The sequence below is a fragment of the Natronobacterium texcoconense genome (assembly GCF_900104065.1).
Lineage (GTDB): Archaea > Halobacteriota > Halobacteria > Halobacteriales > Natrialbaceae > Natronobacterium > Natronobacterium texcoconense.
Genome location: NZ_FNLC01000002.1, coordinates 555,143 through 611,468 on the forward strand (window position 1 = coordinate 555,143; position 56,326 = coordinate 611,468).

Sequence of the window (56,326 nt, forward strand, 5' to 3'; positions counted from 1 at the left end):
CGGATCTCGAGACGACGAACGCTACGATTGGGCCCGGAGAACCGGTCGACGTCACGGTGACGGTCGAGAACGTCGGCGACCGTGCCGGCGCACGTGCGCTGGACGTGTTCCTGCGCGACGACGTCTCCTCTCGCGTCCGTCCCGTCCGCGAACACGTCGCCTTCGCGACGGTCGACCTCGAGGCCGGCGAGTCGACCACTGTCGAACTGACGATCCCCAACGACGCGCTCGCGGTCACCGGTCCGAACGGCCGGCGAACGGTCGAACCGGGGACGTTTACTCTCTTCTGTGACGGTTGCTCGACGACGGTCGAGGTCGACTCGGAGTACTGACTCCCAGCCGCCCCGTTCTCGTTTTCGCGAGCGTGTACGGATCACCGCATCGGCCTTCGACTGACGCCGGATTTCGGCGACTCGTTTCTGTCACTCGTCTTTTTTGTAGCTCTATTATTACTTGCTGGCTGGTTTCTCGTCCCGTCCCAGTCTGGCGATTTCTGACTTTCGTTATGGATAACCAATGTGTCGGAGAAGTTATTAGTACGCCAGTGAGTGGGACCCACAGCCGGAATGGGAAGGTTTTACCGGAACTATCGTTAGATATTTGCCATGGACACCGACACGCTCCGGCGGGCGCTCGAGGAAAGCGGGCTCACCGAGTACGAGGTCGATGCCTACCTGACGCTTCTCGAGGTAGGGTCGTCTTCGGTCGTCGGGATCGCCGAACGGTCGTCGGTTCCGGCACCACAGATCTACGACACCGTCCGAGCCCTGGAGGAGCGCGGGTTCGTCGAGACGATCGAGCGGGACAAGCTTCACGCTCGAGCGAGAGAGCCGGTCGAGATTATCGACGAGCTACGCGAGAAGAGCCAGATGCTGGCCGACGCCGCCGACGAGGTCGAAGAGCGGTGGGAACGACCGGACGAACAGGATTTCCGGGTGAACGTCCTCAAACGCCGCGAGAGCCTCGTCAACAACGCGCGGGAGGCGATCGAAAACGCGAACGTGTCGGTGGAGGTGGCCGCGACGCCGGCACAACTCGAGCAACTCCAGCCGGCGCTACGGGACGCGACCGATCGGGGCGTCAAAACGTGGGTCACGCTCTGTGGCGACGGGGAGTCGGTCGACGCGGGCGACGTCGGCGTGTTGCAGGTTCGCTGGCGCAAGCTACCCGGTCCGTTCATCGCGATCGTCGATCGTCGACGCGCGTTCTTCGCGCCGGCCACCCACCACGGCGAGCCCTACGGCATCGTCATCAACGACGACATCCTCACGCTGGTGCTTCACTGGTTCTACCTGACGCTCATCTGGCTCCCCAGCGAGCGACGCTACGTGGACGCCGATCGGCTGCCGACGTACGTCTCGATCGAGGGGTTCATCCTCGACGTCGCGCCGCTGTGGTACGACGGGGCGACGATCGACGTCCGGGTGCTCGGGCAGGATCCGGAGACGGGCGAGTACACCGAGGTGCAGGGCGAACTCACGTACATCGCAGCCGAGGGTGGAACGGTGCCGTCGCGAAACCCCACCGTCACCGAACTCTCCGGCTACGCGACGCTCGTCGTCGACGACGACGGGCGTCAGTACTCGATCGGCGGCTGGGGCGCGGTCTTCGAGGACGTCGAAGCCGAGATCATCGCTATCGAGGGGATCGAGTTCCCGACGCCATGAATTACACTCGTACGCCTGTAATCCACTTGTTTACAATCATACTCTCGTAATCGGTGCTGCATCGGTCGTGCATCGAACGCACTCGCCACATCCTGACTCCTTACGAGCCGGTGAACGATCCGTTCCACGGCGAGATCACGGAGGAAGTGTTCTATACCGTTCATAGAACTATTTCTGATATATTCTGGGTGAACTTCTGTGCTGATCTCTGGCGAAGACGATTCCCCCGAATAGGACAATCCGCCGCTACACTCCCCGTGTTTGGTATAGCGGACTTTTCCGACAGGATGTCGATATGCGACGCGTCCGATCCATTATCGGTCGCAATACCCTTTTCGGCACGTATTAGGCAATTGTGGGCCATCTATCCCTGTTAGGTGGCTCCGATCTCTGTAGCCGAACGAACGACCTCCGGAACCGTCGAATAATGTATTACAGAAGACTGTTTACCGATCCCACCATATAAATTATATTTAGGAGTTCGGCCACTCGGCCAAAAATCGTGTCGTCGATTACGCGACGATCGGGTGTCACAGAGATAGCGACGATTACGACGGGGACTGCGACTCGAGCGCTGGTTCTCCATCTATCGTTGCCGGCGACTCTGTCGAGTCGTTCTCGGCTGCCACGTCGTCGGTTTCTTCGATGACGTATCGCTGTCCGAACATCGGATCGAGCAGGCTGTCGACTTCGCCTCGATCGTCCGTGAGTACGGGGACGTCCTCCGAGTCTGGGTCGTCCAACCAGTTGTCGACCGCGTCCTCGAGGTCGACGCCAGTATCACGCGCGTCGTTTCGCTCGGCGAGGTCGGCCTGTGAGAAGTCGGTTTCGTCGTTCGTCGCCACGACCTGAATGTTCTGGACGGCGTTCTGGTCGCTGGTGCGGAAGCTGTAGACGTCGGGGAAGACCTCGTCCATCGTCTCGTACTGGGCGTGATAGAACTCGGCGGCCGAGCCAGAGGGGGCGGCGATCACGTTCGCGTGGACGACGCCGTCCTCCGTCAGTCGATCCGAGAGCAACTCCATGAACTCGACAGTGGTCAGATGAAACGGAACCTGATCTTTCTTGTAGGCGTCGAGGACGATCACGTCGTAGGTCTCGTCGGTTCCCTGGAGGAACTGCCGACCGTCTTCGGTGTGGATGTTCACTGCCCCTCTGTCGAGTCCGAAGTAGGTCTCCGCGGCGTCGGTCACTTCGGGATCTATCTCGACCACGTCGACGGTCGCGTCGTACTGCTCCGCGAAATCCTGCGGGCCAGTGTAGCCGCCGCCACCGACGAATAATACCCGATCGACGTCGTCTGGATCGTCGACCATCAACATCGGCAGGTGAAAGTATCGCGTATAGGTGAAGACGTGGCGGTCGGGGTTCTCGAGATCGGTCGCGCTGTGGCGAGCGCCGTCGAGGTACATCGTGCGGACGTCGCCGTCGTCGACGATCTCGAGTTGCTGGTGTGGCGTCCCGGTCTCGTGGACGACGTCGCCACGGTAGTCGAACGCGAGCGGACCGCCGCCGACGGCTGCGACGAGCAAGAGCGTGACGAGTCCGCTTGCGAGTATCGATCTGCGAGAGGGTCGGGGAAGCCCGAGGGCGATCGCCGTTCCGACGAGCGCGAGACCGAAGAACAGTCCGATCTGGTCGACGGTCAACGCGGGGATGAGGACGAACGTCGTCGCCGCGGAGCCGACGATGCTGCCGATCGTTCCGAGCGCGTAGACGTGACCCGACGCTTCGCCGGTGCTGACCTTCGCCGATAGCTCGGCGGCGTACGGGCTGATAAAGCCCAGCAAGTACGTCGGCGGTCCGAAGAGGATAACAACCGCTGGCAGGGACGCATAGCGTGGCGGCAGCGCGAGCGTCGACGTCTGCACGAGCAAGAGATCGCTCGCGTAGACGACGACGGCGACGTAGACTGCAGTTCCGAGCATGATCCAGGACATCTGGCGGGTCGACGCCGTCGACGCGAGTTTCCCGCCCTGCCAGTAGCCGAGACTCAACGCGACGAGAAAGACCGTCAGGATACCGCCGACCGTGTAGATGTGGCTCCCGAACTGCGGGGCGACGACCCTGACTGCCAGGATCTCGAGTCCCATGCTGACGACGCCGGAGACGAACACGGCCAGTTCGGGTTTGCTCGGTCGGTACGACGTGACCTCCTGCACTTCCATCAGAAGACCGGACGGTATCCGGCGGTGAGTACCTGTCGCATCGGTTCGACTCTCGAGCCGACGTCTGTACGGCTTCGGCACGGCCTTGCCGACGTTCTTCTACGTTGGAAAGTCGTGAAAAACTACTTGTAGCCCGAACATCACGTTTCGAGCGTATGCAACAGTGTCCCCGCCGCACCCTCCTCGGAGGCATCGGTACGACGATTACGGTCGCGCTCGCGGGCACGAGCGTGTCTGCAACGTCTACCGACGGTCGAGTCGAAACTCCGTCCGAATCCGACTTCGAATCCCTCTTCGAGTACCTCCCCGCGTCGCTGGCTGGCGAACCGATGCAACTGGCTGCGACGGACGTCGACAGTCGGCTCGAGGCCGACGAACCTCACAGTCACCCGGTACCGATCCCGGCCGGCCATCGGTTCGACGTCGAAGCCGAAGACGTCTCGAAGACCGTCCGGGTCACGTCCCACGACGACGGCTACACCCAACCGCTCGTCGTCCTCACCGGCGACGTCGACCTCGAGGGTGAAAGCGAGTCCCGAGACGCCCACGGAGTCGAGTACGATTACTACGAACGCGACGACCTGGCCGTTGCGGTCACCGACGACGTCGCCCTCTTCGCCGACGAAGCCGAAACGCTCGAGACAGCGTTTGCAGCTAGCACAGGCGAGACCGAACAGCTGCTCGAGGCCGAGTCCACGCTATCGGCGGCCTTCGAGGACCGTGGCGGTGCCGACAGTTACAGCGTTCACCTCGTCGGCGACGAGTTCCACCTGCCGGCCGCCGACGCCGAGGACGTCGAGTACGTGGTTCACGCCGAGACCGTCCTCGATCCGGATACGATCGAGACACAGTACGGCCTCGCCTTCGTCGACGAATCGGCGATCACCGACGAACTCGTCGAGACCCTCGAGGGTGAGTTCGCGTACATGGGCACGAACGGCGACCCGACGGCGACGGTCGACGGCTCCGTCGTCACCGTCACCGCCGAGCGCGACCTCGTGGCCGAACGAGCTATCCGGGAACACGACAGCCCCGGCCGCCTCCGGGTCGACCGGGAGTTCGACCTCGAGGACGACGAACTCGAGATAGAGATCGGGCGTGGCGATCCGACGCCGATCGAGGACCTCTCGCTGGAACTCGACGACGAGGAGTACGACGCCGATATTTGGGCGGACGGCCACGGCAAACTCGAGGAAGGCGATACGATCGTGATCGACATGGACGACGTCGAACCGAACCTGTCGATCAGGCTCCGCCACGACCACGAACTCGGTTCGAGTTCCAGTGGGACGTCGATCCTCAGCCACTTCCGGTTCGAGTTCGACTACGACCTCGAATCCGAGAGCCTCTCGATCACGTACGCCGACGACTTCCCGCTCGACGGCGACGAGGTCCATCTCGCAGCCTACGAGGAACGACCGCGGTACCGTCCCGACGAGGACGACCCCGAACCACGAACCTCCGTACAGCCCTGGGAGGGCGAGACGCTGGACGAGGGCGCCGAAGCCACGCTCGAGGACGTCCGCCCTGGCGACGAAATCATCGTCGGCTGGAAAGACGTCTCCCCACGTGACAACATCGGCCGCCACCGGATTCGGCCGCCAGGCACCGTCCGGTTCGACTACGACTACGCGAGCGAAACGCTATCCGCGACGCTCGAACTCGAGGACGAGGAACAGCCGGCCGAGAAGTACGAACTCCTCGTCGACGACGAGCCGGCAGCCACCCAGTGGGCCAGCGAGACCGACACCGTCTCGTCCGAGGCAACGATCGAGGTTGCTGACGTGGCCGTCGGGACCGACGTCACCGTCGTCTGGGGCGACAGCGATGCCCGCGTCGGCGGCACGCGGCCCAGCCCGTCGATCGAACTCACATACGACGACGGAACGGTCGAACACGTCGGTGGCGACGAACCGCCGGCGGCGAAACTCGAGGTTCAGGCCTGGGGCGAAGACGGTCACGAGGAAATGGGCCTCGACGAGGTGATCGACGGCAACTTCACCGAGGGCGATTCGTTCGAGATCGATCTCGAGGACGTCCACAACGTGTCGCTTCGGTACGACGGTCACCACGGCGTCGGATTCGCTCGCCCCGACCAGTAGTCGAGCGGAGACGGGGTCAGTCCGCTGTGTCGGCGGTCGTCTCCGCCCCGCTCGTGGCCGTCTCACCGGTGTCGTCGCCATCGAAAAACGGAAGGAGAACCGTCGTGGCGGCAGTCTGCTCGAGTGCGGTCGTGTTCCGGAGTACGAGTCCGCCGAACCCGACGAGCAAGACGAGATCGACGTAGCTCGCCGCGATCTGTCCGACGAAGCTGCCGGTGAGCCCGAGGTTCTGCTCCGAAAGGAGTCCTAGCATGATAAGCCCCGCCCAGGAGAGTAGTATCAGGTACTCGAGCTTGCTGTACAGCAGTTCCCGGTGTTCGCTCGTCGCTGCGGCCGTCCGCGAAACCGGCCCGACGAGCAGGTAGACGAGTCCGACGAATCCCAGCACGATACCGAGCGAGACGACTGTTCCGGCCAGTCCGCTCACTAACCAGCTCGCAAACGTCCCCCAGAGAGTGACCAGGCTACAGCCGAAGACGGCCGCGGTCTTTCGCTGTCCTGCATCGGCGACTGCACCGAGGACGTAGCTGATCCCGGCCCAGACGACCGTGTAGCCGATAAATCGGACCACGGACTCGTCGGTGCCGCTCGTACTGACCGTCAGCACCTCGGCCGACATCAGCAAGTACGTCACGCTCATAGCACCGGACGCGAGTACAGCCACGTACCCGTACCGGCGTATCTCCGGCGACAACAGCCGGCTACCGGCCAGAAAGACGACTGCCAGTAGGCCAAGCACGCCACTCGAGATGGCGAGGATCGTCGTGTTCGGAATCATCACTGCCACCCCCGTGTGACGTCGACTATCGTCGCCCTCGAGTTCGATAGTACTGTTCGTCCGTACGATCGTCGCTTCCAGTCGAGTGTCGGTATCCCGGTCATGTTCGAAGCCCCCATCTGCTGTTTCGCTCCCGCCCGAGTGATGCCAACATTTGGCATCGTGGAATCCGGACGTTCCATCCGGATATGGGACGATTTACTGCTCGTCCACACGCGACACCTCCCGACCGGGTGTACAAAATAATTATTGCCAGCTGATTGTCTCGTTCGTCGCCAGACTGTATTCACGACCCATCCGACTGGTTTACAGAACCGGCCCGTGATATCACTTTTTAGTGATAAAGTGTGTGAGGACGAACAGTCCGACGGCGACCGCGAGTACGGTCGGTCGACTGTACTGGATCGTTCCGAGGATGGCGAGTCCCCAGACGATCCACCAGGCAAAGAGTACCGACAGCACCGCGTTCAGTGCGGCCAGGACGCGCGGATCCCCCTTCGAAGACTCGAGTCCGTCCGTGAGTCCGTCGGAATCGGAATCGGTGGTCATAGCTTCACAAGGGTGCGTTCGTCACTTAGCCGTTTTCGTCTTTCCACAGCGTCCCGTAGCGAGCCACCGGAATTTATAGTTCCACCCGCGAAGGTGTCGGTATGCGGGAGGTAACAGTATCTCGAGTGGTCGACGCCAGCCCCGACGACGTCTGGGCGCGGTTCGACCCACCGATGATCGTCGAGGCCGAGGGAAGCTTCACGGTCGAGAATATCGAAGACGAGGGGGAGGCGACGATCGTCGTCGCTAGCGGACCGGGGATCCGACTACCGTTGCGATTCGAGTATCGCGACGAGACGATCTACTACACACAGGAGGGCGAACAGGGGCCGTTTTCGCACATGGAGACGTGGCTCGAGTGCGAACCGGCCGACGGCGGCACGCGGGTCACGCTTCGCTCGTCGGTGTCGCTGTCCGCACCGTTGCCGTTCGGCGACCGGATCGCCGCCTGGAAACGGAAAGGCGAGTTGAAACGCGCACTCGAGGAGATCGAATCCGCGTTCGCGTAGCGGCGGTCGTCGATCGTGAGCCAGATCATGGCTCCCGGACGACCAGCGTCTCGTCGCCATCGGCCGGAAACCGGTTCTCGAGGTCGGCAGCCTGCTCCCACTCGTCGTCGGTCACCAGCGCGTCGTCCAGTCGTGAGCGTAGCGCGCCCTCGTCGTACTCGGTGCCGATGAACACCAGTTCGGTTCGGCGGTCGCCGTGCTCGTCGTGCCACTCGAGGCTGGGGCGGTTCGACCGGTAGAGGTCGCGTTCGACCTCGGGGAGCGCGGCGATCCACGGGCCTCTGACGGTCGCTCGAACCGACGGGCCGGCCTGTGCGACGTCGATTTTTATATCACGATCCGCGATCCACGCAACTCCTTTCGAGCGGACGATACCGTCAGGAAGCTCCCGGAGGACGATTTCGAACCGTTCGGGGTGGAAGGGACGACGGGCGCGAAAGACGAACGAGTCGACGCCGTAGACTTCGTCGGGGTGGCGATGTTCGTGGTCGTCGTGGCTATGATCGCCTTCACGGTCGTGATCGGCGTGCTCGTCCTCGTGGTCGTGACTCGCGTGCTCGTGTCCGCTCTCGTCGTCGTCCGTCTCCTCGAGCGCGCGTTGCCACCCCGCCGACTCGCCCATCGTCCTCGGATCGAACAGGTCGACGCCGAGCAGTCGGGTCGGATCGACCGCGGAGAACTCCGTTCTGACGAGTTCGGCGTCGGGCTGGAGTGCCGAAACGAGCGCCTCGGCTTCCTCGAGTTCGCCCTCACTACAGAGGTCGGTCTTGTTCAGCAAGACGACGTTGGCGACCTCGAGTTGCTCGATCAACAGATCCGAGAGTGGTCGGTCGCTCTCGTCGTCCGTCCCGCGTCGTTCGGGCACGTCCTCTCCGGCGAAGGCGTCTACGAACAGTCGCGTGTCAAGTACCGTCACGAGTGCGTCGATCTCGTAGTTGGCCGCGACCCGCGAGGCGGTGGTAAACAGCCGGGCGACGGGTTCCGGCTCGGAGATGCCCGACGATTCGACGATCAGGTGGTCGAACTCGCGGTTGCGGGCCAGTCGGACGACTGCCGTCTCGAGGTCGTCCTGGAGTTCACAGCAGATACAGCCGTTCGAGAGTTCGGCGACGCCGTCCTCGACGTCGAGGTCCGAACCGTCGGCGACGAGGTCCGCGTCGACGTTGACCGAGCCCATGTCGTTGACCAGCACCGCGAGGTCGCGGTCGCCGGCGTTGTGAAGCAGGTGGTTGAGCAACGTCGTCTTCCCCGCGCCGAGACTCCCCGAGAGAACGGTGACGGGAATCGTCGCTTGCATACCGGGCCCCTTGGTACTCGAGCACAAAGAGTCGTCGTTTCGAGAGTCACACTCGCGAATCCGGTTCGAGACGGTCGAACGGTCGATCCGGGCGTGGACGACATATTTTTGTCTCCATAGCCGAGCATGACTGTTGATGACAGTTGCCGACCGGATCGATGCCTATCGAACGGTACTCGAGGAGTGGCTGCGCGGGCTCTTCCACGGAATGATAACCCATCCGGCCTACGAGAAAATCGAGCAGGAGGCCGAGGACCTCGAGGACGCGTTCATGCTGGCGTGTTTCCCCGATGCCTTCGGCATTCCGAGTCCGGTATCGTACTATACGGCCGAACTCCTGCCGTTCCTGGAAGACGAGTACGAGGGGTGGGAACGGCGAATGTGGGATCGCCAGTCGGTGATCGAACGCAAGGGCCACCAGTACCACTTCTGATGACCGAGTTCGTCTTCTTCGGCGGCAAGGGCGGCGTCGGCAAGACGACCGTCTCGAGTGCACACGCCGTGCAGTGTGCCGAGGCCGGCCTCGAGACGCTCGTCGTCTCGACCGACCCAGCCCACAGTACGGCCGACGTCTTCGATCAGGAGTTCAGCGACGATCCGCAATCGGTCGAGGGGTACGACGGACTCTCCGCGATGGAGATCGACCCCGAGCAGGAGGTCCAGGACCACCTGATGGATCTCAAGCGTCAACTGAACGCCCAGTTGAGCGCGACGATGGTCAACGAAGTCGACCTGCAACTCGAGATGGCCCACCAGACGCCGGGCGCGTACGAGGCCGCGCTGTTCGACCGGTTCGTCGACGTGATGCGAAACGCCGACCCCTACGACCGGGTGGTGTTCGACACTTCGCCGACGGGGTCGACGCTCCGGTTGCTGGCGCTGCCCGAGTTACTCGAGGGGTGGATCGATCGGCTGATGTCCAAACGCGAGCGGAGCATCGATCTCTACGAGAAGGCCGCGATCGGAAACCGGGAGCCACGCCGCGTCATGGAGGGCGACCCCGTCCTCGCGAGACTTCAGGAGCGAAAGGAACGGTTCGAGTTCGCAGGCGAGGTCCTCCGCGAGGACTCGTCGTTTTACCTCGTGTTGAACCCGGACGAACTCTCGATTCGGGAGACCGAACGGTCGATCGAGACGCTGTCCGAGGCCGACCTCCCCGTCCGCGGCCTCGTCGTCAATCGGCTGACGCCCGAACCGGATCCCGACGAGGAAGGCCGTGGCGCACGGTATCTCCGCGACCGAGTCGCAACCGAGCGCGACCGACTCGAGCACATCGAACGCGAGTTCGACGTGCCGGTCGTCGCGACGATCGAGACGCGCATCGAGGAAGTCCGTGGCAATCTTCTCGAGGACGTCGCTGCCGACCTCGAGATCACACTCGAGCGCGACGAACCGACGTAGATGAACTCTGTCCGATTGACAGGTGCTTGCGCCTTCACTCCTACATCTACAAAGATTCCGTTCGAGAAAGCGTGAAAGTTTAGTGGAACAGCCAGTTCGACCTACTCGGATGAATTATATTTATAATGGTCCCGTCCCATCGTGGGTACGGGAGGCAATACCATGGTAGGAGTAATCTGGATCGTTGCACTGGTGTTGGTGACGTTTACCGCGGCGTACGTCGCCTACGGCCGATATCTCTCGCAGTTCGTCAATCTGGACGACAGCCGAGAGACGCCGGCACACAAGTATCAAGACGGTCAAGAGTACGTACCGGCGAAAAAACCGGTACTGTTGGGGCACCACTATTCGAGCATCGCCGGCGGCGCACCCGTCGTCGGCCCGATCACCGCAGCACTGATCTGGGGATGGGTTCCAGCCGTGCTGTGGGTCGCGATCGGGAACCCGCTCATCGGGGCGGTCCACGACTTCATCTCGCTGTCGGGCAGCCTCCGACACGAAGGGAAGTCGATCGGCTACATCATCGGCGAGTACGTCGGCGAACGGGGGAAGAACATGCTGCTGTGGTTCGCGTTCCTGTTGACGATCCTCGTCGTGGCAGTGTTCGCGCTGGTCATCGGGGTCGTCTTCGATGCGTTCCCAGAGGCTGCGACCGCGAGTATCATTTACATCGCGCTCGCGTTCATCTTCGGGTTCTGGCTGTACCAGCTGGGACTGCCGTTCTCGGTCGGGACGGTCGTCTTCGTCGCTGGCGTGTTCGCGTCGGTCTGGGTCGGCATCCAGTTCCCGATCGCCATCACGCCTCCGGCCGAGGCCGGCGCGTACCCGGAGGGGACGTTCGTCCTACTCGATGCGGCACCGGCACTGTTACCGGAGTTCCTCGGAAGCGCGAACATCGCCGCGTGGGTGCTCGTCGTCCTCGTCTACGGGGCTGCGGCGAGTATCCTCCCGGTGTGGATGCTGTTGCAGCCGCGTGACTACCTCTCCTCGTTCCTCCTGTACACGGGGGTCGGTGGGGGGCTGCTCGCGATCATCGTCGGTACGTTCATCACCGGGATGGGCGACGACGCAGTTCACGAGGGCCAGCAGCTAAGTTTCGACATTACGACGGGGGCCTGGTACGGCTTCCTCGGACAGGAGGGGCCACTCGCGGTCGAAGGCCTCATTCCGCTGATGCCGTTGTTCCCACTGCTGTTCCTGACCATCGCGTGTGGGACGATCAGCGGCTTCCACTCGCTGGTTTCCTCGGGAACGACGTCGAAACAGCTCAACAAGGAGAGCGACGCACGCCTGATCGGATACGGTGGCATGCTCGGTGAAGGGCTGCTCGCGGCCCTCGCACTCTGTGCCGTGACGATCGTCGCGATCCCGGCAGCCGAAGGGGGCATCGGTCTGGCGCTGCCGAACTTCGCGACCGGTGGCGGTGCGATCCTGACGGCCTTCGGCATCCCGTTCGAGTACGCAGCACCGTTCATGGCGCTCGTCCTCGCGAGTTTCCTGTTGACCAGCATGGACACGGCCGTCCGTCTCGGTCGATACATGCTCGAGGAGATCATCGACACGCCCGAAACCCAGGTCCAGTCCTACGGTGCGAACCCGTACGTCAACACCACGATCATCACCGTCATTGCGTTCTTCCTGCTGGGCAGCGGTCAGTGGGAGGACCTCTGGGTGCTGTTCGGCGGTGCCAACCAGTTGCTCGCATCGCTGGCGCTGCTGACTGGCACCATCTGGCTTGCTAACTGGAGCAAGTCCAAGCAGTTGATCTCGACCGGCGGTCCGATGATCCTGATGGCGTTTATCACCACCTTCGGTCTGGCGTGGCTCGCGATCTACCAGATCCTCGGTGGCCGACTGCTCGGCATGACCGGCGGGATGGATCCAGCCACGAGCCTGCTCGGACAGGTGTCGGCAGTCGTCCAGATCGTCATCATTGCAGTCCTGCTCGGGCTCGCACTGTCGCTGTTCAAGATCGGTTACGACAACATGAAGGCAGGCGAGGAACCCGAACCCGGCGTTGCAACCGGTGCATCGGACGACGACTGACGCGAGCGAAACGCAATCGCAGTTTCGTTTTTTCGGCGGACCCGCGAGAGGATAGCAGTACTGCTGTCAGTTACAACTGGAACCGACGCGCGATCAGATCCAGGAGTCCGGGCTCTTCGGTCTCGATCGGATCCCAGAGCCGGAACGCCGTCGCGACGTCGGCGTTGTCACAGGCGACGAGTTCCTCGTCGTCGGGATCGACGACGACGAGATTGATCTCGTAGTGACCGTGGAACCCGTACTTCAACAGGTTCCGACCGTCGAAGCTCTCGACTCGATCGCGAACGTCGTCGGGGATCGACGGTGCGATCGCGACGAACGTAAACTCCGTACAGAAGTGCTGTTCGTCGGGATCGATCCACTCGTCGGCGAGTTCGTGGCCCATCTCGACGTACCGATCGAGCGTCCGATCGTCCACGCGGTCGACTCGCGTCGCGAACAGGTGTTCGGTCGACTCGTGTTCGGCGAACGAGATCGCCGGATGGAGGAAGTGTTTCTTGCTTCGCAGCTCCATCTTCCCGTACAGCGTGAACCGTTCCCCGTCGAACGAACACTCCTTCTCGAGGTCGTAGTTGTGAAAGAGCCGATCGCTGACGCGATCGACGTACTCGTCGTCCCAGTCGGGGACCTCCTCGAGTGCGTCCTCCGGCTCCGAAGCAGCGTCGTTGTCCGGCCCGGGGCCGGCGTCGATCCGTTCTTCGGTCGGTCGTTCGCTGTCACTCATTCGTGTTTCCCCCGCGATTGCTGGCGGTCGTCACACGGCTCGTCGGACTCCGTTCTCGTCCCGCCGAATCGTCCATGTCGATCGATACCACGGTGCGACCAAAAATCCGTCGCCCCGGATCGGGCGGTTATCGACGCGAGTTTTTAAGCATCTTCGGGACCGAGCTAGAGATAGTATGCCAAAGGACCGCGAAGCGTGTGGTCGCTGTTCGATGTCGGTGGCAGTCGACGTCGCCAACCTCGAGCACGACGATGACGACGGACGTGTCGAACGCGACCCCTACGGCGACGACCGGATCGAGGTCGAGGAGACCCAGCTACGGACGCTGTCGCCGGACGGCTGGATCGCTGGGGTCTCGAGTCGCATCGACGACGCCGTCTCTCGGCTCACCTGGGGCCGTTAATTCGTCGTCACGACCTCGATTACGTCACGGGATTCGACCTCGTACCCCTTTCCTAGCTGGCGGTTCGTCCGGCAGTCGATTGCGTGCAGGAAGCCGTCGCCGATGTCCGAGTGGAGGCTGTACGCGAAGTCCTCCGCCGTCGAGTTCGGCGGAATCAGGTAACAGTCGGGCAGCACCTCGCCGCGCTCGTTGCCCAGGCCGTTCGCACCGCCGGGGAAGACGGGAATGACACCGAGCACGTCGAACAGCGCCGTCTCGAGGGCAGCCTGGACGCCCGTCGCGCCGTATTCGGAGAGGAAGTCCCGAATCTGCTCGAGGCCCGCTTCCTGGTCGCCCGAGACGTCGCCCGTAATTTCGAAATCATTGTCGCCGGGACGGTAGTCGACGACGCCGGACTTGTCCGCCGACTTCAGTGCCTTCTCGGCGTGTGCGCTGCAGGGAACGATCGTCAGGTGCTCGTAGTCGGGATCGCTGGTGATCTCCTCGTAGTTTTCCTGGGCTTCGGGCGTGTCCATCTTGTTCGCCGCGATCACCATCGGCTTGGTCTCCTTGCGGATCTCGCGGGCCAACTCGAGTTTATCGTCGTCGTCCCACTCCTCGGGTTCGAAGCCGACGTCGACGCGGCGGATGAGACGCTTGATCTCGTCTTCGTTCGTCTTGAACGCGCTCATCTGCTCGGCGAGTTCCTCCTCGATGGCGTCGTCTTCCGTCGTGTAGCCCGATTCGTATCGTTCGATTCCCTTCTCGAGGACGTCGAGGTACCACTGGTCGAGTTCCTCCTCGAGGAACGCGATGTCCTCGCGAGGGTCGTGATCCTCGGTGGGTTCGCCCTCGAGGTCCGTCTTGCCGGAGAAGTCGACGACGTGGACGAGCACGTCCGTCTCGTTCAGATCGGTCAGGAACTGGTTTCCGAGCCCGTTGCCCTCGTGTGCGCCAGGGATGAGACCGGCGACGTCGACGAGTTTCGTCGGGACGAAGCGAGTGCCGTGATCGCAGTAGCCGACGTTGGGCGTACACTCCTCGTCGAACTCGGGGGCCGCGCAGTCGACGCGGACGTAGGCCTCGCCGACGCTGGGGTCGATGGTCGTGAACGGGTAGGCCCCTTCGGGCACGTCGTTCATCGTCGCTGCGTTGAAGAAAGAGGACTTGCCGACGGAGGGTTTGCCGACCAGTCCGATCCGGTAACTCGTACTCATTATCCGTCCGTGGAGCGGCCCGACTAAACGGGTTTCCTTCCGATTCCGGCTTGCTATGAAATCACGCAACATGGTGGGTGCAGGGTTGATCGTTCGATAGACGAAGTCTGGCCGTAAGCGGATAGGAGCCTCCGAAACCGCGCTCACGCCTCCGTCTCGCCTCTCGCAATAATTGTCGATTATCGTAGGCCGCGGCTAATATTACTGGTGCATGAAAAGTTATTAGTCAACGTCTTTCGTCCGATTTCGCCATGAGCCCGACCGATCGGACACTCGAGACGCTCGCGGTCACCGCTGGCGAGGAACCGTTCCGCACGGGAAGCGAAGCAGGGGACGTCACCTCGCCGCTGCATCTCTCCTCTACGTTCGCGCTACCGGGGCTCGACACCGACATGAGCCTCGAGGACGTCGATCCCGATGCTGGAGAGTTCGTTTACTCACGGCTGTCGAACCCGACACGGCACGCACTCGAGAAGCGTCTCGCCGCGCTCGAGGGTGGCGAACACGCGATGGCCTTTTCTTCGGGGACAGCGGCGATTTTCACGACGGTTCTCGCGGCCGTCGAACCGGGAGACCACCTCGTCGCGTTCGACGACCTCTACGCCGGAACGCGACGACTGCTCGAGGAAGTCTTTGCGGACCGACTGAACGTCGACGTGTCGTTCGTGGATGCGACTGAGACGGCCGCTGTCGAGTCGGCTGTCACCGAGGAGACGGCCTTCGTGTGGATGGAGACGCCGACGAACCCCCGGCTCGAACTCTGTGATATCGCGGCGATCGCCGAGATCGCCGACCGTGCGGACGCGACGTTCGGCGTGGACAACACCTTCGCGAGTTCGTACTTCCAGCAGCCACTCGACCTCGGTGCCGACGTCGTCGCTCACAGCACGACGAAATACCTCAACGGGCACTCCGACTCGATCGGTGGGGCGGTCGTCACCGACGACGACGCGCTCGCGGAGCGACTGGAATTCCTCCAGCAGGTCGGGATCGGCGACGCGCTCGCCCCCTTCGACAGCTACCTCGTCCTCCGTGGATTGAAGACGCTCCCGCTTCGGATGCGCCAGCACGAACGCAACGCGATGGCGATCGCGGAGTTTCTCGACGACCACGACCGGGTCTCGGACGTCTACTACCCCGGCCTCGAGAGCCACCCCCAGCACGACCTCGCCCGGGAACAGATGGACGGCTTCGGCGGCATCCTCTCGTTCGAACTCGAGGGCGATATCGACGACGCGGCCGCGTTCCTGGAGTCACTCGAGGAGTTCACGCTCGCGGTCTCGGTCGGCGGCGTCGAGAGCCTGATCGAACTGCCGGCGGGAATGACCCACGAACCGCTCTCGGCGGACGAACGCGAGGAATTAGGGATTACCGAGACGTTGATTCGCGTCTCGGTCGGCGTCGAAGGAACCGACGACCTGATCGCGGACCTCGAGCGTGGGTTCGACGCGGTTCAGCGTGAGTCGGCGGTCGCCGACGACGACTGATCGACGAATCGGTTTCGACAGCCGAGAGAATCGATCCGCACTCCGTTACGACGCGATCATCCGTCCCAGTTCGACTTCGTGATCCCGCGCCAGCTCCAGCCGGCGAGTCCGATCCAGATCAATACGAGCACGCCGAACGCGGCCCACTGCTGGGTCTGTGTCTCGGCGATGGGAGCGAACACGTCGACCAGTCCGCCCGCCTGCAACATCCCGAGTGCGAGCAACAACAGCCCGAGGATCGAGACGGCGGCGATTCCGAGCCAGTTACGGCCCATCCACTTGCCCTCGTGTTCGGCCTCGTTTCGATCTGTCGTGGCCTTCTCCGTGGGTTCCTCGTCGGGACTGGACATACAGCCAGGTTGGGCCGACGCGCGGGAAACGATTCCACCTGCAGGTTCCGGCCGACTCGAGCGGGACGGTCACTCGAGGACGTCCGCGAGTGCGTCCATCGTCCGCTCGACACGGTCGACCCGTGCGTTGTGACCCATGTGGCCGATGCGGAGAACGTCGTCCTCGAGGTCGCCCAGACCCGTCGCGAGGACGATATCGTGTTCTGCGAGCATCGCGTCCTGTAACTCGCCCGCGCGACCGTCGATCTCGAGTGCGGTGACGGTCGGCGAACAGTCCTCCGTGGCGTCGGGATAAGTCTCGAGTCCGAGTTCCGCCGCCCACTCGCAACAGACCCGTGCGGCTTCCTCGTGGCGCTCGAAGACCGAGTCCATCCCTTCCTCGAGCAGCAGGTCGAGCGCAGCGTCGAGACCGTAGAGGTTCGCCGTCGAGTGCGAGTAGGGGAACCACTCCTCGTCGGCGGCCATTCGCCAGGGCTCCAAGTCGAGGTAGAACTCGGGCGTCTCGACGGCCTCTATGCGGTCCCACGCCCGATCGCTGATCGCACACGTCGTCAGCCCCGGCGGTGCGCTGAAACACTTCTGGCTCGCACCGAGACAGACGTCGATCCGGTCGGTCGGGACGGCCGTTCCGCCGAGCGAGGAGACGGCGTCGACGACGCTTACGACGTCGTGCTCGTCCAGCAGGTCGAGGATCGGCTCGAGGTCGTTCAGCGTCCCCGTCGGCGTCTCGCAGTGGACCATCGTCGCGACGTCGAACGGCTGGCCGTCGTCGGCCGCCCGCTCGAGCGCCGCTTTAACGACTTCGACCTCGAGCGTCTCCCGCCACGGGACGTCACAAGTGACGGCCTCGCCGCCGTAGGACTCGACGAAGTCGGCGAACCCGTCGCCGTAGCGCCCGTTCGAGAGACAGAGGACGCGGTCTCCCTCCTCGACGAGCGAGGCGATCGCTGCCTCGAGGCCGAGAATTCCCTCACCGCCGAGGACGACGACGTCGGACGGCGAATCCTGGCCTCCAGGGGCACCGGTTTCGTCGCGGCCCGCGTAGTAGACCTCGGCGAGCTTTCCGGTCAGATCGCGGTAGAACTCGAAAAACTCCGGTTCGACGTCCGGGTTCGGCAGCGGTTCGGTCATCCGTTCGCCGACGGCGTCGGGTACCTCGGTCGGTCCGGGCGTCATCCGGAAGCGGTCCTGAAGATCACTCATAGGAGAGTCCGAGAGATCCGACGGGATAAATCCCCTAGACTGGCGGCTCCCGGCGCCGGCACAGCGTTCCGCGGACGAACGGCGTCACCGGAAAGATTCCGAACTCGAGGCGTCGGATCTCTGCGACGGCGAACTCGTCGCGGTCCGCGAACCGGTCGACAGTGTCCCGATTCAGCTGACAGCCACCCGCGGCCTGCTCCCAGACGGGATTCAGGAGGTCCTGTCCCGACCGTCGCCAGCCGTCGGTGCCGACGTGCTCGAGGAACCGAAACTCTCCGCCGGGTTTCAGAACGCGTGCGACCTCCGCGAGCGCAGCGTCGGGATCCTGGACGGTACAGAAGACCATCCCGGAGAGAACGACGTCGAACGTGTCGTCGCGGTAGGGCAGCGATTCCGCGCGGGCGTCCTGTAGGTCGACCGAGAGGCCGCTCTCCCTGGCCCGCCGGTTCGCCCGCGAGCGCATGTTCGGGTCGGGTTCGATAGCGTGGTACTCGAGGTCGTCGCTCGCACCCTCGACGACGTACGGGAACATCGCACCGTTGCCAACGCCGATCTCGAGGACACGTCCGGAGAGGTCCCGCGCGAGGTACTCGCGATGAGTACGGAGAAAAAGCGACTGCGGAATCAGATCGTAGAGGGCGGCGAAGACGGGATGGTCGATCTCGCCGTCGTGGTCGCGTCCGGTCGTCTCGGACTCCTCGGCCATACGCTTCGTCACGGGCGGCTACGGGGAATCGTTTTCCCTGCTCACCGGATCGTGTCAGGGATGCGGTCGACGACGTCGGTCGCGAGGACACCCGGACCGTACTCGGCGGTCGCCAGTTCGCCGCTCTTGCCGAGGATCCAGGCACCCAGTTCCGCGGCGTCCTCGCGGTCCATCCCCTGTCCCAGCAGGGAGGCGGTGATTCCCGCCAGTGTGTCGCCGGTGCCGGCGACGGTTAGCGCGGAGGTTCCGGTCTCGTTGTGCTCGCGGGTCCCGTCCGCGATGATCTCGTCGACGTCGCCAGTCAGGGTGATGACTGCGCCCGTCTCCTCGGTGACGGCCTCGAGCGAGCCGTAGTTCTCGTAGATCGGATCGTCTTCGGAGGCGCTGGGCGTCAGCACCGCGTTCGAGAGGTCGGCCTCGAGCGCGGGTTCGATCGCGAGCGCGTCGACGACCACCGGGATGGAGACGGCGTCGATCGTCTCGCAGACGGCGTCCGGTTCCGCGTCGACCAGACCCGGCCCGATCACGAGCGCGTCGGCCCACTCGCTGACGTTGACCGTCCGTTCGCGGGCGTCCTCGTCGAACCGTTCGCCGGGGTAGTAACTCGCGAGCAGGTCGAGCGAGTGACCCGCGACGACCTCGTAGATCGGTTCGGCGACGAGCGCGCGGACGTGATCCGAGCCGGTGCGAAGCGCCGCCTGCCCGACGATCGCGGGCTGGTTCGGGTAGTCGATACTCCCGCCGACGACGGCGACGCGGCCGTTGTCGGCCCCCGTCTCGTCGCTGACGTTCGACAGCGTTCGCTGGAGTCGTCCCATACCGACCGTTCGCGGCGCGACGGGTAGCCGTTGGGCCAGCGTGTTCCAGTTTCACCCCCACAAGCCATAGTACGTGGCCGTGGTAGCGATCGACATGTTCGACGACAGAACCGACGCCGGAGAACGGCTCGCGGCCGAACTCGAGCAGCGAGGACTCGAGGCCGACGTCGTCCTCGGCATTCCCCGTGGCGCGTTACCCGTCGCACGACCGGTCGCGGACGCACTCGAGGCCGACCTGGACGTCGTCGTCGCCAGAAAGATGGGCGCGCCGAACAACCCGGAACTCGCGATCGGTGCCGTCGCGAGCGACGGCAGCGCCTGGTACAACGACGACCTGATCGATCGGCTTGGCGTCTCCGAGGCGTACCTCGAGGAGATTCGCGACGAGGAAGCCGAGAACGCACGGACGAAGGCCGATCGCTACCGCGCCGGCAGTGGCGAATTACCGAACCTCGAGGGCCAGCGCGTGATCGTCGTCGACGACGGGGTCGCGACGGGGGCGACGGCGATCGCCTGCCTCCGGCAGGTCGTCGAAACCGACGCCGACTACGTCGCGCTCGCGGTGCCAGTCGGCTCGCCGAGAACGGTCTCGGACCTCGAGGGCGAGGCCGACGACGTGATCGCCCTCGAGACGCCGGAGAGCTTCCGTGCTGTCGGGCAGTTCTATCGGGAGTTTGGCCAGGTCACCGACGACGAAGCGATCGACTATCTCGAAGACGAGTAATCAGTCTGGCTGGGCTCGATCCGCCGAGTCCACACCGGTAACGGGCTGTTCCGTCGAATCGGCTGGGACCGCGTCGGGCCGGTCGTCCTCCTGTGGATCGACGTGAACCGTCAATACGGGCACCGGCGCACGCCGGACGACCCGTTCCGTGACGCTGCCGAGCAGCAACCTGTCGATGCCGCCACGACCGTGTGTCCCCATCACGATCAGGTCGCAGTCTTCCGTTTTCGACTCCTCGACGATGACGCGGTTCGGCGAGCCCTCGCGAACCCTGGTCTCGACGTCGACGTCCTCGGGTGCGAGCTGTCGCGCTCGCTCGACCGCATCCCGTCCCTCGTCCCGGAGCGCATCACTGATCCCCTCCCATGCGGTCTCCATCGGAAGCCCGCCGTAGCTCGCGGCGTTGACGACGTAGAGAACACGGACCGTCGCCTCGTGGGAACGAGCGAGGTCGAACCCGTACTCGAGTGCACGTTCGACCTCGGGCGAGCCGTCCGTCGGGACGAGGATACAGTCGTACATCGTGTCGTATGGTACCGTATAACGCCCAGATATAATAACGTTGTCATGGGATCGTGGGAACGTCACGCGAGGAGATACGTACTGACGCGACAGTCAGTCTTCGACGATCACGTCACGAACGTCGTCGACGCCGGCACGACGAACGACTGCGCGGACCGGATCGCGCGCGCCGACGAGGTTGTCCGTCTCGCCGTCGAGGACGAGCAATCGCGCTTTCCGGCCTGATTCGACGAGCCCGTACTCCAGCCCTGCGATCTCCGCGCCGTTGATCGTCGCCATGCGGAGGATTTCCCCGGCCGAGAGCGACGAGAACTTGGCGAGAAACTCCATCTCCCGGAACATCGACGGCGAGTTGAGCATCACGTTGTCCGTCCCGAGCGCGAGGGTGGTCCGCTCGTGCAGTTCGTCGACCGGGGGGAGACCCACGTCGGTCACGAGATTCGAGCGCGGACAGACGACGATAGGGATCTCGCTATCCTCGAGACGATCCAGATGGACCGGCTCGGGGTGGACCATGTGAACCAGAAAGTCCGGCTCGAGGTCCATCGCCGGATTGATGTCGCTTTCGTCGACCTCGCCGGCGTGGATTCCGAACGGTTTGTCGGCCTTCCGAGTCGCCGTCCGTTCTCGATCGAAATCGGCGTCGTTCGCGCCGCTGGCACCGAACCCGTCACCCTCCTCCATCGCGGCGACCGAGCCGCGAGCGAACGAGAGTGCGTCGACGTTTCCGTCCGCAGCAGCCTCCTCGAGCGCACGAACGCCCTCGACACCACCCTCCCGGAAATCCAGACAGGCCGCGGTACCGCTTTGGTGCATGAACCGGAGGGATCGTCGCATAGCCTCGATCTTTTCCGCCTGTGACGCCTCCCGGAGCAGCCGGTGTTTCAACCCATCCGGCGGCGCGACCAGTTCCTCGAGCGAGAGGCCGCCGCCGGCCTCTTTCGCGATCGAGTCACCGATGTGTGTGTGAGCGTTGACGAACGCCGGGAGAACGATGTCGGTACTCTCGACCGACGTCTCCTCGACCGCCTCGATGCGTCCGTCGTCGCCGATCACCACGCGCCCCTCGACGGGCTCGAACTCCCGTCCCCGAAGGATAGTTCCCGTGAGTTCCATACCTGACCTTTGCGGGCAGCCTTTTCAACGATTCGGGGTCAGTCGACGAACTGATCCAGCGTCGTCTCGAGACCGTCGCCGTTCCGAACTTCGCTCACCAGCGCACCGTCGATGTCCAGACCGAGCACTTCGACGGCAGCCTGACCGACCCGATCCCGGAGCTCCGCCGGCGTATAGACCCCGAGCCGCCACTGGGAGTACTGGGCGGCACGGAGCGCCTCGACCAGCGGCGACTGTTGCTCGAGCCGCCGGATTTCGCCGCTGACCATCACCCGAGAACTCGACTCCGTCATCGACGGGCGACTCGGCACGTCGAGGATAACGGCCTCGTCGTCGACACCTGCGCTATCGGCGATCTCGCGTTCGAACTCGCGGATTTTCTCGTGGTCGGCCTCGATAACCCCACCAGGGACGGCGTCGATCTCGGCCCAGACAGCCCGCTTGAACAGGTCTCGCTGGTCGAGTCGCCGGGAGAGGTCCGCCGTCGCCTCGCAGGATCGCAAGGCGACGAGCAAGTCGGCGTCGTCCATCCGCTGGAGGGTGGTGGCGTCGACGTCGTCGTCGGCGTCGAGCAGCCGTTCCGCAGCCCGACGCAACATCGCCTTGCTGATCCGGGCGACGCTGTGACTGTAGACCGTCGGGTTCATCAGCGCACGCGCGACGAGCAGGCTCTCGGCGGTCTGGACGTTCCCCTCCTCGAGGACGAGTTCCCCGTCGACGAACGCCAGTTCCCGGAGGAGACGGCCGGGATCGATCGTCCCGTACGGCACGCCCGTGTGGTGAGCGTCCCGTACCAGGTAGTCCATCCGGTCGACGTCGAGTTCGCCCGAGACGAGCTGGCCGAACCGACCCTCGCCCGCGACCAGGTCCGCGACCGTGTCGGGCTCGAGGTCGTGGTCGCGCAACACCTCGCCGACCTCGCCGTCGGCGAGCAGGTCGTGGACGTCGTCGTGGTAGCGCCCGGTCCGGCGGTAGGTCAGCGACTCGAGGTTGTGGCTGAACGGGCCGTGACCGACGTCGTGGAGCATCGCGGCGGCCTTTACGCGTTTGGCTCGCTTTCCTTCGACCTCGAGGTGCTCTATGGCCTGGCAAGCGAGATGGTAGACGCCGAGACTGTGTTCGAAGCGAGTGTGGTTGGCGGAGGGATAGACGAACGAGACGGTGCCGAGCTGTTTGATGCGTCGAAGCCGCTGGAGGGCGGGCGTATCGAGCAGGTCCCGCGCAACGCCGTCCACGTGGATGTGATCGTGGACGCTGTCCTTGATGACCTTCATGGCGGGTCTTTGGCGGGTTCGTACAAAAAATGTGGTTTTCTCGAGGATCGATTTTCGACAGTTCGGTTGTCTCAGCGGGCTAAGTCCGTCTCTCGGCGACAGGTGTGTCGCCTACTGGACAGTGTCGTTCGTCCGGGAGAACGCCGGACTCGCCGCGAGTCGACGTCGCCGGCCGTGGTACTACTATTCCCAGCCTCGTAGGGCACCGTCGCATGACTGGCGAGCACGAGCACGAAGACGGCCCGCTCGAGCGAGACGACCAGGAGATTGGCGCCGAAATCGCCGACGATCCCGAGACGCTCCTTTCGGCGCTTCCACATTATTATCGCGGCGAGGTCAGCCAGGCGACGAGTTCCCAGGATCGAATCGATCAAACGACGAACTGGGCAATCACGGTGCTGGCGGCGGTTCTCTCTATCGTGTTCTCGAGTCCGGAGATGCCTGCGTACTTGCTTCTGGTCGGCGTCCTCGTGCTCTGTATCTTCCTCTGGTACGAGGTTCGTCGGTACCGGTTTTACGACATGTACCGGGCGCGAGTCCGCTTTTTCCAGGAGAACGTCTTCGCGAACGCACTGGAGCCGGTGGGGGCGGAACATCCGCGGTGGCGCGAGGAGTTGAGCGGCGACCTTCGGTATCCGACGTTCAAAGTGAGTACATGGGAAGCGCTATCTCGGCGGATACGCCGCATCTACGCGCTCCTGTTCGGCGTCATCGGTGTCGCATGGATCGCGAAGGTGACCATGTTCACGCCGGAAACCCAATGGACGGAGGCAGCCGAGTTACCCGGTGTTCACGGTATAATCGTCGCAGCCCTGCTCGGGTCGTTTTACCTCGGTCTGTTCGCCATCGCGAAGTGGCCCCACGATCGAAGAGCGAAAGGCGAGGTGTACGGCGAAAAACCGGGGGAGTGGAAAGACGAGTAGCACGGAATACGGCACAGTCGTTCGACAGTCACGCCGATTCGTCCGTCTCAGTAATCGCTGCACCAGGTGCGTTCCGGAGGACGCTTCGAATCCCCTTCTTTGCGTTTCGTTTGGTCGTATACCCCTCTCCACTCGTCGCGATCACGTTCCCGTTCCGATGGACGAGCCGCCACCGCCACTCGTCCGCTCGATCCTTGAACAGCTGGAATTGGCCGAGACTTTCGATCGGCTCCGACAGATCGACCTCGTCGAACGCGGTTACGGACTCCGTTTCCCGGCCCTCCGATTCGGCACCGTCTTCGGCTTCGGCCGGCTCCAACCACTCCACCTCGAGTTCCAGTTCGATCTCCTGGTCACCGTTCGACTCCCGTTCGATCTCGAGTTCGAAAGAGAGTGAGTCCGCGAGTCGGAGCGACTCGTTCCGATCGTCGGCGGAGACCCGGATCGTCTCTCCACTATCGATCTGATCGGCGAGTGCGCGGAGAATAGCGGCGACGTCCGTTCGTGACTTCTGCGTCTCGACCGCGAGTAGTTCGCTCATAGCAGACGGTCACCGAACACCCCTAAATAGCCAGTTGCACGCGTTACTGACCTTCTATCTCGCAAGTATGAAGCCAGTCCTCCGTCCGCACAGTACCGGCCGTCGATACGTTGGTTGAATTCGTCCGCATGGCCACTATACAACTATACCACAGTTTTCCTCCCGAACCCATTATATTACGTTCAGACGGAACATTCTAGATCATCTCTTAAATATGATATTTATGATTTCCCTTCTCTCAGGCCGTTCGAATCTAACGGGAACTCCGAAGACGGCATCGTTTCGGACTGTAGTAATGGATAAACCGGCGCGTGTTCCGCTATACGGCCCGAGTGTCCGTTGGGAATGAACTCCGGTCCGAGATCCCATCAGTATTGAATTATCGGCCACGATCTGAACTGCCGAGAAGATCCGCCAAATATATCGAATAAACAGATTACTATTAAAATACATAGTTCTGGCTGCTCACACTCATAAACAGAAGGAGTGTTGTGATCGCCACATTCGAGAGTGATCTGGCTGGTGAATCTCTCGAGATAACACATTCCGCCGGAAAGACACAGCAAGCGACGCTTCGTGGAAGGTCAGTCAGTCGATACGGTACGTCTCCACTTTCCCTTCGTCAACGTCGATCCCTAGTCCGGAGCCGTCGGGAACAGCTATTGCTCCGTTGTCGACCACGAGCGGTTCCGACAGGATGTAATCGGCCCAGCCGTAGTAGACTGAATCCGGTGCGAGATTCAGGGCGGGCGTGCTAGCGTACAGGTGCAACACGGCCGCCTGCTTAATTCCCAGGTCGAACCCGTTATGATGCGTGAGGGAGAGTCCCGCCCGCTCTGCGACCGCGATTTGTTCCCGGACAGCGGTCAGTCCTCCTGCGGGGACGAGGTCGACGCAGGCGACGTCGGCCGCTGAGCGCTCACAGAGGTAGTACAGGTTCCGGGGGAAGTACGTGTCCTCGTTGACGGCAATCGGGTGTCGGAGCCGCTGGCGGAGTCGTTCGTAGGTGCCGTAGCTGTCGATCCGACAGGGTTGCTCCATGTACTGCAGGTAGATCCCGTCGTCCTCGAGCATCGCGCCGACGCGAACGGCCTCGTCGGTCGACCAGCCCTGGTTCGGGTCGATCCGAAGTTCGAGCTCCCCGTCGGTCGCCTCGTGTATCGCCCGAATCCGCTCGACGTCGTGTTTCCAGTCCGGTCCGGCTTTCGTCTTGAGGACGTCGAACCCCTCCTCTACTGCACGCCGGGCGTATCGCCGCGAATCCTCGATCGAGTGCATCCCCAGACAGTAGGCGACGTCGACCGAGTCTCGGACGCCACCACCGAGCATTTCGGAGACGGAGGCGTCGCGGACCGTCCCGAGTGCGTCCCACAGTGCGGTTTCGACGGCGCCGAGAAACGGCCGGGTCTTCACGTACGGATAGTAAAACGAGTCGAGGAACTCTCCGATATCCTCGAGTCGGCGGCCGACGAGATTCGGTTCGATCACGTCTTCGATTACGGCACAGGTCACTCGAGCGGACTGCATCGCGGTCAACATTTCTCCCCAGCCAGTCACGCCATCGTCGGTTCCGACTCGGACGAGCGTTCGACCGACCGTTTCGACCTCGTCGTGGTTGCTGCTGTAGGGAGCCAGCCCACCTTCCTCGAGCGGTGCGACCGGCACCTCGACTGGGATGGCTTCGACACTCGTAACTGTCGTTCTCATTTGTCACCCTCTCCGGTCTCCTCGAGCGGGTCGCTCTCCCAGTAGGGGTGGTCGTCCGAGTAGTCTCTGAAGCAGGCCGCGTGGTGGTCGGTGTCGTCGTGAGTCAACAGCGGATCCTCCTGCGTACAGGCCGTTCGCGCCTTCGGACAGCGGGTGTGGAACGAGCACCCGCTCGGGGGATCGATCGGGTCTGGAATATCGATGTTGCGCAGCGGGGAGCCCTCGACCTCACCGTCCGCGTCGGCGTCCTCGGTCGACCACTTCAGGATCTTCGTGTACGGGTGTTTCGGGTTCGAGATGACCTCCTCGCCGGGGCCGATCTCGACGATCTCTCCGAGGTACATGACTGCGATGCGGCCGCCGACGCTGGCCGACAGGTACCGCGCGTTCGAGAGGTTGTGCGAAGTAAACAGGTACGAGGTGTCGAACACCTCCTGCAGCTCGAGCATCAGGTCCATCATTTCGACGCGCAACGAGACGTCCAGCGCGGAGACGGCTTCGTCTGCGAAGATCACGCCAGGATTCATCGAGAGCGCGCGAATCAGTGCGACCCGCTGTTGTTCGCCACCGCTTAGCTGATGTGGATACCGGTGAGCGTAGTCCTCCGGTGGCGACATACCGACGTGTTCGAGCATCGCGAGGATCCGTTTCTCGCGGTCGGCGTAATCCATCTCCTCGTTCCACTGTTTGAGCGGGACCTCGAGGTTCGCCATGACCGTCCGGTTGGGGTTGAGCGAACTCCCCGGATCCTGATGGATGATCTGCAGCGACTTCCTGATCTCCTCGAAGGGGATCGACACCTCTCCCGTGCCGTCTTTGGCGGCCCAGACGTCCTGTCCGTCGTACTCGAGACGTCCGCCAGTCGGTCGCTGGGCGGCGACGACGGTCTTCCCGAGCGTCGTCTTTCCACAGCCGCTCTCGCCGACGAGTGCGACGACGTCGTTCTCGTAGAGATCCAGATCGACGCCGTCGACCGCACGAACGGGACTCGGTTCGGAGAACAGCCCCTCGAGGAGACCGACCTGCTGGTCGAAGTGGACTTCGACGTCGGACAGCGAGAGGATCGGTTCGTCGGACTGTTCTCCCTCGAGTCGGGCCCGTGGCTCTGTCTCTGCGTCGTTTTCACCCTGCGAGAACGGAATCTCCTCCGCAGCGTCTTCCCAGTGGAAGCAGGCGGCACGGTGATCGTCCTCGGGCGAGACGTCCTGAAACGCCGGGTCCTCGAGTTCGCACTGCTGGTCCGCGAGCGGACACCGTGGATGGTACGTACAGCCGTCCGGGAGGGAAACGGGGTCGGGGCTCGACCCCTCGATAGGAGTGACGTCCTCGAGCGGGGTGTCGAGCGTCGGGATAGCCTTCAGTAACGACCGCGTGTACGGATGCGAGGGGTTCTCGAAGATCGCCCCGGCGTCGCCGACTTCGACGAAGTCGAAGGCGTAGAGGACGGCCAGTCGATCCGCCAACCCCGTCACCAGCGGGAGGTCGTGCGTGATGAAGACGATGGTGAGGTCGTACTCCTCTTTGACCGTCTCCAGCAGACTCAGTATCGACCGTTGCATCAGCAGGTCCAGGGCGGCGGTCGGCTCGTCCATCACCAGCACGTCCGGCTCCAGCACGAGACTCAGTGCGATGAGCGTCCGCTGTGACATCCCGCCGCTCAGTTCGTGCGGATACGAATCGAGGATGCGATCCGGATCGAGGTAGAGTGCTTCCAGGAGCTCTTTGGCGTGTTCTAACCCCTCGTCGACGGGGTAGTCGTGAGCCGTCAGCGTTTCGACGAAGTGGCCCTGGATATCCATCGTCGGATTGAACGAGTTCATCGCACCCTGGAACACCATCGAGACGCGTTCCCAGCGGAACCGACGGAGTTCGTCGGGCCCCAGGTTTAGGACGTCGACCGGCTCGTCGTCTTCGGGATAGTAGGTGATCGAACCGCTGACCTGCCCCGGATCGACGACGGCGTCCAGCAGTGCGTCCGCGAACATCGACTTCCCCGAGCCGGATTCGCCGACGACGCCGAGGATCTCGTTCCGACGGACGTCCATGCTCACGGAGTCGAGCACGCGAGACTCTCCCCGGTCCATGTCGAACCGTACCGTCACGTCCTCAGCGCTCATCACCACGTCGTCCGCTCGAGCGTCCGAGCGAGTCTGTTCGCTCGTCGCCATTACACCCACCGCCGGATCCGACCGGCCGCTGCTCGAGACTGTCGTCTTCCGGTGGTACGTCCACGTACCGAGTACATGCGACGACGTGGGTTGTGCAGTTACTTGAAATTTGTGTCGTGGGAACAGATGGCAGATATCGCCCTCGGGGTGGAGACGGACGGAGTCAACGTACTCCTAGAGACGACTCTCCACAATCGTTATAGGTGTTCGTTGGGATACGTGGATTAATGACTGAGACGGTGTGGGATCGGATCTGCGAGTACGAGTTCGCCTTCCAGATCCTCAGCGTTCTCGTGTTCACGCTTGGGATCTTGACGTTGCTCTCCTTTCCATACGTCGAGCCCGGAACGGCCGAGTACGTCATCGTGCAGTACAACCTGCTGGTCGTCTCGGCGTTTCTCGCCGTGATCCTCGCCGTCCGGTTCAAGTGTCGGTGAGTTCGTGGGTTCGGCAGACGTGCTCCGAGAAGCCGCTTCCGGCGGACGTGCTCAGCGAACTGCGCCCTCCGGCGGCGCACTGGGCTCGTGATCTCCGTCGTCACCCTCGCCCTCGCTGGCCGTCGTCTTCTGGTGGCGAGCCCGGATGCGCGGATTGAACAGTTTGTCCGCCGCCTGTGCGATCAGGATCAGCCCGAGCGAGAGGAACACGACCGCGAACATGGGAGCCAGAAGCCAGTGGGCCGCTCCCCAGGAGTACAGCGCGCCGCCGCTCGAGTAGGCCGTGTCCATCGTCACGCCCCAGTTCGGGTCAGTGGTGGGGAGGACGCCGAGGAAGTACAGCGCGATCGAATCGAAGACGATCCCGCGAGAGGCGCTGACGAAGCTGACCAGGATGTACGGCATCAGGTTCGGAGCGACGTCTTTCAGGATGATCTTCCACGTCGAGATTCCCATGAGTCGATTGGCCTCGACGTACTCGACGTTTCGCAGCGGGAGCATCTGCGAGCGGATCGAACGGGCGAGTACCGACCACGCGGGAATCGCGAGGATGATACCGACGACGTACGGGTTCCGGGGTTCGAACAGGAACGCCAGCACGATGACCAGCGGAAGCCCGGGAATCGCCATCAGCGTGTCGGTCACGACCATGAGTGCCTGGTCAATCCGGCCGCCCTTGTAGCCGGCCACCATTCCGACGATCGAGCCGACGGTGACGGCAAAGACGCCGCCAGCGAACACCATCTTCAGCATCGGCGGCGTCGCGTGGACGACGTCCGCGAGGAGGCTCCGACCGGAGCTGTCGGTTCCCAGTGGGTACTCCCACGTCTGGAACGGCCCGACCAGCATGTTCGCGGTGTCCGTCTCGGGTGGTGCGATCAGGTACGGTCCAACGATGCCCATAAGCAGGTAGGCAGTAAGAATCACGACGCCGACTTTGCCTCGCCAGTCGCTCAGGATGATCCGCATCGGGGCCAGCACAGTCCGGTCCAGCGTTCGGGACCAGCGTTCCTGTCGCGTCGTTTCACCCGTCGTCGGCGTCTGGAACGGGAAGTCGTCGGTTCCAGCGGTATCGTCAGAATGACTCATCGGTCCCTCCCTCCTGTGCACGTGGATCGAGCTTTCCGTACGTCAGTTCGGCCAGGAACAGCGCAGTTACGACCGCGATAGTGATTACGATAAACGCACCCATCATCAGCGGGAAGTCCCGCGCCTCGATGCCCTGGAACAGGTAGTACCCGATGCCCCGGTAGACGAAGATCGTCTCGAGGACGACGGCGCCACCGAACGCGTAGCCGATGACGACCATCATGTTGGTGTACAGCGGCAGTACGGCGTTTCTCGCGACGTATCGAAGCGTCAGGCGGTGTGTCGGCAGTCCCCGGAGACGCCCGACGCGGAGGTAATCCTCGCCGAGGACGCTGATACTGTTTGCCCGCATCGCCAGCGCCCAGCCGCCGAGTCCCGCGAACGCCCACGAGAGGGCCGGAAGCGTGGCGTGGTAGATGACACTCGACATGAACTGGATATTCACGCCCGGCGTCGTCCGATCGTCGTAGCGGCCGGTGACCGGAAACAGATCCAGTTGGTGACCGAGGACGTAGACCAGCAGGATTGCGATGATGTAGTATGGAATCGAGTTGCTGACGATCGAGAAGATCGTCGCGACGTTGTCGAACCGGCTCCCCTCGAGGTACGCCATCAGTGCACCGAGCGAGATGCCGATCGCGAACGAGATCGCGATCGCGTTCAGCATCAGGAACACGGTCCAAGGCATCGCCGTCCCGAGTAGCTCGCTGACTGGTTCGTTGAAGTAGATGGAGGTGCCAAGATCGCCCCTGAGCAACGACGACATGTAGTCGACGTACTGCTCCTGGAGCGTCGCTTCGGGATGCATGTTCAGATACACCGCAGCCATCGCCTCGATTTCACCCTCGCTGAGACCCTGCTGACGCGACAGCTGAGCCTGCAGGTAGTCCATCGGACTGCCCGGGAGGAAGTGGATTAGCACGAACGTAAAGTGGATCACGAGAAAGACAGTGAACCCTGCTCGTGCTGCCCGTTTCAGTACCCAGTGCATTTCCGGTTGTATGCGATACTTCCACACCCATATAGATACCGATTGTCATACTTGGAATTCGAACACGATCGCGACTCGTCGAATCGAAAAGGGCCAGAAGGACTGCCAGCTACTCGAACTGCTGACGTCCCCAGCAGTTGATCTATCGTCCGGTGTATCGATGAGGTTCGGACCGATCAGTCATCGGACGCGTGCAGGTGCCCCGTTCGGGCGAGATACATCCACGGCTGTTCCGATCGGATTCGCGGATCGTCCATGTCGACGCCCCAGTCCCAGTTGTCGGTCGCGACGTAGTTCAGACGGAACTCCGTACAGGTCTGGACGCCGTGTACCCACTGGTTGTAGATCCACGCCAGTTCTTCGACTCGCTCCTCGACTTCTTCGTCGGTCTCCGCCTGGTTCATCGCCTCGATCCGTTCGTCGACGTCGACCGTCTCGAGGTCGTTGTCCTCGTCGCCCGGCGGCCAGGGGACGGTAACCTCAGAGAGCTGGTTGTTCCACCGATCGGTATCCGGCGACGAGACGTCACCCATCGTGTTCCGGTAGGAACTGGCCGGATGTGGGGATGCAGGGCCGGACGTGTAGATCGCGATTTCGAAGTCGTGTTCCGCCATTATCTGGGTCTCGAGCGTGACGAAGTCTTCGCCGATACCCTCTGCGGTGATCCCGAACCGATCGAACTGTTCGACGACGTTCTCGTAGGACGGAACGTTCGCGGCGAAGTCCACCGGATAGAGGATCTCGACCTCGAGTTCCTCTCCCGTGTCGGCGGCGACCCAGCTGTCGCCGTCGCGCTCGTAGCCGGCTTCCTCCATCTTCTCTTCGGCGAGGTCTTCCTGGACCCAGCCCGTGTCGCTGTTGCCGTAGTTGGTGAAGTCGTCGACGATCCCGTCGAGCCACAGCTCGTCCATCGGCGAGTTCAGTCCGGTGACGTTGTTGGGGTCCGGATAGTCCATGATCTCCTCGCCGAAGATATCGACGTACTCGGTCGGGTCGTACATGTAGGCGATCGCCTGTCGGAGGGCGCGACCCTCCTCGCTGTCCTCGCCCCAGGCCGAATCAGGGCTGAACTGGATCGTCTGGAAGCCTTCCTGAGGGCCGGTCATGATCTCCCAGTGGTCGCCCATCGATTCGCGAACCTCCTCCGGCGTGTCACCCGTGAATCCGTGGATGTTGTCGGCGATCGCCGCCTCGTGGAACGCCGACTCGCCTTCCCCGAAGTCGACGATTTCGAAGCCCGCCCAGTTCATGTCGTTGCCGTCGTCCCAGCCGATCGGGTAGCCGTCGTACGGCTCCATGACGATCCTCGAGTCGGTGACCTCGACCAGTTCGACCGGTCCGTTACCGAGGCCGGCGTCGATCGCCTCTTCGCCGTCGATCGAGAAGTTCGCGAGGTCCTCGTTGATGTCGGCCAGTTCGTCGTCGGTCGTCGCGTCCTCGGCGCGCTCGATGAACTCCTCGTGGAGTTCGGGATGGGTGTAGATCCACCGATTGAACATGTCTCCGAGGAACACGTGTTCGATCAGTCCTTCGGCGACGTTCTCGATCTCGAACTCGAGCGTGTGTTCTCCGGGCGCGTGCACGTCGGTAGCGTAGTCCCAGATCGGGTCGCCCCACACTTCCGCCAGTCGGAAGTGGTCGACGGCGTGATCCGCCGTCAGCGGCGTCCCGTCGTGCCACTCGAGGCCTTCCCGGAGGTCGAACGTGACCGTGCCACCGTCGGTATCGAACGTCCAGTCCTCGGCGAACTGCGGATACCAGTCGGAGGCGTCGGCCGAGAAGTACGCGAGCTCTTCCCACAGTAACCCGGTCTCGAAGAACAGCTGACTGTCGAGACTCCAGAGGTTGAAGTGAGCCTGCTCGAGGTTGCCAACCGCCGGAAGGACGAAGTACTCGTCCTCGCCTCCGTCGCCAACACCGAGACACCCTGCGACTGAACCGATTGCGCCACTCGCTGCGACCGTCTGCAGCCATTTTCGGCGGGACCAGGTTGCACTCTCCCTGACCATGTCATTGTTCGGCATACGCATTGCTATATTAAAACCAACAATATAAATCTGCCGACGATATCGGTCTCGAATAACTGAACTCGAGCCTTCGCCGCCAAAATGGGTGATTCGTCGACTGAATCGTGAGCGGTGCCGGACTGACGTGGCCAACCCACGTCCGATACTGACTCGAGCGAAACGTATATCTTCCAGCCGGGAAGGGAATGTAGCATGGCAGAAACACGCACGGCCGAGACGGGAACGTCGATCGGCGAAACGGTTCTCGACTCGCTGTCGCTCAAACTCGCCGTCACCGGACTCGCGATGACTGCCGTCGGGTTCGTCGTCCACGACGGCGTGATACCGGCGTTCATGGTCATCTGGGGTCTCGCACTGCTCGTAATTGGCTCCGTTTCGTACGCGGCGATCGCTTACCGGGCGTCGTAGGCCCTGCTCGTCGGAACTCGACGAATCGATCGGCGTGGATACACCCCCAGATCCGTCTGTTTCCTGCTCCTGAGCGAGCTTGTTGCCGGTTGGATTCCGTTCCGTATCGTCGAAGTCATCGCCGACCGCTGTCGGTGTCGACCAGCAGGGACAGTTCTGGTATCGACGGTGCTACCGCATTATCCTACGATCGGTGCGCTGAACGAGTCGGACGAGACAGTCATCAGAAACTATCAGTTTCATTCATGGAGAATCGCCTCCTTCCGAGACGATTACAGCCGTACTGCTGTAAATAATTTCTCCGCCCGAGATCGGCGTTCTCGGCGGACGTCGTCGCGGATCGAGCGCCTTTTCCTGCCCCATGTTATCTCCAAACATAGACTGTACCGCTGATACTCCGTTTCACTATCGCTGAAACGGGACTGGAATCTCGACATTTCTCGACGAACTGCCGGATGAAATCGACAGCGGTAGACTAATGTTCGTGGCTTCCAATCGAAATGACAACGAATGACACGCGAGGCGAAAAATCCGGTGAAAGCGACTCGACGTTCGATCGCCATACTGGAGGCGCTCTTCGAACTCGGAACTGCAAGCCTCACGGACGTCTCCGCCCGACTCGACCTCCCCGACAGCACCGTTCACAACCACCTCAGTACGCTCGTCGAGGGCGGGTTCGTCACGCGAACTGACGGTGTGTATCGATTGAGTCTCCAGTTTCTCACCTACGGCGAGTCCGCCCGGGACCAGTACAGGATCACCGATGCCGCCCGCACCGAACTTCGCCACCTCGCGTCCGAAACCGAAGAGTCCGCGAGCGCATTCGTCGAAGAGGACGGCCGGGGGTTCCTGCTCGCACACGAGCGCGCCGACAGCGATCTTCCCCTCGATCTCTATCCCGGAAAACGCGTCCCGCTTCACGCGACCGCTTTCGGAAAGGTCCTCCTCGCGGATCGGCCCGACGAAGAGATCGAGGCCATCATCGATCGCTGCGGACTCGCGGCGTGTACGTCGGAGACGATAACCGACCGGTCGGCGCTTCTGGACGAACTCGCCGACGTCCGGTCGGATGGCCACGCGGTCGCCGACGAGGAACGCTTGCGCGGCGTCAGGTCGGTCGCAACGGCAGTCCGAAACGAACGTGGCGTCGCGGTCGGTGCCGTGGGCATCACCGGCCCGACGAGCAGACTCACTCCCGAACGACTCCGTGGCCCGGTCCTCGAGGCGGTGATCGACACCAAAAACGTCATCGAACTCCAGCTCGCGTACTCGTAACCGGAGACCGGTCTATTCGCCGGCGTTACGGCTCTCTCGAGAACACCGATCCGCCGCGTCGTCGGTGCTGTGACGAGAACCAGGTGAATCGACTTTCGCACTACTTTTGGCGAGCGTTCCGAGGACGGCAGCGTCGCTGGCACCGGTAACGGACGGAACCGACCCGGGACGATCGGCGTCGAACAGGGCCGCGAGCAGGCCGAACAGCACCGCCTCGCGGGAGTCGGGGGCGATCCCCCGCTTTCCGCTCGTTTCGACGGGAACGGAGAGTCGATCCTCGAGTCGCGAGAGCACGGTCTCGTTGTACGCACCGCCGCCGGAGACGACGACCCGGTCCGGATCGAGGTCGACGTGGCGCTCGTAGGCGTCCGCGATCGACTCGCTGGTGAGCGCGGTAACCGTCGCGACGACGTTGTCGGCCGCCAGGCCGTCCTTGCGGGCCCGCTCGAGGACGCGCGTCGCGTAGCCGTCGCCGTACCGCTCCCGCCCCGTCGACTTCGGTGGCGCGCGCTCGAGATACGGGTCGTCGAGGAGATCGGTCAGCAGGTCGTCGTCGACGGTCCCGGCGGTAGCCATCCGCCCGTCCTCGTCGAACTGGCGCTCGCCGTCGGTGAGTCGCTCGACGACGGCGTCGATTACCATATTCCCGGGACCGGTGTCGAACGCTGTGACGGTAGACCAGTCCCCGCCTTCCGGGAGGACGGTACAGTTGCCGATACCGCCGATATTCTGGACGATCCGGTCTTCCGACGCCCGACCAAACTGGATCCAGTCCAGCAGCGGCGAGAGCGGCGCGCCGTGGCCTCCTGCGGCAACGTCGGCCGACCGGAAGTCGGCGACGGTGTCGATCCCCGTCTCTCGGGCGATCACGCTCGGATCGCCGACCTGTAGCGTCGCTCGCGTTCGTCCGAGGTCAGCGGGAAGCGGTTCGTTCGCCGGCGAGTGCCAGACGGTCTGGCCGTGGCTCCCGATCAGGTCGACACCTTCGGGTGCGACGTCGGCGGTCTCGAGGAGACCCTCGACGGCGCGGGCGAACCGCCTGCCGACGGCGACCCGCGCTCGCGCGAGTTCCTCGACCGTCGTCGCCTCGTCACAGATGGATCGAACGTACTCCCGGAACGACGGCTCGTACTCGTCCGTGACGAACGCCTCGCGCTCGACCGTTGCTTCCGTGAGCGGCACGTCCGCGTCCGGGAGGTCGACTCGACAGAGCGCCGCGTCGACGCCGTCGAGCGACGTACCCGACATGAGTCCGATAGTACGGTACGAAGTCACGTTCGGGTCATTAGCAGGAACTGACTAAACGATACCGACGGAGGAGAACCGAGATCGTCACCGAAGACTGGCAGGCGGCCGACCGCGAGGCCGCTCGTCGCCGACGAGAACGTCGACGAGTGCGCGGAGGTTGCCCGCCGACGGGTCGTACGTCGTCAGGAACGGCTCGACGGCCGGCAGGTGGTGGACGTCGTACGGGTTGTTCACGGAGACGACGACGGGCGAGTGACTGGCGTCGAGAAGGCGCTCGAGAGCCGACGCCTGCGCGGGGTTCCGGGCGACGTTCGCGGCACAACACAGGAGCTGGGATCCAACAGGAATGGACGAGAGGTCGGCGGGTTCTTCGCGGTCTACCTCGAGGACGTGTGTCTCGAACCCACGGTCCGTAAGCTGGGCCGCCAGTACGTCCAGCGCGGACTGGGTTTCTGCCGCCGGCGAACCGCCGGTCGTTCGGGGCCCAACGATGTACAGCGGTTCGTCCGGGTCGAACGGCAGCGCTGTGTCGAACTCGCCTCGAACCAGCGTCACTGCGTCACGCGAGAGGTCACGGAGGGCAGCGAGGTCGGAGTCCGCGGCAGGGTCACTCTCCGCCCCGGACCGTTCGGGACGGAGGTCGCGCCGGGATTTCAGCGTGAGGATGCGCTCGACCGACTCGTCGATACGGTCTTCGGCGAGTTCGCCGGTCTCGACCGCCTCGAGGACGGCTTCGATCGCCCGGCGCTGTCGGTCCGCCGAGTGCGAGACGAGGACGACGTCGGCACCGGCGGCGATCGCCTCGACTGCACCACGTTCGGTGCCGACGGTGTCCGCGATGGCGTTCATCTCCATGCAGTCGGTCGTGAGCAGGCCGTCGAATCCCAGCCGATCGCGCAGGAGATCGGTCAGGACGGCCCGTGACAGCGTCGCTGGTTTCGTCTCCGAGCCGGTGATCGCCGGGAAGGCGACGTGTGCGGTCATGATGGCGTCGATCCCTGCGTCGATCGCCCGCTCGAACGGCCGGAATTCGACGTCCTCGAGTCGATCCCCGTCGGCGTCGACGACCGGGAGCTCCGCGTGGGAGTCGGTCGAGGTGTCACCGTGACCGGGGAAGTGTTTCCCGCAGGCGACGACGTCGGCGGACTGTAACGCCTCGAGGTAGCGCTCGCCGAACGTGGCGACCTCGTCGGGGTCTTCGCCGTAGGAACGGACGCCGATAACCGGGTTATCCGGGTTGTTGTTCACGTCGAGGACGGGCGCGAGGTTACAGTTGATGCCGACGCTCCGGAGCTGGGCCGCCGTGACGCGTGCGACGGTCTCCGCGGCGTCCGGGTCGTCGGTCGCGCCGGCGGCCATCGCTCCCGGCGTCTCCGTGTAGTACGGGAGGCGACGAACCGTTCCACCCTCCTGATCGACGGAGAGAAACAGCGGGATTTCTGCGCCCTCCTCGAGAGCGGTTCGCTGGAGCGACCGCGAGAGAGTTCGCGTCTGTTCGGGCGTCTCCAGGTTTCGCGAGAAGTAGATGACCCCGCCGACGTGGTACTCCCGGATCAGCGACCGGATTTCGTCCGTCGGTTCGGTGCCCGGAAAACCCACGTGAAATAGCTGTCCGACCTTCTGCTCAAGCGTCAGATCTGCGACGGTGGTCTCCATTATTGATACAGGGTGTAGTCGTCGAGGAGGTCTGCGAACGCCTCCCGTTCTTCGTCCCACCGTCGGTCGAGACGGTCGTACACGTCGTCCGCGCTCTCGTTAGGATCGACGTCCGAAATCGTTTCCCGGAGGGTCCGGCCGCCGGCCAGCTTGTCGACGAAGTGCTCGCCGTTCGATTGCACCCAGTCGGACTCGGGGTACAGCTGGAACGCCGTGATCAGCATCTTCACGCCGATTTCGACCGGCGCGATCTCGTCGCGGTCCATCACGTGAATCTGGACGCCCTCGACGTCCTGGCGCTCGTGTTTCGAGAACATCGGCGTGAAGTACGCCGGGCGGAAGGCACAGCCGTCGACGTCGAGGTCGTTGAGCGTCGCCGCCCACTCCTCGGCGTCGACCCAGGGCGCGCCGATCAGTTCGAACGGCTTGGTCGTCCCGCGACCCTCCGAGAGCGTCGTTCCCTCGAACAGGCAGGTCCCGGGATAGATCGTCGCGGTGTCGAGCGTCGGCATGTTCGGAGACGGCGGCACCCAGGCGAGCTCGAGTTCGTCGTACCAGGTGTCGTGGGTCCAGCCCTCGAGTTCGACGACCTCCAGGTCGGCCCCCAGGTCGAACTCGCCGTTGAAGTACCGGGCCAGTTCCCCGACGGTCAGCCCGTGCGTGATCGGGAGCCGGCGCCCGCCGACGAACGACTCGTGGTCGGGCGATACGCGGTTCCCGTCGACCGCGAGCGGCGCGATCGGGTTCGGCCGATCGAGGACGACGAACGACGTGTCAGTCTCGCTGATCCCTTCCAGAGCGTACGCGAGCGTGTAGATCAGGGTGTAGAACCGGCAGCCGATGTCCTGCATGTCGTAGACGACCGTATCGAGATCCTCGACCATATCGGGCTCGAGCCGGCGGTTGTCGCCGTACAGACTCGTGACCGGTAGCCCCGTTCGTTCGTCGACGCTGTCGTCGACCTTCACGCCGGCCTGCTCGTTTCCACGAATGCCGTGTTCCGGCCCGAACAGCCGGACGAGTTCGACGTCGTCGTGATTGTATAGCGTGTCGATCGTCGGAACCAGTTCGGAGTCGACGCCCGACGGATTAGTGATCAGGCCGACGCGGTCGCCCGCGATCGGTTCCATCTGCGTGTCTACTAACGTCTCGATGCCCACGCGAACCATACTGGCGGTTACCGAGGGCGTGATTATAAATATGTGGGTGAGTCGCAAATTCAGTCGGCTCCAGGCGCTCGCGAGGCGTCACTCGAAGTGAGGCATCACGTCGTCGGCGAGCGCGTCGATCGTCCGGCGCGGGTCGCCAACTTTCGAGACGACGATGACGCGGTCGATGCCCGCTTCCTCGAGCCGTTCGACGACGGGGACGAGGTCGCTCGCGTCGTCGGTCACGTTGTTGAGCGTCCGTAACTCTTCGTCGCTGACGTCGGCCAATCGCTCGTCGGCGAGAGACTGGATCTCTCTCGGATCCGCGGTATCGAGTTCCTCGTGGGGCGTGTACTCTCCTTTGGCCCGGAGTTCGTCGACGAGGTCGTCCGGATCGCCGACGTGGGCCGACAGCTGTACCGAGATGGTGCCGCCGCCGGAGTCTTCACGCTCGGATTGCCCGGCCTCGAACGCCGGTGCGAGCGTCTCTTCGATCAGGTCGGCGTCGCCGGCCGTGATGAGGTTGCCGGCGTACTTGCCGGCGCACTTCGCGGACTGGGGCCCCCACGCCGCCCAGTGGAGCGGAATCTCCGACCGGGGCTTCGTGTAGAGTTTCATCTCGTCGTACTGGTAGTACTCGCCCTCGTGGGAGACGTACTCGTCGCGCTCCCAGAGCGTCTCCATCAGGTCGAGCGACTCGATGAGCATCCCCGCCAGCGTTCCCCAGTCGGGCCACTCGCCGTCGTAAAACCGAGCTTCGTTGAGCGCCTCGCCAGTTCCGACGCCGAACTCGAGCCGCCCCGGATACGCGTTGTCGATGGTCGCGAGCGCCTGGGCCAGTACAGGTGGTTCGTACCTGATCGTTGGACAGCTCACGCAGGTACCGACAGTGACGTCGGGAACCCGCTCGACGAGCGAGCCGAGCCACGGCAGGACGTGGTGCGTGTACGGTCGATTGTCGAGCCAGGGGACGAAGTGGTCGCCGATCCAGATACCGTCGAATCCAGCGTCCGCGGCGTACGCGGCTAGCTCGAGATCGTCACCGGGGGAGCGAAAGCACCCCCCAACGTTGTAGTGCCACTCGATTGGCATGTACTCACCAGATCGACGAACCGCATTAAAACTTCCCCGCCGAGACCGCATTTCGATGGCGAGCTGTCACGTGAGCTTCGTCACGCCGTTCGGTGCGACCCAGTCGAGTTGCGTCTCCGTGAGGAGCGCGTGATTGTAGACGAACACCTCGCCGTCGATCCGCTCCGTGACGCGATCCAGAAGCCGTTCCCACTGCTCGCGGTCCTCGACCACCGACGGGTCGAGGGTGAGTCCCGCGTCGATCGGGTGATCCAGCGACTCCTCGCAGTCGGTCAACCGGGCGTCGATCTCGTCTATGTCGTCGGTGTAACAGAGTGCCGTGACGTCGTCGACGTACTCCCCGAGGAGCCCCGGTGTGACGCCGCTCGGCCAGAGGCTCGACGGGGCGTAGCCGCCGCCGTCGGCGAGGTAGTACGAGAGACGTGCGTCGTCGCTGGCCGCAGCGAGCGTCGCGAGGAGGTCGCCGATGACCGCCGAGCGGAACTCGAACAGCGCGTCCAGTTCCGGGTGCTCTGCGACCAGTTCCGACAGGGATGGCGTCGGTTCGGTGGTAGTGAGATACTGCTCGCACAACCGGGATACGACCGCTTCGGCAGCTGAGAGATCGACGATCCCTCGTTCACGTGCTTCGCGATGGCAGCCGTCGCAGAAACACTGCGAGACGAGGAATTCGTCGGCCCGGTTCGTTATCACGTGGTCCTTGTGGTGGCCGAAGCGGTCGCCGTGGCCGTGAACGACGCTCGGGAACCCGAGCGACTCGAGGTCGACCCGTTCGACGTCGTAGTGGGCGATATTGCGAACGATCCCGGCGTAGTAGCGTCGTACTTCGTCGTGGGAGGGACAGAGCGCGTGATCGTGTGCAGTCCCGAACGCGTCCTCGATTCGGTACTCCGGCCACGCTCCGGCCAGGCGCGTCCCGTGAGCGCAGACGAGCCACGCGTCGACGTCGATTCCGCAGTCGTTCGCCGTCGCGACGATATCGGCGAACGCGTCGGGGTGCTGGTAGCTCTCGTTTCGTGGCGGATCGATCGGCGTCCGCTCGAAGTACGTCTCGTCGGGGTCGAACAGACAGCCTCCCGGAAACGTGTCGAATCCGAGGTCGTCGGCTTTTGGGTCGAACGTCCGAACCGAGTGATAGTGGGCGGCGACTTTCAGGTGATCGATGCCAGCGTCCGCGAGCCCCTCTATCGTCGTCTCGGGGCAAGGATCCGATAGACTCCACGGATAGGTCCACAGACCGGTCATTGGGGATACTTATCTATCAGCAAGTAAAACTCTTTTCCACGACTTACACGTCGTCAGCTGTGACTCTCGCCTCCACGTTCGACGGGGTCGCCCCCGATTTTATGGTATCCGAGTCGTATACTCGAGCCATGTGCCGGTACGAGACGAAGTTCGACGACGGTGATTTCTACCTGGAAACCGACGACGGCTGGCTCGAGGTGGGAGCCGAAGCGACGTTGCTCGAGTTACTCGGCGAGACGTACGCACTCGAGTACGACGATCGCCAGCAGGCAGTCTCGTGGCTCGAGACCGACGAGGACGGCGTACTGACTTTCGACGTTCGGGAGACGCTCTCGGAGCAGACGTTTACCGAGGATTTCGTCGCCCAGATCGCCGACTGTGATCCGGACGCGACGACCGACGAGGGCGTTCCGGTTCGGACGGCAGTCTTCGCCGATATGATGCGTTCGATCTGGGACGCCAAAGGCAACCTCGAGGCGTAGCTGCCGACCACAGTGCAGGCAGTTCGACGGTTACCCGCCGTTCGACTGCACACCACACTTAATACGTATCCGCCGGAAGTTCACGCTGGATGAAAGCAATCCAGACTGACGAGGCACCGGAGAGTATCGGTCCCTTCTCGCAGGCGGTCCTGGACGGCGATCGACTCTACGTCTCCGGCCAGGGACCGGTCGACCCGGACACGGGCGAAATCGTCGACGGCGACATCGCGACCCAGACGGAGCGAACGCTCGAGAACGTGGACGCAGTCCTGCAGGCGGCCGGCTGTTCGCTCGACGACGTCGTCAAGGCGACCGTCTACGTCCAGGACATGGACGACTACGACGCCATCAACGAAGTGTACGGTCGCTACATGAGCGAGCCGTATCCGGCACGCAGCGCCGTTCAGGTCGAGGACCTCCCCATCGACATCGGCGTCGAGATCGAAGTCATCGCGTCGGTCTGATCGGACGACGCGAAGGTTTTTGTGGACGTACTGAGATTCAATTCGTGTGATTCGTGATCAGCTCACGCACTCGAGTTCCTGGGTCGGCCGGACAGCAGGAGAGATCCGCGAGGTCGGCGAGTCGGACGGCTCGATCCTGATCGTCCCCGTCGGAAGCGTCGAACAGCACGGCGACCACCTCCCGGTCGGGACGGATACGCTGCTGGCCTCGGCTGTCGCGACCCGCGGTGCCGAACTCGCCTCGGACGTCCCAGTCGCGGTCACGCCGCCGATCTGGAGCGGCTACTCGCCACATCACCTGCAGTTCGGCGGCACCCTCACGCTCTCGTTCGAGACCGCACTCGCCGTCGTCGAGGACGTCGTCTCGAGCGGCCTCGAGAACGGGTTCGACGCCGTCCTGCTGGTCAACGGCCACGGCGGGAACGGCCCGCTCGTCGGCGCGGCAGTCAGCGAAATCGGCGTCGATCATCCCGACGCCGAGGTGACCGGCATCACGTACTTCTCCCTGGCGGAGTCGTTCGCCGACGAGATCCGTGACAGCGAGGACGGCGGGATGGCTCACGGCGGCGAGTTCGAGACCTCACTGCTGTTGCACCTCTATCCCGACCTGGTTCGCGAGGACGGCGACGCGACACCGCTCGAGGAGCCGTACGACCTCGGCGACGCCGACCTCCTCGCGCCGGGACCGCTCTCGGTCTACCGATCGTTCGAGGAGTACTCGGAGTCGGGTGCGATCGGCGAACCCGAACTGGCGTCGGCCGAGAAGGGGCGCGAACTCTTCGAGCGACTCGGGGACGAACTCGAGACGCTCCTCCGGGAGATCCACGAGCGAAACCGGGATACCTGATCAGTCCGGAAGCGCGTCGAGGTACGTGTTCCAGACCGCCTCGGGATCGTCGCAGGCGATGCTGGAAATCGACGCACAGCCGTCGTACCCCCACGTGAAGACGCTGTCGACGCCACCCTCGACGGCCGTTTTCGTCGCCTTCTCGACTGTACGAATGGTCTCGGGGTCGTCGTCGAGCCGGAACCCCTGGATCCAGATCTGACTCTGCAGGTCGTACTGGTCGGCGAGCGCCACGACCCGATCCGTGTACTCGGCGACGAACGACGTCGCGTCGGTCGCGTGCTCGAACGCATCCCAGTAGGGATCGGTCGCGAACACGTCGAGGTGATCGCTCGCCGCGAGAGTGTCCCAGTCGGAGAGCCCGTGTGCGGCGTCCTGGCGCGGGAGCAGGCAGACGGCGTTGCGCGCGCCCGCATCGCGGACGACGGCCATCGTCTCCTCGAGAAACTCGAGCAGAGACTCCTCCCTGAACTCGTCGGTTCGGTCGGTCCGCTCGTCTGGAAGCGGTTCGTCGTACCGGCGTTCGTACGCACGTTGACAGTGGTCGCAGTGACAGGCCCACGCACCCTCGGGGACGTCGACGTCGGCCCACTCCGAGATGAACCAGTGGGGTTCGTCCCAGAAGACGACATCCGCGCCGATCCCGACCGCCGCCTCGGTCCACTCCTGCACGAACCTCCTGAACGTCGGATGGTTGAAACAGGCCGCCGGAACCGCGTCGCCGCTCGAGAGCCGCTGGCGGGCCTCGGGGTGGCGACCGACGAACTCCGACAGTGCCTCGCCGCCGAAGACGCGCCCGACACCCCAGGGGTTTACGTAGACGGTGAATCCGCGCTCGTGGCTCGCCTCGATCGTTCGCTCGAGGGTGCCGCGATAGTACTGCAGGTCGCGCTCGCTGAACGTGTGCAAGACCGCGTTCAGTCCCGCGTCCGCAAATCGATCCAGATCTCGGGTCGCGTGATCGACGTTTCTCACGCCGAAGTAACTGGTACCGCGTTCTAGCATTCACGCTATCCGACGAGAGATGGAGTGTTAATTCTTTTCGCGAGACCTACCTGAGCCCGTCGTCGGCGACCTCGTGGTGCCGGCTGAATCCTTCGGCGAACTCCACGCCCGCCGTCGTTCCCTGCGTTCGCGCTCTGGCCCTGACGTTCTCGATCAGGTCGTCGAACTCGGCGTCGATCCCCCCGTGTTCCTCGAGGAACTCGACCTGCGACTCGTGGTGGAGGATCGCCTCCTCCTTCCGGTCCTGGTAGTCACTGACGTCGACGTACACGTCCGGTTCGAACTCCGCGGTCGGCTTCCCGAAGAAGTAGACGTTCTCCGGGTCGTGGGGTGCGTGTTCGGTCTCGACCATCGGCAGCGACGCCATGTAGTAGGCGTCCGTAACCAGTTTCGACGTCTCCCGGTGGTCCGGATGCATGTCGTCGTCGTGGTGGGTGACGATCAACTCCGGTTCGTACTCCCGGATGACGTCGACGATCTCGAGGCGGTTCTCGAGCGTGTTCTGGACGCGTCCGTCCTCGAACTCGAGGAACGTACAGTCACAGCCGAGCGTCTCGGCCGACCGACGAGCCTCTTCGCGACGCGTCGCCGCGACCTCCGCTTCGGTCGCGTCGAACCCGCCGTACTCGCCGGCAGTCAGGTGTGCGATCGTCACGTCGTCGCCGCGGTCGGCGTGTCTGGCGAGCGTTCCGCCACAGAAGATGTCCGCGTCGTCCGGATGTGCCACTAACGCAAGGATGCGCATAGCTCTCGATTCACACCGGGGTGAGTTAAATCTGATCGCTCCGGGTACTGAAGGGGACGACTCGAGTGTGCCCTATTCTTATCTGTCAGCTATTCGTACGGGTTCGTGATGGCCGATTCAGTGTACGAACGGATCGGAGTACCGGACGTGATCAACGCCACGGGAACGAAGACTCGGATCGGTGGAAGTCGAATCAGACCGGCGGCTGCCGAGGCAATGTGCGAGGCGGCCGACGGCTTCGCGCGGATCTCCGACCTGCAGGCGCGAGCGTCGGAGCTAATCCAGGAGGTTACCGGTGCACAGGCGGGCTACGTCTGCTCGGGAGCCAGTGCCTGTCTCACGCTCGCGGCGGCGGCGACCATCGCGGGCAACGACCTCGCCGCGATGGCACAGCTGCCGGATACCGAGGGACTCGCCGACGAGATCGTCGTCCCTCGAACCCACCGCACCGGGTACGACCACGCCTACCGGATCGCGGGCGCGACGATCGTCGACGTCGGGACGAACGACGCCCACCTCGGAACGGGTGCCGAGAACACCGAGCTATGGGAGATCGACGCCGCGATCACCGAAGACACCGCGGCGGTCGCCTACATGCAAAAGTCCTACAGCCGGCCGCCGCTCGAGGACGTCGTCGAGATTGCCCACGAGCGAGACGTCCCGGTGATCGTCGACGCCGCTGCCGAGTTGCCGCCGGTCGAGAACCTGGAACGGTTCGTCGAGATGGGCGTTGATTTGGTCGCGTTCAGTGGCGGGAAGGCGATCCGTGGGCCGCAGACGACCGGCTTCCTGGCCGGACGCGAGGACCTGATTCGGTCGGTAGCCGCCCAGCACCTCGACATGCACGCCGCCGAGGACGCCTGGGTTCCGCCGTCGGAGCTTCTCGACGTCGACGCGCTCGGGGGCGTCCCTCGGCAGGGAATCGGCCGGGGAATGAAAGTCGGGAAAGAGGAACTCGTCGGGCTGATCACGGCGCTCGAACTGTTCCTCGAGGAAGACCAGGACGAACGGCTCGCCGAGTGGCAGCGTCGTGCGGAGACGATCGCGGAGGGGCTTTCCGATCTCGACGGGGTCGAGACGTCGCTGACGGAAGCCGGAAAGACTGCGGTCACTCCGGAGGTCGTCGTCAGCCCCGAGACTACCACGGAAACGTCGGCCACGACTGTCGTCCGGGAACTTCGGGAGGAGACGCCGCGAATCTACGTCGGCGCGGACGACCTCGATCGGAACCAGTTTACCGTCAATCCAATGTGCTTGACCGACGAGGAGGCTGATTACGTGATTGAACGGCTTAGGGACCACCTGGGGTAACCTCCTCCCGTCGTTTACGATGGAGAGGGGCCACCCACACGATTCGGCCTGTGACAGTTCGTGCTCGGCGGCGGATTGGGATGCCCGATGGAGGTCGACGTTCCAGCGATCCATGCTGTACTCGCGTCAACGGGGTGTTCGGAGGATCGGTCTCACTGGCGGCTAATCAGTGGCAATCAACGTTATATTAAATCCACCAACCACTAGAATCCCACACATAAAATTAATATACTATCTTCTTGACCCTTCTCGGGAGGGGCTCCGGTAGCTCACTCCGACGCCTGTCGGAGATTCCGGGAGTGACCTCTCAACCCAAATCATGACGTTCGAACGACGGGACTTCATCAAGGCGACAGGTACAGGACTTGGATTGACTGCTCTCGGTAGTACGGCAACGACGACCATCGCAGCAGACACTGGTGGCACAACGGAGTCGTTCCGTGCGTACTGGGCGGATGCGTTCAACGACGGCATCAAAACCGAGGAACAGATCGATGCACTGGTCGAACGAAGCGTCGAGCAGAACCTGAACGCGATCATCGCGCAGGTAGTACGCCGGGGCGACTTCTACGGTGACGAGGGTCACCCGCCACGCACGGAAGATCCGGAGGTGGACGACGATATCGATCCGCTGGCGTTGTTGATAGAGAAGGCAAGCGAGCACGGTCTGGAAGTGCACGCGTGGTTGGTGGTAGGGAAGATGGCGGACCCAGAGGATTTGCCTGAATCGGAGGATCACCCAGTGAACGCACACGGTCCGGACAGCGAGGACCCGTGGGTGAGCCAGACGCCCGACGGCGACGTCATCGAGTTGGGCGGGGACTACGCGTTCGACCTCGGTCATCCAGGTGTACACGAGTTCTTCGTCGAGACCGTCGAGAGTATCGTCGAGAACTACGACGTCGACGGGATCAACCTGGACTACATCCGGTATCCGGACGTTGAGGACCATCAGGAGTTCGGGTACAACGAAACTGCAGTCCAGCGGTTCCTCGAGGCGACCGAATACGACGACGTACCGGAGCCGCCCGAAGAAGTCCAGTTCCCGCCGATGGATCCTGGCGTCGTCGGTCAGGACTATATCGACTGGACCGCATGGCGCCGTCGGCAGGTGACGGACTTGGTGCGGCGGATCTACCTAACGGTGAAAGATCACGATCCGTCGCTGCGGGTGAGCATCGACGGCATTGCCTGGGGACCGGCACCGATTGCCGGACCGAATGCCGAAGCTTCGTGGCTCGACGCTGACGACGCGTGGCAGCGCAAGGGTAACTGGTTCCAGATCATGCAGGACTGGCGTGGCTGGATGTACGAGGGCATCATCGACACGAACATCGTGATGAATTACGCTCGGGAGTTCGTTGACAACCAGCGCGATCAGTACCGCGGCTGGGCCGACTACCTCAAGGATCTGCAAAACGCCACCGAACGTGATGCAGTCATCGGCCAGGCCAACTTCTTCAATTTCCTCGAAGACACCGACGCCCAGATTCGTGTGGCGCAGGAACCCAGCGAACACCGGTATGCGAACGACCCGTCGTGGATCCACACTGAAGAGGACAGTACAGCAAACGGCTGGGCTGGCTTCTCGTATGCGAACCCGAAACGGAGCTACCTCCATCGGGACGGCGAAGATCCTGAACTCGACGAAGAGTACCCAGACATGACGCTGGCGGAGGCACACGACACGATCACGGAGATGTTTACCGAGGACCCACCGGAGCAAGCGGGTGAAGACGCCGAACCGGTGTTCGCCGACGAAACAGCGATTCCAGAGATGCCGTGGGTTCACGAGGAAGGGCACATCAGCGTGACTGTCACCGAAGGCGGACAGCCACTCGACCAGGCCGAGGTAACCCTCTCGGGTGAGGGAGAGACCATCGAGCGCACGACCGACGGTTCTGGCTGGGTTGGGTTCGCGGCACTCGACCCCGGCGAATACACTGTCGAGTCCGGCGACGAATCGACCACTATCACGGTCGAAGCCGGGTCAGTGACGCCGGCTGCGCTGGATACGGGTGTCGATTTCGAACGGTTCGATGTCTGCTTCCAGGGCTGCGGTCAAGCCCGGATCGTCGTCAGCGAAGACGACGTTGCGACTGCCGACGACGAAGCCCCGACCGCACACGTTATCGTCGAATCCGACGGCGAGGCGGTGTGTGAAACCGTCGCGATCACCGAGGAGAATACGACCACGATCCCAGGTCAGTTCGGTGACGCACCGGTAGTCACGTATACCGCCGACGGCAAGATCCTCGGCGTTGCGGCATCGCTCTCCTCGGGCGAGGTCGTCGTCGAAAACGAGAACAACTGCGCGACGACACCGAACACGCCCGACGTACTGGAGGCCGACTGCCTCCCCGAAGGCGCGGCAGTCGACCCCGACGGGCCGGGCTGTGATGGCGGTCGGGGAAACGGCAACGGTAACTGACGGCGGTCTCCATCTCGAGCCCGTTCCATCATACCCATTCAGGTGAAAGTAGCATCTACTGATATGTATGAGAGGAACCGTTACCGACGGGACTGAAGCCATCAGGAAAGAATCCCGTGAGCACCCCGAACCCGACGACGGGGAAGCCCCTGTTCGGATTCGAGCCATCGGGATCTGTGGCATCGATGTCGGACTGAGACACTGAGAGAGCCCACCATCGACCGTCGCAGGTGACGACGCCTTCCAACTCCATGTGCCCCTCGACGACGAGGCCGCGTACGTCGCAAGTAAGTCCGTAGTACCTGTAACGGCTCTCGGCAAGTTCCTGCTCGAGAGTCAGGGACGTAACACGGCCTTGATCACGCCGTCCTCTCGGTTCATTACCGTCTCGAGGGCGGACTCGTACTCCTCGAGATCGAACTCGTGGGTGACGATTCCCTCGACCGACAGCGTGTCGCGCTGGAACAGTTCGGCGACTTCGTCGACCGCGTGGGCTGCTGTGACGCCGCCGACTACTTTCAGTTCCTTCGCGACGATGTCGTTCGGATCGATCTCGCGCTTTCCGTCGAAGACGCCGGTCAACACGACCGAACCGCGTTTTTTCGTCGCTTTCAGACACGTGTTCACCACGTCACCGGCACCGGCCGTCTCGACGCAGAGGTCGACTCCGTCGCCGTCGGTATACTCCCGGATCGCCTCGACCGGATCCTCCTCGTTGACGTTGATCGTTCGCGTTGCCCCGTACTGCTCGCCGACCTCGAGACGCTCCTGACGTGTCCCCGTCAGCACGATATCTTCGACGCCCCGCGCCTTCAGTAACTGGACGCCGAAGAGACCGAGCGAGCCGGGGCCCAGCACGGCCGCCGTGTCGGTGAACGACGTCTCGACGCGCTGGAGTCCGTGGAGCGTACAGCCGGCCGAATCGATCTGCGTTGCCTCGAGATCGGTAATGTCGTCCTCGAGCGGACGAAGCGTCTCTTCGGGGAATGCGGCGTACTCGCGGTAGCCACCGTCGATCGTGAAGCCGATCTCTCGGAGGTCGTCACACTGGTAGTATCGGCCCTCGCGACACGGCGTACACGTCCCACAGTAGACGAATCCGTGGAGCGAGACGCGGTCGCCGACCGACAGCGAGTCGACGCCGTCTCCCAGTTCGATCACTTCCGCACAGATCTCGTGGCCCGGGACGAGCGGATACCGTGTCCACGGCGGCCCTTCGCCGTGAATCAAACCGATGTCGCTTCCGCAGATGCCGACCGCGCGGATCTTCACCAGCGCCTCGCCGGAGTCCGGTTCGGGGCGCTCTCGCTGCTCTTCCCAGACGGAGTCCTCACCGTCGGTAACGATCGCTCGCATAGGGAGTACTCTACCACTGACGGGTTAAAAACCCCGATGCTATCGTTGGTCTTCTTCGTGACCGATTACCCGCCCGGTCGATTTCGGTCGCGGAAGTCGGAGGGAACGAGTCGAGAGAAGTCGACCGGCGAGTCGAACGTGCTCGAGGTAGCTAGCATCAATATACCAGATCTGAATACTGTTTTATTATTGGATAGTAGGCGTCAAGACAGACCGTTGTTCGGTGGTCCATCAAAGCAGACAGCCGGCAGTGACCGCCGACAAGACGCTCGTTCACGCTGAAGCCGGGAAGAGATGGCCGATTCGACGGATCTCACACGAAACGAAAGGTTATCGACCAACGTAGGGATTCGAGGGGCCCGTAACAGCTTCATCGTGGCGTCTTCCGCCAGGTTCCTAGCTCGGACTGAAATAACATTCCACTACCGAAACACGATCTCGAGATTGGTTGAATGATTAGTTGTTTTCTTATGCTATTCCAAAAGTGACAGACCTATTATCTGTTGTGGGCGGGTATCAAAACATCGTTCTGCACCTGCGTGTACTGCTGGGCCCGGCCGAACCCGAGGAGGTCTCGGAGTCGCCCTGATTCGATCATGTCCGCTGAACCGCCGGTTTTATGAGTTCTTTTACCAGTTACTGTCAGTATGTCACAGAGACGAGCCGAAGTATCCGGGCCCGTCGACGCGTTCCGTCAGTTTTTCTCCTTGCAGCGGGACGTTCTGGTGCTCTCGCTGGCGATGTTCGCGTTCAGCCTCGGCTTCCAGATGACCAACCGGTTTCTCCCCGAGTATCTCGTCTACCTCGGGGCTGGCGGGTTCGTCGTCGGCCTGTTCGCCACGCTCGGAAACGTCATCGGGGCGGTCTACCCCTACTACGGCGGCGTCGTCTCCGACCGCGTTGGCTCGCGATACGCCCTGACCGTCTTCGGGTTCGTCTCGGCCTTTGGCTTCGCAATCTGGCTTGCCTCGGCGTACATTCCGGCGATCGATCTCGGTGTGGTCGTCTTAGAGCCGTGGGTCTGGGTGTTCGTCGGCCTGTTGCTGGCCCAGTGCTGGAAGTCCTTTGGAATCGGCGGCCACTACGCCATCGTCAAGCAGGCGACCGAACCGGAGCGGCTGGCTCGCGGGTTCGCGAGCACGGAGACGTTCCGGCGGACTGCCTTCCTGCTCGCGCCGCTGATCGTCGCCGTTCTCGTGGCCGACGAGTTGATGCCGGGCTTCCTCTGGGTGCTCGTGATCGGCATCGTCTTCGCTCTCTTCGGGACGATCGCCCAGCACTACCTCTACGAGGCCGACGAGGACACCGTCGGCAAGGAGTTCGAGGGATTCGGCCAGATCGTCGACGACCTTCGGGCACTGCCCGACGCACTGCGTCCACTGCTCGTGGCGGATACCTTCGTCCGATTCGCCAACGGAATGGTGTACGCCTTCTTCATCCTGGTTATCACCCAGCTCATGGAGATCGGGCTGACGACGACCGTTCCCGTGTACGGGACCGTCGATCTCTCGCCCGCCGCATTCTTCGGCGTCCTGCTGAGCGTCGAGATGCTAGTCGCGCTGCTTACGATGGCACCAGCCGCCAAGATCGCCGAACGGGTCGGTCTCAAACCGGTCGTCGGTCTCGGCTTCTTCGTGTACGCGATCTTCCCGGTCTTGCTGATCTTCGGTCCGGAGGCCGTCGGGGGGATCGACGAAACCTGGCTGCTCATCGCTCTCTTTGCCTTCTCCGGACTCCGATTCGCCGGACTGCCCGCACACAAGGCCCTGATCGTCGGCCCCGCAGAGCGTGGTGCAGGTGGCCGAGTCACCGGGTCGTACTACTTCGTCCGGGGAGCGATCGTAATCCCCAGCGGTGTACTCGGCGGGTTCCTCTGGGAGTTCGCCACTCCGGAACTCTCCTTTACGATCGCGACGATGATCGGTCTGATCGGCGTCGCCTACTTCGTGGTCTTCGGCGAGGAGTTCGAGGCGTACAAGTAGTCGATCGCCTCGAGCCTCTCCGTGCCAGAACAGTCTTCCCGCGAGCGCGATAACGACGGGTAGATGAGACGAGTTCTTCTGGTTCTGTTCGTGGCGAGTATGCTGGTTCTCGCGGGGTGTGTCGGTGGACCTGACGGTGGCGATAACGCCACCGTCGAGGACGACCTCTCCGGAGAGGACGTCGACGAACCCGACGACGGCGAGAGCGACGAAGACGACGAAGCAGGCACTCAGGACGAACCAGACGAGGACACCGAAGACGAGGAGACGACGACCGATACCGAAGACGAAGAGACGACCGATGCCGCAACCGTCGACGGCGACCTCGAGATCCATCACATCGACGTCGGTCAGGCCGATGCGACGCTGCTGATAACGCCGAGCGACGAGACGATTCTCGTGGACACCGGCGACTGGCGACAGGACGGGAGCGATGTGATCGACTACCTCGAGTCCCACGATATCGACCGCATCGATCACCTGGTCGCGACTCACCCGCACGCTGATCACATCGGCGGCCACGCCGCGGTGATCGAGCACTTCGAGACCGACGGCGACGGGATCGGGGCTGCCTACGACTCCGGGATTCCGCACACCTCCCAGACCTACGAGAATTACCTCGACGCCGTCGAAGAGTACGACGTCGAACTGCTGCTCGTCGAGGAGGGCGACGAACTCCCGATCGACGACGAGTCTGTCTCGGCGCTCGTGACCAACCCACCCGCGGGAGAGTCTGGTGACGACCTCCACTACAACAGCGTCTCGCTCGCCCTCGAGTTCGGCGAGTTCCGGTACGTGACGACCGGCGACGCCGAGGAAGACGCCGAACAGCGGATGGTCGAGGAGTGGGGCGACGACCTCGAGGGCGACGTCTACCAGGCCGGCCACCACGGGTCGTCGACGTCCTCGACGGAGCCGTTCGTCGACGCCGTCTCGCCGGAAATCGCGGTCATCTCGAGCGACTACGACTCCCAGTACGGCCATCCACACGACGAGGTGCTCGAGGAGTTCGCGGATCGCGGGATCGAGACCTACTGGACCGGCGTCCACGGCGACGTCGTCGTGACGACGGACGGCAGCGAAATCGACGTCGAAGCGGAGACGACGTTCTCGACGGACGCCGAGGATCTTCTCGAGGAGAAACACGCGGAGGACGACGCCCACTCGAGTCTGCCGGCGATGGTTAATACGCCGGCAGGTCTTATTCCCCTCGTAGGATGAACGGGACCTTCACCGGCGTCGTGGATCGCATCGTCGACGGCGAGACGGCCGTGATCTTGCTCGAAGAGGGCGGCGAGGCGGTCGACCAGCTGGACGTCCGCGTCGATCGGCTCCCGGAGCCGGCACGGGACGAGGGTGGCGTCCTGTCGGTCACCGTCTCGGACGGGAAGTTCGTCGACGCGGAGTACCGCCCCGAGGAGACGAGCAATAGACGCGAATCCGCTCGAGAGCGACTCGAGCGGCTTTCGGACCGGCTCTCGGAGCGGTAGCGGTTTACTCGTTTTCGACCGTCGACTCGTCGCGACACCGATCGTACAGGACGACGAGCGAAACGGCGTGGACCGTCCCCGCAATCGTCGTGCTGAGAAGCGTCCCGGCCGACGGGACGTGGGCGAGCCACCACGAGCCAAGGCCGACGACGAGAAGGACGCCGAACAGCGTGAATCCGTGGCCCCGCGAGTACCGCCAGCCTGCAGCGATCGGGCGCAGTATCCCGTCCTCGTACAGCACTGCCACCGGTGCCAGGAAGAGTCGGACGAGGACGAACAGCACGAGCCCCAGTAACGCCACGCCGACCAGGAGACTGCCGGTCGTGTACTCGAGTCCGACCGCGTCGCCGGTTTCGAAGAGCACGGTGACGAGGAAGACACCGCCGAAGTAGACGAGAAACCGGTTCCAGTGAACGGTCTCGTCGCTCGCTCGCATCATCGTCATCCAGCCGGCGACGGCGATGACTGTGACTGCGAGAACCTCGAGTGCGAGCGCGTAGCCCAGCAACGGCAACTCGAGGTCGACGAGGGCGTTCAGCGATCGCTCCGTTACGGTCGTTCCGGTCGGATAGATCGAGTACGCGACGTGGAACGTCGAGTCGCCGACGCTCGAAGCGGTCGGCACGGCGTCGGTTTCTCGAAGCAGGTCGGCGACGAGGAGGACACAGCCTGCCACGAAAAACGGAACGAAGAGCCACGGATCGCTACGAAGTCGGGCCGCGACCGCAGTGAGAACGGGTTTCCGACGACGGTACGGTGGTGACTTCGGGTTCCCGTCGGTACCGCCGTCCTCACCCGCCATCGTCCCGGCACCGGCAGTCGGCTCCCCCTTCTCTCTCGGGGGAGAGTTTCCGTCGCCCGTCGATCCGTTTTCGTCGGCCGATACTGGGCCCGACTCGGTCTCGTCCGTCATGGTTCCTCCGCCAGTGCGACGATCCGTCCCCGGTTGACCGCGTACAGCCGTCCGTCACCGACGATCGGCGGCGACAGCGGGACCTCCGGCGGTTCGTACCTGAACTGCTCCTCTCCTGTGTCGGCCTCGAGAGCGACCAGTACCGCATCGTGCTCGACGGCGTAGACCATCCCGTCGGCGACGACCGGCGTCGTCTCTCGCTCGAACGGGACGGACCACAGCGACTCGCCCGTCTCGAGGTCGAGCGCGTGAAACCGGTCGTTTCCGTCGCTCAGGAAGACCGTCCCCTCGGCGACTGCAGCAGCCCCGTCGATCGCGTTGCCCTCGAGGTCGCGTCGCCAGATCGTGTTGCCCTCGTCCGAGTCCAGCAGCGTGACGCCGTTTCGCGACGTGACGACGACGCCTTCCTCAGTTGCCGGCGAGGAGAGTTGCATCTGGTCCTCGAGGTCCCGCTGCCAGCGTTCGGTGCCGTCCTCGCGGTCGTACGCACTCACTCGGTTGGGCCAGTTCGCGACGTAGACGGTGCCATCGCGGACTGTCGGCCGCCCGAACGAGGCGCTGACGATGTCGTCGTCCTCGACCGTGACGCGCCATCGCTCGGTGCCGTCGCTGGCGTCGACGGCGACGAGGTCGTTCGTTCCGGGAACCGTCGCGTACACCGTCTCGTCGACTGCGATCGGGTCCGTCGTCGGAGCGTGCTCGCTCGTCGGTCGGTACTGGCCGCTTCCCGGCCCCTCCCAGCGCTGGCTACCGAGTCCGCGCTCGAGTCCGGGGACATCGAGTCCGCCGCTGGCGTTCAGGCCGTAGACGCCGCCAGTCGACGTTACCGCCAGCGTCTCTGTCCGGTACGCCGACGCACGGGCGACAGCCGCGCTCGAGGTGTACGGGCCGTGTCGGGCGAACTGGCGCTCGCCGCTGTCGACCTCGAGTGCGACGAGTCCGTTTCCGACGGCGTAGAGCGTGTCGCCGAGTCGGATGGGTGCGCTCGCGCCTCGAAACCACTCCGTCGAATCGTGTTCCCAGGCGACCTGTACGTCGTCGGTCGGGCCCGACGCGTCGGGATTGTAGCCGGTTCCGGCGGGGTCGTACTGTGCCATCGGCCAGTCGAAAGGAGACGAGGACGGCGATTCCGGCCGGGAAGCCAACGCTGCGCCGGTGGTCCCGCCGGCCAGCGCGATCCCTACGCCTGCAAGGAGTGTCCGTCTGGAGGGCATTCGTATCGTACCCGTTCTTCTCACTTCTCCTAATTGTTTCTCCCGATACCTGTTCGTGGAACGCGTCTCGAGCGATAGATTCCAGTCGAACCGAACGTATTTTTACCGAGAACGGTTCAATCAGCTGTATGGTCTCTCGCCGTTCCGTCCTCCTGGCTCTGGTCCTCCTCGGTGCAGTCCTCGTCGGCGTGGGGTTCGCTACTGGGACGCCCGAACCGGTCCTGACGATAGAGAACGACGACAACGTTTCCTACCAGGTGACGGCCTACACCGTCGAAGACCTGGACGCAGCGGGCTATCTCAACTTCGAGGTGACGACCGACGACGGTGAACAACGACTCGTCACCTACAACGACCTCGTCTGGACGACCAGCTACCAGAACGTGACGCTAGTTGATGAGGGAGTCAACAGCCAGTCGTTTACCGTCGGCCCCAACGAAACAACCACCGGGGTCGTCGACGGCTGGTCCCACGGCGACGTAACGCTGTACATCGTCGAGAGCGACGACGACGAGACCCGGACGTGGTCGCGAACGGTCACCTGCGACAGCCGTGGACAGGATCACGGGCTCAGAATGGCAGCGGACTCCGGTGGCGGCGGTTCGACACACTGTGGCGGTGGATTCGGCTGGATGATCAGGTAACGACGTCCCGATCGGTCACTTCTGCGGTCGAACACTATCACGAGTAGTTGCCGGTCTCCATTCTCATCACGCTCGTCCAGCCCAACGCGCCGACCGTGACGGTACACGCAGCGTGAGCGAAGACGCACCAGGTACGGGTTTCCGAACTGGATCTCGCGCTCTCGGGGTACGCTCGAGTTTCGAGAAATCGATCGGTCGAGCGGAGTCAGCGACCGACGAAAATAGGTCGGACTCGGTCGACGGCGTTCACTCGGTCTGTCCGCCGATCGTGAGGACCGTGCTGTCGAACGGCATCAAGGTCTCGTCGAACGTCGCGGTCAGTTCGTCGTTCGGGAAGAATCCGATGATGCGTGCCGTCTCGTCGCCGTCGTTCCGTATGCCGTGGGGTTCCATCTCGGGAACGATCGCACACTGTCCGCTCGAGAGTTCGACCGTCTCCTCACCGAC

The 56,326-nt window shown here is 63.3% G+C and carries 53 protein-coding genes (2 of these 53 cut by a window edge); 23 read left to right on the plus strand and 30 right to left on the minus strand.

Going from position 1 to position 56,326, the window contains the following annotated elements:
* A protein-coding gene (locus tag BLR35_RS10145) for a glycoside hydrolase family 3 N-terminal domain-containing protein (RefSeq protein WP_090381246.1) crosses the window boundary here: on the plus strand, positions 1-332 show its 3' end. The gene continues 1,882 nt to the left of window position 1, outside the view; 332 of the gene's 2,214 nt are visible here — the last part of the coding sequence; its start codon lies off the left edge, out of view; its stop codon occupies positions 330-332.
* Positions 333-605: 273 nt separating this feature from the next.
* Positions 606-1,667: a TrmB family transcriptional regulator gene (locus BLR35_RS10150; protein WP_090381248.1), complete on the plus strand. Its 1,062-nt coding sequence runs from the start codon at positions 606-608 to the stop codon at positions 1,665-1,667.
* 548 nt (positions 1,668-2,215) lie between these two features.
* Here BLR35_RS10150 and BLR35_RS10155 read toward each other — a convergent pair.
* Positions 2,216-3,835, minus strand: coding sequence for a spermidine synthase (locus BLR35_RS10155; RefSeq protein WP_090381252.1), 1,620 nt, complete (start codon positions 3,833-3,835; stop codon positions 2,216-2,218).
* A gap of 155 nt (positions 3,836-3,990) precedes the next feature.
* On the opposite strand from BLR35_RS10155, the gene BLR35_RS10160 reads away from it, so the two are divergent.
* Positions 3,991-5,937, plus strand: a complete 1,947-nt coding sequence (locus BLR35_RS10160; RefSeq protein WP_090381254.1) for a hypothetical protein — start codon at positions 3,991-3,993, stop codon at positions 5,935-5,937.
* Positions 5,938-5,953: 16 nt separating this feature from the next.
* Here BLR35_RS10160 and BLR35_RS10165 read toward each other — a convergent pair whose 3' ends face one another.
* The gene (locus BLR35_RS10165; protein WP_090381256.1) at positions 5,954-6,715 is read right to left on the minus strand and encodes a bacteriorhodopsin; all 762 of its coding nucleotides are present in this window, start codon (positions 6,713-6,715) and stop codon (positions 5,954-5,956) included.
* A gap of 327 nt (positions 6,716-7,042) precedes the next feature.
* Positions 7,043-7,264 (minus strand): thrombospondin type 3 repeat-containing protein, encoded by a 222-nt coding sequence (locus BLR35_RS10170; RefSeq protein WP_090381259.1) that lies wholly within the window; start codon positions 7,262-7,264, stop codon positions 7,043-7,045.
* 101 nt (positions 7,265-7,365) lie between these two features.
* Here BLR35_RS10170 and BLR35_RS10175 point away from each other — a divergent pair, with 101 nt between their 5' ends.
* Positions 7,366-7,773 (plus strand): SRPBCC family protein, encoded by a 408-nt coding sequence (locus tag BLR35_RS10175; protein WP_090381261.1) that lies wholly within the window; start codon positions 7,366-7,368, stop codon positions 7,771-7,773.
* A gap of 25 nt (positions 7,774-7,798) precedes the next feature.
* On the opposite strand, the gene BLR35_RS10180 is transcribed toward BLR35_RS10175, so the two are convergent.
* Entirely contained in the window at positions 7,799-9,070 is a 1,272-nt protein-coding gene (locus BLR35_RS10180) for a CobW family GTP-binding protein (RefSeq protein ID WP_090381264.1), read from the minus strand.
* A gap of 136 nt (positions 9,071-9,206) precedes the next feature.
* Here BLR35_RS10180 and BLR35_RS10185 point away from each other — a divergent pair, with 136 nt between their 5' ends.
* The 3 genes from BLR35_RS10185 (at position 9,207) to BLR35_RS10195 (ending at position 12,517) form a co-directional block, all read left to right on the plus strand.
* On the plus strand, positions 9,207-9,503 hold the full coding sequence (locus tag BLR35_RS10185; RefSeq protein WP_090381267.1) for a DUF7990 family protein: 297 nt from the start codon (positions 9,207-9,209) through the stop codon (positions 9,501-9,503).
* The gene (locus BLR35_RS10190; protein ID WP_090381269.1) at positions 9,503-10,471 is read left to right on the plus strand and encodes an ArsA family ATPase; all 969 of its coding nucleotides are present in this window, start codon (positions 9,503-9,505) and stop codon (positions 10,469-10,471) included. Before BLR35_RS10185 ends, BLR35_RS10190 begins: the two co-directional genes overlap by 1 nt.
* 162 nt (positions 10,472-10,633) lie before the next feature.
* Positions 10,634-12,517 carry a carbon starvation CstA family protein gene (locus BLR35_RS10195; protein WP_090381271.1) on the plus strand — a complete coding sequence of 628 codons (1,884 nt, stop codon included), beginning with the start codon at positions 10,634-10,636 and terminating at the stop codon, positions 12,515-12,517.
* A 70-nt stretch (positions 12,518-12,587) separates the two neighbouring features.
* Here BLR35_RS10195 and BLR35_RS10200 read toward each other — a convergent pair whose 3' ends face one another.
* Complete coding sequence (locus tag BLR35_RS10200) at positions 12,588-13,241, minus strand: DUF8052 family protein (RefSeq protein ID WP_090381274.1); 654 nt, start codon at positions 13,239-13,241, stop codon at positions 12,588-12,590.
* A 175-nt stretch (positions 13,242-13,416) separates the two neighbouring features.
* On the opposite strand from BLR35_RS10200, the gene BLR35_RS10205 reads away from it, so the two are divergent.
* A complete protein-coding gene (locus BLR35_RS10205) occupies positions 13,417-13,644 on the plus strand; it encodes a DUF8007 family protein (protein WP_090381277.1) in 228 nt (75 codons plus the stop codon).
* Here BLR35_RS10205 and BLR35_RS10210 read toward each other — a convergent pair.
* A complete protein-coding gene (locus BLR35_RS10210) occupies positions 13,641-14,840 on the minus strand; it encodes a redox-regulated ATPase YchF (protein ID WP_090381279.1) in 1,200 nt (399 codons plus the stop codon). The genes BLR35_RS10205 and BLR35_RS10210 overlap by 4 nt on opposite strands.
* A 251-nt stretch (positions 14,841-15,091) precedes the next feature.
* Here BLR35_RS10210 and BLR35_RS10215 point away from each other — a divergent pair, with 251 nt between their 5' ends.
* Positions 15,092-16,327: a trans-sulfuration enzyme family protein gene (locus BLR35_RS10215; RefSeq protein ID WP_090381281.1), complete on the plus strand. Its 1,236-nt coding sequence runs from the start codon at positions 15,092-15,094 to the stop codon at positions 16,325-16,327.
* A 56-nt stretch (positions 16,328-16,383) separates the two neighbouring features.
* Here the strand turns inward: BLR35_RS10215 and BLR35_RS10220 are convergent, their stop codons facing one another.
* The 4 genes from BLR35_RS10220 to BLR35_RS10235 all read right to left on the minus strand — a co-directional run bounded on the left by BLR35_RS10220 (position 16,384) and on the right by BLR35_RS10235 (position 19,404).
* Positions 16,384-16,677, minus strand: coding sequence for a hypothetical protein (locus BLR35_RS10220; RefSeq protein WP_090381284.1), 294 nt, complete (start codon positions 16,675-16,677; stop codon positions 16,384-16,386).
* Positions 16,678-16,746: 69 nt separating this feature from the next.
* A complete protein-coding gene (locus BLR35_RS10225) occupies positions 16,747-17,880 on the minus strand; it encodes a pyridoxal-phosphate-dependent aminotransferase family protein (RefSeq protein WP_090381286.1) in 1,134 nt (377 codons plus the stop codon).
* Positions 17,881-17,914: 34 nt separating this feature from the next.
* Positions 17,915-18,586 (minus strand): class I SAM-dependent methyltransferase, encoded by a 672-nt coding sequence (locus tag BLR35_RS10230; RefSeq protein ID WP_090381288.1) that lies wholly within the window; start codon positions 18,584-18,586, stop codon positions 17,915-17,917.
* 41 nt (positions 18,587-18,627) lie between these two features.
* On the minus strand, positions 18,628-19,404 hold the full coding sequence (locus tag BLR35_RS10235) for an NAD(P)H-hydrate dehydratase (protein WP_090381290.1): 777 nt from the start codon (positions 19,402-19,404) through the stop codon (positions 18,628-18,630).
* Positions 19,405-19,498: 94 nt separating this feature from the next.
* On the opposite strand from BLR35_RS10235, the gene BLR35_RS10240 reads away from it, so the two are divergent.
* The gene (locus BLR35_RS10240; protein WP_090381293.1) at positions 19,499-20,128 is read left to right on the plus strand and encodes a phosphoribosyltransferase; all 630 of its coding nucleotides are present in this window, start codon (positions 19,499-19,501) and stop codon (positions 20,126-20,128) included.
* On the opposite strand, the gene BLR35_RS10245 is transcribed toward BLR35_RS10240, so the two are convergent.
* The 3 genes from BLR35_RS10245 to BLR35_RS10255 all read right to left on the minus strand — a co-directional run bounded on the left by BLR35_RS10245 (position 20,129) and on the right by BLR35_RS10255 (position 23,040).
* Positions 20,129-20,650, minus strand: a complete 522-nt coding sequence (locus BLR35_RS10245; RefSeq protein ID WP_090381296.1) for a universal stress protein — start codon at positions 20,648-20,650, stop codon at positions 20,129-20,131. It lies immediately after the preceding gene.
* 93 nt (positions 20,651-20,743) lie between these two features.
* Positions 20,744-21,766, minus strand: a complete 1,023-nt coding sequence (locus BLR35_RS10250; RefSeq protein ID WP_090381298.1) for an amidohydrolase family protein — start codon at positions 21,764-21,766, stop codon at positions 20,744-20,746.
* A 38-nt stretch (positions 21,767-21,804) separates the two neighbouring features.
* Positions 21,805-23,040 (minus strand): HD domain-containing protein, encoded by a 1,236-nt coding sequence (locus tag BLR35_RS10255; protein ID WP_090381301.1) that lies wholly within the window; start codon positions 23,038-23,040, stop codon positions 21,805-21,807.
* Between the two features lie 212 nt (positions 23,041-23,252).
* On the opposite strand from BLR35_RS10255, the gene BLR35_RS10260 reads away from it, so the two are divergent.
* Positions 23,253-23,963 carry a DUF2270 domain-containing protein gene (locus BLR35_RS10260; protein ID WP_090381303.1) on the plus strand — a complete coding sequence of 237 codons (711 nt, stop codon included), beginning with the start codon at positions 23,253-23,255 and terminating at the stop codon, positions 23,961-23,963.
* A 28-nt stretch (positions 23,964-23,991) separates the two neighbouring features.
* Here BLR35_RS10260 and BLR35_RS10265 read toward each other — a convergent pair whose 3' ends face one another.
* The 3 genes from BLR35_RS10265 to BLR35_RS10275 all read right to left on the minus strand — a co-directional run bounded on the left by BLR35_RS10265 (position 23,992) and on the right by BLR35_RS10275 (position 28,379).
* On the minus strand, positions 23,992-24,504 hold the full coding sequence (locus tag BLR35_RS10265; protein ID WP_090381306.1) for an HVO_2922 family protein: 513 nt from the start codon (positions 24,502-24,504) through the stop codon (positions 23,992-23,994).
* Positions 24,505-25,092: 588 nt separating this feature from the next.
* The gene (locus BLR35_RS10270; protein ID WP_170831008.1) at positions 25,093-26,211 is read right to left on the minus strand and encodes a mandelate racemase/muconate lactonizing enzyme family protein; all 1,119 of its coding nucleotides are present in this window, start codon (positions 26,209-26,211) and stop codon (positions 25,093-25,095) included.
* Positions 26,208-28,379, minus strand: coding sequence for an ABC transporter ATP-binding protein (locus BLR35_RS10275; RefSeq protein ID WP_090381308.1), 2,172 nt, complete (start codon positions 28,377-28,379; stop codon positions 26,208-26,210). The genes BLR35_RS10270 and BLR35_RS10275 overlap by 4 nt, the downstream gene beginning before the upstream one ends.
* A gap of 227 nt (positions 28,380-28,606) precedes the next feature.
* On the opposite strand from BLR35_RS10275, the gene BLR35_RS10280 reads away from it, so the two are divergent.
* A complete protein-coding gene (locus tag BLR35_RS10280; protein WP_090381311.1) occupies positions 28,607-28,816 on the plus strand; it encodes a hypothetical protein in 210 nt (69 codons plus the stop codon).
* A gap of 51 nt (positions 28,817-28,867) precedes the next feature.
* Here the strand turns inward: BLR35_RS10280 and BLR35_RS10285 are convergent, their stop codons facing one another.
* From BLR35_RS10285 to BLR35_RS10295, 3 genes are all read right to left on the minus strand, one after another.
* Positions 28,868-29,905 (minus strand): ABC transporter permease, encoded by a 1,038-nt coding sequence (locus BLR35_RS10285; protein ID WP_090381314.1) that lies wholly within the window; start codon positions 29,903-29,905, stop codon positions 28,868-28,870.
* On the minus strand, positions 29,892-30,896 hold the full coding sequence (locus BLR35_RS10290; RefSeq protein WP_090381317.1) for an ABC transporter permease: 1,005 nt from the start codon (positions 30,894-30,896) through the stop codon (positions 29,892-29,894). Before BLR35_RS10290 ends, BLR35_RS10285 begins: the two co-directional genes overlap by 14 nt.
* A 176-nt stretch (positions 30,897-31,072) precedes the next feature.
* The gene (locus BLR35_RS10295) at positions 31,073-32,920 is read right to left on the minus strand and encodes an ABC transporter substrate-binding protein (protein WP_170831009.1); all 1,848 of its coding nucleotides are present in this window, start codon (positions 32,918-32,920) and stop codon (positions 31,073-31,075) included.
* Positions 32,921-33,115: 195 nt separating this feature from the next.
* Here BLR35_RS10295 and BLR35_RS10305 point away from each other — a divergent pair, with 195 nt between their 5' ends.
* Both BLR35_RS10305 and BLR35_RS10310 read left to right on the plus strand, forming a co-directional pair.
* Positions 33,116-33,331: a hypothetical protein gene (locus tag BLR35_RS10305; protein ID WP_090381325.1), complete on the plus strand. Its 216-nt coding sequence runs from the start codon at positions 33,116-33,118 to the stop codon at positions 33,329-33,331.
* Positions 33,332-33,841: 510 nt separating this feature from the next.
* Positions 33,842-34,606, plus strand: a complete 765-nt coding sequence (locus BLR35_RS10310) for an IclR family transcriptional regulator (protein ID WP_090381328.1) — start codon at positions 33,842-33,844, stop codon at positions 34,604-34,606.
* A 12-nt stretch (positions 34,607-34,618) separates the two neighbouring features.
* Here the strand turns inward: BLR35_RS10310 and BLR35_RS10315 are convergent, their stop codons facing one another.
* The 5 genes from BLR35_RS10315 to BLR35_RS10335 all read right to left on the minus strand — a co-directional run bounded on the left by BLR35_RS10315 (position 34,619) and on the right by BLR35_RS10335 (position 40,995).
* Complete coding sequence (locus tag BLR35_RS10315; RefSeq protein ID WP_139169268.1) at positions 34,619-35,881, minus strand: anhydro-N-acetylmuramic acid kinase; 1,263 nt, start codon at positions 35,879-35,881, stop codon at positions 34,619-34,621.
* A 57-nt stretch (positions 35,882-35,938) separates the two neighbouring features.
* The gene (gene nagZ / locus BLR35_RS10320) at positions 35,939-37,510 is read right to left on the minus strand and encodes a beta-N-acetylhexosaminidase (protein ID WP_090381334.1); all 1,572 of its coding nucleotides are present in this window, start codon (positions 37,508-37,510) and stop codon (positions 35,939-35,941) included.
* The gene (locus BLR35_RS10325) at positions 37,510-38,679 is read right to left on the minus strand and encodes an exo-beta-N-acetylmuramidase NamZ family protein (RefSeq protein ID WP_090381336.1); all 1,170 of its coding nucleotides are present in this window, start codon (positions 38,677-38,679) and stop codon (positions 37,510-37,512) included. The genes nagZ and BLR35_RS10325 overlap by 1 nt, the downstream gene beginning before the upstream one ends.
* 78 nt (positions 38,680-38,757) lie before the next feature.
* On the minus strand, positions 38,758-39,750 hold the full coding sequence (locus tag BLR35_RS10330) for an LLM class flavin-dependent oxidoreductase (RefSeq protein ID WP_170831010.1): 993 nt from the start codon (positions 39,748-39,750) through the stop codon (positions 38,758-38,760).
* A gap of 66 nt (positions 39,751-39,816) precedes the next feature.
* Entirely contained in the window at positions 39,817-40,995 is a 1,179-nt protein-coding gene (locus BLR35_RS10335; protein ID WP_090381340.1) for a hypothetical protein, read from the minus strand.
* A gap of 128 nt (positions 40,996-41,123) precedes the next feature.
* Between BLR35_RS10335 and BLR35_RS10340 the strand changes: the two genes are divergently transcribed.
* The 3 genes from BLR35_RS10340 (at position 41,124) to BLR35_RS10350 (ending at position 42,788) form a co-directional block, all read left to right on the plus strand.
* The gene (locus tag BLR35_RS10340; RefSeq protein ID WP_090381342.1) at positions 41,124-41,477 is read left to right on the plus strand and encodes a hypothetical protein; all 354 of its coding nucleotides are present in this window, start codon (positions 41,124-41,126) and stop codon (positions 41,475-41,477) included.
* 89 nt (positions 41,478-41,566) lie between these two features.
* Entirely contained in the window at positions 41,567-41,941 is a 375-nt protein-coding gene (locus BLR35_RS10345) for a RidA family protein (protein ID WP_090381345.1), read from the plus strand.
* 46 nt (positions 41,942-41,987) lie between these two features.
* Positions 41,988-42,788 carry a creatininase family protein gene (locus tag BLR35_RS10350; RefSeq protein ID WP_244510224.1) on the plus strand — a complete coding sequence of 267 codons (801 nt, stop codon included), beginning with the start codon at positions 41,988-41,990 and terminating at the stop codon, positions 42,786-42,788.
* On the opposite strand, the gene BLR35_RS10355 is transcribed toward BLR35_RS10350, so the two are convergent.
* Both BLR35_RS10355 and BLR35_RS10360 read right to left on the minus strand, forming a co-directional pair.
* Positions 42,789-43,793, minus strand: coding sequence for an alpha-amylase family protein (locus BLR35_RS10355; RefSeq protein WP_090381347.1), 1,005 nt, complete (start codon positions 43,791-43,793; stop codon positions 42,789-42,791). It abuts the gene before it with no gap.
* Positions 43,794-43,839: 46 nt separating this feature from the next.
* Positions 43,840-44,538: a PIG-L deacetylase family protein gene (locus tag BLR35_RS10360; RefSeq protein ID WP_090381350.1), complete on the minus strand. Its 699-nt coding sequence runs from the start codon at positions 44,536-44,538 to the stop codon at positions 43,840-43,842.
* A 108-nt stretch (positions 44,539-44,646) separates the two neighbouring features.
* Here BLR35_RS10360 and BLR35_RS10365 point away from each other — a divergent pair, with 108 nt between their 5' ends.
* Together BLR35_RS10365 and BLR35_RS10370 are read left to right on the plus strand one after the other, a co-directional pair.
* Positions 44,647-45,849 (plus strand): aminotransferase class V-fold PLP-dependent enzyme, encoded by a 1,203-nt coding sequence (locus tag BLR35_RS10365; RefSeq protein WP_090381352.1) that lies wholly within the window; start codon positions 44,647-44,649, stop codon positions 45,847-45,849.
* Between the two features lie 319 nt (positions 45,850-46,168).
* Entirely contained in the window at positions 46,169-48,280 is a 2,112-nt protein-coding gene (locus BLR35_RS10370) for a family 10 glycosylhydrolase (RefSeq protein ID WP_090381355.1), read from the plus strand.
* 336 nt (positions 48,281-48,616) lie between these two features.
* Here the strand turns inward: BLR35_RS10370 and BLR35_RS10375 are convergent, their stop codons facing one another.
* On the minus strand, positions 48,617-49,636 hold the full coding sequence (locus BLR35_RS10375; protein ID WP_090381357.1) for a zinc-dependent alcohol dehydrogenase: 1,020 nt from the start codon (positions 49,634-49,636) through the stop codon (positions 48,617-48,619).
* Positions 49,637-50,283: 647 nt separating this feature from the next.
* Here BLR35_RS10375 and BLR35_RS10380 point away from each other — a divergent pair.
* From BLR35_RS10380 to BLR35_RS10390, 3 genes are all read left to right on the plus strand, one after another.
* A complete protein-coding gene (locus BLR35_RS10380; protein ID WP_090381360.1) occupies positions 50,284-51,618 on the plus strand; it encodes an MFS transporter in 1,335 nt (444 codons plus the stop codon).
* Positions 51,619-51,681: 63 nt separating this feature from the next.
* Entirely contained in the window at positions 51,682-52,839 is a 1,158-nt protein-coding gene (locus BLR35_RS10385; RefSeq protein WP_090381362.1) for a ComEC/Rec2 family competence protein, read from the plus strand.
* Positions 52,836-53,108, plus strand: coding sequence for a DUF3006 domain-containing protein (locus BLR35_RS10390; RefSeq protein ID WP_090381365.1), 273 nt, complete (start codon positions 52,836-52,838; stop codon positions 53,106-53,108). The genes BLR35_RS10385 and BLR35_RS10390 overlap by 4 nt, the downstream gene beginning before the upstream one ends.
* Before the next feature lie 4 nt (positions 53,109-53,112).
* On the opposite strand, the gene BLR35_RS10395 is transcribed toward BLR35_RS10390, so the two are convergent.
* Both BLR35_RS10395 and BLR35_RS10400 read right to left on the minus strand, forming a co-directional pair.
* Positions 53,113-54,021: a hypothetical protein gene (locus BLR35_RS10395; protein WP_090381366.1), complete on the minus strand. Its 909-nt coding sequence runs from the start codon at positions 54,019-54,021 to the stop codon at positions 53,113-53,115.
* Positions 54,018-55,235: a PQQ-binding-like beta-propeller repeat protein gene (locus tag BLR35_RS10400; RefSeq protein WP_090381369.1), complete on the minus strand. Its 1,218-nt coding sequence runs from the start codon at positions 55,233-55,235 to the stop codon at positions 54,018-54,020. The genes BLR35_RS10395 and BLR35_RS10400 overlap by 4 nt, the downstream gene beginning before the upstream one ends.
* A gap of 128 nt (positions 55,236-55,363) precedes the next feature.
* Between BLR35_RS10400 and BLR35_RS10405 the strand changes: the two genes are divergently transcribed.
* Positions 55,364-55,879 (plus strand): hypothetical protein, encoded by a 516-nt coding sequence (locus BLR35_RS10405; protein ID WP_090381372.1) that lies wholly within the window; start codon positions 55,364-55,366, stop codon positions 55,877-55,879.
* A 246-nt stretch (positions 55,880-56,125) separates the two neighbouring features.
* Here the strand turns inward: BLR35_RS10405 and BLR35_RS10410 are convergent, their stop codons facing one another.
* A protein-coding gene (locus BLR35_RS10410) for a cupin domain-containing protein (protein WP_090381374.1) crosses the window boundary here: on the minus strand, positions 56,126-56,326 show its end. 270 nt of this gene lie beyond the right edge of the window; the window shows 201 of its 471 coding nt (coding positions 271-471); its start codon lies beyond the right edge, outside the window; it ends in the stop codon at positions 56,126-56,128.

Coding starts and splice junctions, on each gene's coding strand:
- BLR35_RS10150 (WP_090381248.1), top strand. CDS start 606: ATGGACACCGACACGCTCCGGCGGGCGCTCGAGGAAAGCGGGCTCACC.
- BLR35_RS10155 (WP_090381252.1), bottom strand. CDS start 3,835: ATGGAAGTGCAGGAGGTCACGTCGTACCGACCGAGCAAACCCGAACTG.
- BLR35_RS10160 (WP_090381254.1), top strand. CDS start 3,991: ATGCAACAGTGTCCCCGCCGCACCCTCCTCGGAGGCATCGGTACGACG.
- BLR35_RS10165 (WP_090381256.1), bottom strand. CDS start 6,715: ATGATTCCGAACACGACGATCCTCGCCATCTCGAGTGGCGTGCTTGGC.
- BLR35_RS10170 (WP_090381259.1), bottom strand. CDS start 7,264: ATGACCACCGATTCCGATTCCGACGGACTCACGGACGGACTCGAGTCT.
- BLR35_RS10175 (WP_090381261.1), top strand. CDS start 7,366: ATGCGGGAGGTAACAGTATCTCGAGTGGTCGACGCCAGCCCCGACGAC.
- BLR35_RS10180 (WP_090381264.1), bottom strand. CDS start 9,070: ATGCAAGCGACGATTCCCGTCACCGTTCTCTCGGGGAGTCTCGGCGCG.
- BLR35_RS10185 (WP_090381267.1), top strand. CDS start 9,207: ATGACAGTTGCCGACCGGATCGATGCCTATCGAACGGTACTCGAGGAG.
- BLR35_RS10190 (WP_090381269.1), top strand. CDS start 9,503: ATGACCGAGTTCGTCTTCTTCGGCGGCAAGGGCGGCGTCGGCAAGACG.
- BLR35_RS10195 (WP_090381271.1), top strand. CDS start 10,634: ATGGTAGGAGTAATCTGGATCGTTGCACTGGTGTTGGTGACGTTTACC.
- BLR35_RS10200 (WP_090381274.1), bottom strand. CDS start 13,241: ATGAGTGACAGCGAACGACCGACCGAAGAACGGATCGACGCCGGCCCC.
- BLR35_RS10205 (WP_090381277.1), top strand. CDS start 13,417: ATGCCAAAGGACCGCGAAGCGTGTGGTCGCTGTTCGATGTCGGTGGCA.
- BLR35_RS10210 (WP_090381279.1), bottom strand. CDS start 14,840: ATGAGTACGAGTTACCGGATCGGACTGGTCGGCAAACCCTCCGTCGGC.
- BLR35_RS10215 (WP_090381281.1), top strand. CDS start 15,092: ATGAGCCCGACCGATCGGACACTCGAGACGCTCGCGGTCACCGCTGGC.
- BLR35_RS10220 (WP_090381284.1), bottom strand. CDS start 16,677: ATGTCCAGTCCCGACGAGGAACCCACGGAGAAGGCCACGACAGATCGA.
- BLR35_RS10225 (WP_090381286.1), bottom strand. CDS start 17,880: ATGAGTGATCTTCAGGACCGCTTCCGGATGACGCCCGGACCGACCGAG.
- BLR35_RS10230 (WP_090381288.1), bottom strand. CDS start 18,586: ATGGCCGAGGAGTCCGAGACGACCGGACGCGACCACGACGGCGAGATC.
- BLR35_RS10235 (WP_090381290.1), bottom strand. CDS start 19,404: ATGGGACGACTCCAGCGAACGCTGTCGAACGTCAGCGACGAGACGGGG.
- BLR35_RS10240 (WP_090381293.1), top strand. CDS start 19,499: ATGTTCGACGACAGAACCGACGCCGGAGAACGGCTCGCGGCCGAACTC.
- BLR35_RS10245 (WP_090381296.1), bottom strand. CDS start 20,650: ATGTACGACTGTATCCTCGTCCCGACGGACGGCTCGCCCGAGGTCGAA.
- BLR35_RS10250 (WP_090381298.1), bottom strand. CDS start 21,766: ATGGAACTCACGGGAACTATCCTTCGGGGACGGGAGTTCGAGCCCGTC.
- BLR35_RS10255 (WP_090381301.1), bottom strand. CDS start 23,040: ATGAAGGTCATCAAGGACAGCGTCCACGATCACATCCACGTGGACGGC.
- BLR35_RS10260 (WP_090381303.1), top strand. CDS start 23,253: ATGACTGGCGAGCACGAGCACGAAGACGGCCCGCTCGAGCGAGACGAC.
- BLR35_RS10265 (WP_090381306.1), bottom strand. CDS start 24,504: ATGAGCGAACTACTCGCGGTCGAGACGCAGAAGTCACGAACGGACGTC.
- BLR35_RS10270 (WP_170831008.1), bottom strand. CDS start 26,211: ATGAGAACGACAGTTACGAGTGTCGAAGCCATCCCAGTCGAGGTGCCG.
- BLR35_RS10275 (WP_090381308.1), bottom strand. CDS start 28,379: ATGGCGACGAGCGAACAGACTCGCTCGGACGCTCGAGCGGACGACGTG.
- BLR35_RS10280 (WP_090381311.1), top strand. CDS start 28,607: ATGACTGAGACGGTGTGGGATCGGATCTGCGAGTACGAGTTCGCCTTC.
- BLR35_RS10285 (WP_090381314.1), bottom strand. CDS start 29,905: ATGAGTCATTCTGACGATACCGCTGGAACCGACGACTTCCCGTTCCAG.
- BLR35_RS10290 (WP_090381317.1), bottom strand. CDS start 30,896: ATGCACTGGGTACTGAAACGGGCAGCACGAGCAGGGTTCACTGTCTTT.
- BLR35_RS10295 (WP_170831009.1), bottom strand. CDS start 32,920: ATGCCGAACAATGACATGGTCAGGGAGAGTGCAACCTGGTCCCGCCGA.
- BLR35_RS10305 (WP_090381325.1), top strand. CDS start 33,116: ATGGCAGAAACACGCACGGCCGAGACGGGAACGTCGATCGGCGAAACG.
- BLR35_RS10310 (WP_090381328.1), top strand. CDS start 33,842: ATGACACGCGAGGCGAAAAATCCGGTGAAAGCGACTCGACGTTCGATC.
- nagZ (WP_090381334.1), bottom strand. CDS start 37,510: ATGGAGACCACCGTCGCAGATCTGACGCTTGAGCAGAAGGTCGGACAG.
- BLR35_RS10325 (WP_090381336.1), bottom strand. CDS start 38,679: ATGGTTCGCGTGGGCATCGAGACGTTAGTAGACACGCAGATGGAACCG.
- BLR35_RS10330 (WP_170831010.1), bottom strand. CDS start 39,750: ATGCCAATCGAGTGGCACTACAACGTTGGGGGGTGCTTTCGCTCCCCC.
- BLR35_RS10335 (WP_090381340.1), bottom strand. CDS start 40,995: ATGACCGGTCTGTGGACCTATCCGTGGAGTCTATCGGATCCTTGCCCC.
- BLR35_RS10340 (WP_090381342.1), top strand. CDS start 41,124: ATGTGCCGGTACGAGACGAAGTTCGACGACGGTGATTTCTACCTGGAA.
- BLR35_RS10345 (WP_090381345.1), top strand. CDS start 41,567: ATGAAAGCAATCCAGACTGACGAGGCACCGGAGAGTATCGGTCCCTTC.
- BLR35_RS10355 (WP_090381347.1), bottom strand. CDS start 43,793: ATGCTAGAACGCGGTACCAGTTACTTCGGCGTGAGAAACGTCGATCAC.
- BLR35_RS10360 (WP_090381350.1), bottom strand. CDS start 44,538: ATGCGCATCCTTGCGTTAGTGGCACATCCGGACGACGCGGACATCTTC.
- BLR35_RS10365 (WP_090381352.1), top strand. CDS start 44,647: ATGGCCGATTCAGTGTACGAACGGATCGGAGTACCGGACGTGATCAAC.
- BLR35_RS10370 (WP_090381355.1), top strand. CDS start 46,169: ATGACGTTCGAACGACGGGACTTCATCAAGGCGACAGGTACAGGACTT.
- BLR35_RS10375 (WP_090381357.1), bottom strand. CDS start 49,636: ATGCGAGCGATCGTTACCGACGGTGAGGACTCCGTCTGGGAAGAGCAG.
- BLR35_RS10380 (WP_090381360.1), top strand. CDS start 50,284: ATGTCACAGAGACGAGCCGAAGTATCCGGGCCCGTCGACGCGTTCCGT.
- BLR35_RS10385 (WP_090381362.1), top strand. CDS start 51,682: ATGAGACGAGTTCTTCTGGTTCTGTTCGTGGCGAGTATGCTGGTTCTC.
- BLR35_RS10390 (WP_090381365.1), top strand. CDS start 52,836: ATGAACGGGACCTTCACCGGCGTCGTGGATCGCATCGTCGACGGCGAG.
- BLR35_RS10395 (WP_090381366.1), bottom strand. CDS start 54,021: ATGACGGACGAGACCGAGTCGGGCCCAGTATCGGCCGACGAAAACGGA.
- BLR35_RS10400 (WP_090381369.1), bottom strand. CDS start 55,235: ATGCCCTCCAGACGGACACTCCTTGCAGGCGTAGGGATCGCGCTGGCC.
- BLR35_RS10405 (WP_090381372.1), top strand. CDS start 55,364: ATGGTCTCTCGCCGTTCCGTCCTCCTGGCTCTGGTCCTCCTCGGTGCA.